General features: G+C 30.2%; 32 protein-coding genes (1 of these 32 running past the window's edge). 25 read left to right on the forward strand and 7 right to left on the reverse strand.

From position 1 onward, the window contains the following. Positions 1-1664: cohesin domain-containing protein (locus JHL18_RS25075; protein WP_243278165.1), on the reverse strand; the 1664-nt coding region annotated here is incomplete at its 3' end. 255 nt (positions 1665-1919) lie between these two features. Between JHL18_RS25075 and JHL18_RS25080 the strand changes: the two genes are divergently transcribed. The 3 genes from JHL18_RS25080 to JHL18_RS25090 all read left to right on the forward strand — a co-directional run bounded on the left by JHL18_RS25080 (position 1920) and on the right by JHL18_RS25090 (position 12204). Continuing rightward, positions 1920-4820, forward strand: a complete 2901-nt coding sequence (locus tag JHL18_RS25080; protein ID WP_200274424.1) for a hypothetical protein — start codon at positions 1920-1922, stop codon at positions 4818-4820. Between the two features lie 178 nt (positions 4821-4998). Further along, positions 4999-8142: a C1 family peptidase gene (locus JHL18_RS25085; protein WP_200274425.1), complete on the forward strand. Its 3144-nt coding sequence runs from the start codon at positions 4999-5001 to the stop codon at positions 8140-8142. Between the two features lie 171 nt (positions 8143-8313). Then, positions 8314-12204: a pre-peptidase C-terminal domain-containing protein gene (locus JHL18_RS25090; RefSeq protein WP_200274427.1), complete on the forward strand. Its 3891-nt coding sequence runs from the start codon at positions 8314-8316 to the stop codon at positions 12202-12204. Positions 12205-12316: 112 nt separating this feature from the next. Here the strand turns inward: JHL18_RS25090 and JHL18_RS25095 are convergent, their stop codons facing one another. After that, on the reverse strand, positions 12317-14851 hold the full coding sequence (locus JHL18_RS25095) for a carbohydrate-binding protein (protein WP_200274429.1): 2535 nt from the start codon (positions 14849-14851) through the stop codon (positions 12317-12319). A gap of 312 nt (positions 14852-15163) precedes the next feature. Here JHL18_RS25095 and JHL18_RS25100 point away from each other — a divergent pair, with 312 nt between their 5' ends. The 7 genes from JHL18_RS25100 to JHL18_RS25130 all read left to right on the forward strand — a co-directional run bounded on the left by JHL18_RS25100 (position 15164) and on the right by JHL18_RS25130 (position 35501). Beyond that, entirely contained in the window at positions 15164-17230 is a 2067-nt protein-coding gene (locus tag JHL18_RS25100; RefSeq protein WP_200274431.1) for an immunoglobulin-like domain-containing protein, read from the forward strand. 134 nt (positions 17231-17364) lie between these two features. After that, positions 17365-22011, forward strand: a complete 4647-nt coding sequence (locus tag JHL18_RS25105; RefSeq protein WP_200274433.1) for a hypothetical protein — start codon at positions 17365-17367, stop codon at positions 22009-22011. A 235-nt stretch (positions 22012-22246) separates the two neighbouring features. Beyond that, positions 22247-30277: a S8 family serine peptidase gene (locus tag JHL18_RS25110; RefSeq protein WP_200274435.1), complete on the forward strand. Its 8031-nt coding sequence runs from the start codon at positions 22247-22249 to the stop codon at positions 30275-30277. A gap of 178 nt (positions 30278-30455) precedes the next feature. After that, a complete protein-coding gene (locus tag JHL18_RS25115; protein WP_200274437.1) occupies positions 30456-31811 on the forward strand; it encodes a VgrG-related protein in 1356 nt (451 codons plus the stop codon). A gap of 27 nt (positions 31812-31838) precedes the next feature. Beyond that, on the forward strand, positions 31839-32330 hold the full coding sequence (locus JHL18_RS25120; protein ID WP_200274439.1) for a TcaA NTF2-like domain-containing protein: 492 nt from the start codon (positions 31839-31841) through the stop codon (positions 32328-32330). A gap of 130 nt (positions 32331-32460) precedes the next feature. Continuing rightward, on the forward strand, positions 32461-34416 hold the full coding sequence (locus JHL18_RS25125; protein ID WP_200274441.1) for an O-antigen ligase family protein: 1956 nt from the start codon (positions 32461-32463) through the stop codon (positions 34414-34416). Between the two features lie 50 nt (positions 34417-34466). Further along, the gene (locus tag JHL18_RS25130; protein WP_200274443.1) at positions 34467-35501 is read left to right on the forward strand and encodes a cohesin domain-containing protein; all 1035 of its coding nucleotides are present in this window, start codon (positions 34467-34469) and stop codon (positions 35499-35501) included. Positions 35502-35687: 186 nt separating this feature from the next. On the opposite strand, the gene JHL18_RS25135 is transcribed toward JHL18_RS25130, so the two are convergent. The 3 genes from JHL18_RS25135 to JHL18_RS25145 form a co-directional block, all read right to left on the reverse strand. Beyond that, positions 35688-36125: a hypothetical protein gene (locus JHL18_RS25135; RefSeq protein WP_200274445.1), complete on the reverse strand. Its 438-nt coding sequence runs from the start codon at positions 36123-36125 to the stop codon at positions 35688-35690. Positions 36126-36246: 121 nt separating this feature from the next. Continuing rightward, positions 36247-37008: a YdcF family protein gene (locus tag JHL18_RS25140; protein ID WP_200274447.1), complete on the reverse strand. Its 762-nt coding sequence runs from the start codon at positions 37006-37008 to the stop codon at positions 36247-36249. Between the two features lie 145 nt (positions 37009-37153). Next, positions 37154-37663, reverse strand: coding sequence for a hypothetical protein (locus tag JHL18_RS25145; protein WP_200274449.1), 510 nt, complete (start codon positions 37661-37663; stop codon positions 37154-37156). 502 nt (positions 37664-38165) lie between these two features. Here JHL18_RS25145 and JHL18_RS25150 point away from each other — a divergent pair. From JHL18_RS25150 to JHL18_RS25170, 5 genes are all read left to right on the forward strand, one after another. Beyond that, positions 38166-39572, forward strand: a complete 1407-nt coding sequence (locus JHL18_RS25150) for an MBOAT family O-acyltransferase (RefSeq protein ID WP_200274450.1) — start codon at positions 38166-38168, stop codon at positions 39570-39572. 11 nt (positions 39573-39583) lie between these two features. Next, positions 39584-40687, forward strand: a complete 1104-nt coding sequence (locus tag JHL18_RS25155; RefSeq protein WP_200274452.1) for an alginate O-acetyltransferase AlgX-related protein — start codon at positions 39584-39586, stop codon at positions 40685-40687. A 436-nt stretch (positions 40688-41123) separates the two neighbouring features. Then, entirely contained in the window at positions 41124-41612 is a 489-nt protein-coding gene (locus JHL18_RS25160) for a hypothetical protein (RefSeq protein ID WP_200274454.1), read from the forward strand. A 13-nt stretch (positions 41613-41625) separates the two neighbouring features. Next, positions 41626-41889, forward strand: a complete 264-nt coding sequence (locus tag JHL18_RS25165; RefSeq protein ID WP_200274456.1) for a hypothetical protein — start codon at positions 41626-41628, stop codon at positions 41887-41889. 174 nt (positions 41890-42063) lie between these two features. After that, positions 42064-43497, forward strand: coding sequence for an oligosaccharide flippase family protein (locus JHL18_RS25170; RefSeq protein ID WP_200274458.1), 1434 nt, complete (start codon positions 42064-42066; stop codon positions 43495-43497). Between the two features lie 336 nt (positions 43498-43833). Here JHL18_RS25170 and JHL18_RS25175 read toward each other — a convergent pair whose 3' ends face one another. After that, positions 43834-44946 (reverse strand): glycosyltransferase, encoded by a 1113-nt coding sequence (locus tag JHL18_RS25175; RefSeq protein WP_200274460.1) that lies wholly within the window; start codon positions 44944-44946, stop codon positions 43834-43836. Positions 44947-45550: 604 nt separating this feature from the next. Between JHL18_RS25175 and JHL18_RS25180 the strand changes: the two genes are divergently transcribed. The 6 genes from JHL18_RS25180 (at position 45551) to JHL18_RS25205 (ending at position 51541) form a co-directional block, all read left to right on the forward strand. Further along, complete coding sequence (locus JHL18_RS25180; protein WP_274601002.1) at positions 45551-46177, forward strand: sugar transferase; 627 nt, start codon at positions 45551-45553, stop codon at positions 46175-46177. Positions 46178-46287: 110 nt separating this feature from the next. Continuing rightward, the gene (locus tag JHL18_RS25185; RefSeq protein WP_200274462.1) at positions 46288-47334 is read left to right on the forward strand and encodes a mannose-1-phosphate guanylyltransferase; all 1047 of its coding nucleotides are present in this window, start codon (positions 46288-46290) and stop codon (positions 47332-47334) included. An 11-nt stretch (positions 47335-47345) separates the two neighbouring features. Continuing rightward, positions 47346-48077, forward strand: coding sequence for a WecB/TagA/CpsF family glycosyltransferase (locus tag JHL18_RS25190; RefSeq protein WP_200274464.1), 732 nt, complete (start codon positions 47346-47348; stop codon positions 48075-48077). Positions 48078-48092: 15 nt separating this feature from the next. After that, the gene (locus tag JHL18_RS25195) at positions 48093-49280 is read left to right on the forward strand and encodes a glycosyltransferase (RefSeq protein WP_200274466.1); all 1188 of its coding nucleotides are present in this window, start codon (positions 48093-48095) and stop codon (positions 49278-49280) included. A 28-nt stretch (positions 49281-49308) separates the two neighbouring features. Then, entirely contained in the window at positions 49309-50628 is a 1320-nt protein-coding gene (locus JHL18_RS25200) for an O-antigen ligase family protein (protein ID WP_200274468.1), read from the forward strand. 1 nt (position 50629) lies between these two features. Beyond that, entirely contained in the window at positions 50630-51541 is a 912-nt protein-coding gene (locus JHL18_RS25205) for a glycosyltransferase family 2 protein (protein ID WP_200274470.1), read from the forward strand. Between the two features lie 195 nt (positions 51542-51736). On the opposite strand, the gene JHL18_RS25210 is transcribed toward JHL18_RS25205, so the two are convergent. Next, the gene (locus JHL18_RS25210) at positions 51737-53509 is read right to left on the reverse strand and encodes a glucosaminidase domain-containing protein (protein ID WP_200274472.1); all 1773 of its coding nucleotides are present in this window, start codon (positions 53507-53509) and stop codon (positions 51737-51739) included. A 692-nt stretch (positions 53510-54201) separates the two neighbouring features. Between JHL18_RS25210 and JHL18_RS25215 the strand changes: the two genes are divergently transcribed. The 4 genes from JHL18_RS25215 to rfbB form a co-directional block, all read left to right on the forward strand. Then, a complete protein-coding gene (locus JHL18_RS25215; RefSeq protein WP_200274474.1) occupies positions 54202-55623 on the forward strand; it encodes a flippase in 1422 nt (473 codons plus the stop codon). A 192-nt stretch (positions 55624-55815) separates the two neighbouring features. Continuing rightward, positions 55816-56700, forward strand: a complete 885-nt coding sequence (gene rfbA, locus JHL18_RS25220) for a glucose-1-phosphate thymidylyltransferase RfbA (RefSeq protein ID WP_200274476.1) — start codon at positions 55816-55818, stop codon at positions 56698-56700. Between the two features lie 27 nt (positions 56701-56727). Further along, positions 56728-57300: a dTDP-4-dehydrorhamnose 3,5-epimerase gene (gene rfbC, locus JHL18_RS25225; protein WP_200274478.1), complete on the forward strand. Its 573-nt coding sequence runs from the start codon at positions 56728-56730 to the stop codon at positions 57298-57300. Positions 57301-57304: 4 nt separating this feature from the next. Then, on the forward strand, positions 57305-57671 hold the 5' end (the start) of the coding sequence (rfbB, locus tag JHL18_RS25230) for a dTDP-glucose 4,6-dehydratase (protein WP_200274480.1). 686 nt of this gene lie beyond the right edge of the window; only the first 367 of its 1053 coding nucleotides appear in the window; it begins with the start codon at positions 57305-57307; its stop codon lies off the right edge, out of view.

The following is a 57671-nucleotide window of genomic DNA, read 5'->3' on the forward strand; positions in this document are numbered from 1 at the left end:
TTAACAGTATGATCACCAGAAGTTAAATCTAACTTTTCGAATACTTTATTTTGGAATACATCAGATGAAGAATAATTATCAGATGTATAAGTTTGACCATCAATAGTTACTTTAGCAATGCCTCTAAAAGCATTAGTATAAGCAAATAATCTTAGTCCAGAACCATTAAACTTAAATTCTAGGTAGTCACCAACTTTAGTAGTAAGCTTAGCAACTCCGCCGCTATTCTTAACATTAGTGTTATCGTACCATGAGCCAGTATATTTTATGTTAGTATTATTCTCTTCATATTTACCTACTTGTAGAGTAGCAGCAGTAGGTGTAGCATTTGTAACTTCAATTGCATCTAAACAAATAGCATAATTTTGTGAACTAGCATTTTTAGAATTAGTAACTTCGATTTTAACAGTATGATCACCAGAAGTTAAATCTAATTTTTCAAATACTTTGTTTTGGAATACATCAGACGAAGAATAATTATCAGATGTATAAGCTTGACCGTCAATAGTTACTTTAGCAATGCCTCTAAAAGCATTAGTATAAGCAAATAATCTTAGTCCAGAACCATTAAACTTAAATTCTAGGTAGTCACCAACTTTAGTAGTAAGCTTAGCAACTCCGCCACTATTCTTAACATTAGTGTTATCGTACCATGAGCCAGTATATTTTATGTTAGTATTATTTTCTTCATATTTACCTACTTGTAGAGTAGCAGCAGTAGGTGTAGCATTTGTAACTTCAATTGCATCTAAACAAATAGCATAATTTTGTGAACTAGCATTTTTAGAATTAGTAACTTCGATTTTAACAGTATGATCACCAGAAGTTAAATCTAACTTTTCGAATACTTTGTTTTGGAATACATCAGACGAAGAATAATTATCAGATGTATAAGCTTGGCCGTCAATAGTTACTTTAGCAATGCCTCTAAAAGCATTAGTATAAGCAAATAATCTTAGTCCAGAACCATTAAACTTAAATTCTAGGTAGTCACCAACTTTAGTAGTAAGCTTAGCAACTCCGCCACTATTCTTAACATTAGTATTATCGTACCATGAGCCAGTATATTTTATGTTAGCGTTATTTTCTTCATACTTACCAACAGTAAGTGGTTGCACAGGTGGTTGAGTTAACAGATTAACCTGACTATCAACCCCTGTATAAGGAATACTAGCAGGTCCAGAGTTAGAAACTTTAACCAAAACATTATTGCCAGTTTTACTAAATGTACTTTTATCAGAAGTTGTTTTTAAGTTTATTGTTCCAGCTTTTAGAACCTTAGCTTTTATTGTTATTATTGTTCCTGATGCCTTGGTAATTCCATCGGCATTACCAGTTAGTGTTACACCTAGACTAGCTACATTACTTGTATTTTCCAAAGGAATTATAATAGCATTAGTGTTTGTCCAAAAATCCCCCTTATCTACACTTATTATTTGAATTAGTGTAGGATCGTAAGCAAAATCCACAGATGCACCATATACATCAGTAGCATTTGCTAGATTTACATTTATGTTAAAAGTACTCCCAACTGTTGTATCCCCAGTGGTAGTATAGCTTATTTGAGGTCCAGTAGCAGCTTGTACTTTTATTGCGGGTATGTATGCAAGCTGTAATGCGACAAATAAGCAGAGTAAAATAGAAAAAAGTCTTTTCTTAAACAAAGTTGTCCCCCCTTGAAATTATGATAACACATAGTGTTTTTTACAGGATTTATTAATTAATACAGAAATTTTACACTTATTTCAATTATACAATATTTATTGAACCTGTGTAAACAGGATTTATTTATCCTCAGCTTGTTATTGTTGGCAAAAATATAATTTAATTTAATATGTTGCTCAAATTCAATAATTATAATAATATTTAATTACAGGAATTTTACACAATATTATCACAAATAGGGGGAATCTAGGAATATGTATAAAAAGATGAAAAGTACTGCTTTAAACTTTTTAAGTATATTGTTTTTAGTAGTTGCTTTTTTAAGTAATACAAACTTGCAGGTAAAAGCTAGTGAAACTAACGGGGAATTAAAGAATGCTAGTCAGGTAAGCTCAGCAGAGGGCTTTATAAATATGAGTGTACCTGAAGTTTGGAGTAATTCGCAGGGAGACATTAATATAAAACTTTCAATAATAAATTTAAAAGATTTCTCTAAAGCGGATATATTTATAAATGATAATGAGAAGCCATTTAAAACAGTATCAGAGATAACAACTGAAACTACAAGTATTAAGTTGCCTTTAAATGTTCTTAATAGAGCAAAGAATAAGGTGGTTCTTAAGGCATATAGTAAGACTGCTTCTTCAAAAATATATATGCAGACAAAATACATAAATATAGTTAAAAGCGATGATATATCTAATACATCTAAATTAAGTACAAATTCAAAGGCTTCAGTTAAGGTTAATAGTACTATTACTGAGGCGGAAAGTGATAGTTACAGCATAAAAGTTTGGTCACCTACTAATACTTTGCCTTATGAACTACAGATTGAAGTTAATGCTGACGAGTATACAAATAGTTACTATATGGACTTGGATGGATATGTAAGAATACCTAAAGCAGATATTGATGGGAAAAGTAATGTAAGGCTTAGAGTAGTCGGAGATTCTTCAGATGGGGTGTTTGTTTATTCTAACAGACAGTGGACTAGCAACTTATCAGAAATAAGAGCACTAACCACTACAAAAAAGCTTCCAATTAAAGATACTAATCCTATAACTGATAGCAAGCTAGTTAGTGGAATGTTAAGAATATATGGAAATATCAATAACTATAGCTATTTACAAAATATATATTCTGTATACATAAATGATGATATTAGAGCAAAAATATCAAATAATAGCTATTCATTTTGGTGTGATGAGGATAGCACTGTTCAACTAAATATGGATATGAAATTTAGTGATAATAAACAATACTCTCTATGGACTGACATTATAGATACTAAAATAAGTACTAACATTGCTTTTGATGAGAAAAAGATTTCGAAAATTGTATTAGTGCCGCAAGTGGCAGGTAAATATGACGGAGCAACAGTATCCCTAAGTAAGAATGTAGATGATTCCTATGACAGTGATAAAGCTTATGAATATTATGTATCTAAGGGAAGCTATAAAAATGCAATTGTACAATTAGAAACTAAAGATGATATTAATACTTATTACTCATATTTTACAAAAGACAATTATACTATAAGTGATGATATAACCTACATAGGTTTTGGAGGGAATATAACTTTTAAGGCAGTAGGTGGTTATAACGATGGTTCTAAAGAAGTGTACCTAGGTATGATAAATATAATGGATGAATATGGCAATAAATTTGACAGTTATGGAAATGTTACAGCGGAAAATATGACAGCTTATTTATATGATAAGTCTGGAAAGGTAGTCTTCAAAGGAAAGCCTAATGACGATCTCTACCTTAATATATCGTCAGTTCCAGAAGGTATATATGATGTAGTAGTTGAACTTAATAACAAAGAATTAGGAGTTATAAAATCACAACCATCTAAGCTTGTCACAGAAGGAATATACGAGATAAATTTATTTGATTCGAAAGAGATCGATGCAGGTTATGATGGATACAGATATTCTTTATATGATGAAAACAACAAAGAAATTTATAACGGACAGTTGAACACATTAGATATACCTAGAAGTTTAGTAGATACTTCAAAGAAGTACAAGTTATACGTTCTTGCAACCTATACAAATTTTTCAACCAATGATGCATATCAGGATGGTTTCGTTCTAAATGATATATCTTTTGGGGCGGAGGGACAAATGCAGAGCTTGTATATTGATTCTTCAACCTTTAAGTGCTTAACTTTAAAGGATGATTTTTATAAAAACACAATAATGCAAATGCCAGGCAACCTTTCACAGAGTCTAGAAGAAGTAAAGGAATACTATAGCAATTCATCATATAACCTTAAAGGAATAAGACTACAAAAAGGTTTAAATTATAACTTCTATACTAACAGAGTAGAACAAGGTAGCCAGTATTTCCTATACAAGAAATATACACCTAATGATACTGATACAACTATCTCGTTTGATAAAAATAATATTTCTAAGTTAAATGTTTCAAATGGTATTAACTCAACAGTCAACAATGTATCACTTAATTTAAAAGGAAGTAATGGACAACTATTCAATGTTAATTTAGCAGAAGGAAATAACGTCTACTTGACTAAGGATACATATGCTTCAGAGGTAGCTTTTAACCTTACCAACTCTCCGTATAGAGTAAGGGCAACTTATAATATAAATGCTACAAGTGATATAACTGACTTTAAAATAGGCGCATCAATAAAACTGCCTAGTGTAAAGTTATCTGATACAACTATAGCACCAGGAGGTTTATTAAGTTCATCCGTTGGTGATATATACGATGGTACAATATTATTAAAAGATCTTAATAAGGCTATAGCAAGTAGTGGGCTAGCACCATCACTTGAACTTATGCATGGAAATAAGGTTATTAAAAGCTATAAGGATGGTAAAATTCCTGCAACAGTAGGTGGAGAAACAAACTTTAGGCTTAACTTTAATGATATACTACCAGGCCTTATAACAAACGTAGCAACAGTAAGTGTTACCAATGCTACTCTTGATAATAAGATAAAATGTGATATAAACCTAGACGGCACTATTGATATATTTGATATTGTTTATGTCGCAAAGGATATTGATAAAACAAAAGCTTTATCAAGTGATTGGGATCCAAGATGCAATCTAAACAATTTAGATGGACAAAATAAGATTGATATGCTTGATGTTGCAGAATTAGCTAAAAATTATAGATAAGAAAAAACACTGATACAGATATATAATTAATGTATCAGTGTTTTATTATTATGAAAAAGTTATTCATTAAAAAAGTATTTATGAAAATATGGAAAAATAGCAAAGAAATTGTTGTATTAGCCGATAAAATAGATAGAAGAAAGAGAACAGTTTAAAATACCAGGGGGATAATAGATAAATGAAAAAAAGAGGTTTATCACTGATTTTAGCCACTATTTTCACTTTTACTTTAGTATCAAATAATTCTTTTCAGGAAAACAAAGAAGTTAAGGCTGTTGAAGGTAAAGAAATATATTCTAATGGGTATAAGGCCCCGAAAATAAAAGTAAATAGATCATCTGAAAAACCTATTGTAAAGAGTAGCATATTACCTTCAAAGTATGATTCAAGAGATTTTGGGTATGTTACAGCTGTAAAGAATCAGGGGCAAATAGGGGATTGTTGGGCGTTTACTACTTATGGAGCGTTAGATTCGGTTCAAAAAAAGAACACAAATAAAGACTATGATTTTTCAGAAATACACTTAGCTACAAATAATGGGATAGGTGGTGCTGATGACGGAGGAAATATGTATTACTCTATTTCATATTTTATGAAAGGGAAGGGGCCAGTGCTTGAGAAGGATGATCCATATCCTAATCCAGCAGAAGTGAACAACATTAATTCTAACTCCAATGCTCCGGTAAACTATACTGTTGATGATGTATCTTTATTACCTGATAGGACAAGCGCCTATGATAATAATTATATTAAAGAAAATGTGATGAAATATGGGGGAGTATACACTTCTATACATTTAGAAGGATATAATTATGATATTATTAAGGATAATAAATACTTATATGTTCCAGAAGGAACATATAGTTATGCAAATCATGCGGTAGTTATAGTAGGCTGGGATGACAACTTTCCTAAGGAAAACTTTCCAACTCTCCCTTCTGGAAATGGTGCTTTTATATGTAAAAACAGTTGGGGAGAAGGCTTTGGTGACAATGGATATATTTATGTTTCTTATTATGATACCATTGTTGGAACTGATAGTGCTGTAATACCGACTTTAACTAAGAAGTCACAATATGATAAACGTAATTCTTACGGAGATAATTTTCCAATGTATGCAATTGGGACAAGTTATGAAAGTAGTTATGCTGCAAGTACCTATACTGCTAGTGAGAATCAATATGTTAATTCTATTGGAGTATTTTCTAATGAGCAGGACATAACTTATGATTTGTATATTGAAGAAGATTATGGAACCAATAAATTTACTAATATACTTAATAAAAAGGTTAAAACAATAAAGATTCATGATGCTGGTTTTCATACCATAAAGCTTGATACTCCTGTTAAGATTTCTGCAGGTAAGACTTATGCTGTTGCTTTTAGAAATAATGCTAAAGGTTTATTTGTAGAGCCTGATACGGTTACGTATCCATACGAAAATAACAATTTTATAAGCTTTGGTGGACAAAGCTGGATGAGCGGATATGATGGAGTATTTATAGTTGCCAATACAACAAAGGTTCCTCAATATCCTATTACAGGTATAAGCTTAGATAAGTCAAATTTGAGTCTAGGTTATAATGGGAAGTATAAGCTTAGTGCCACTATAATGCCACAAAATGCTGATAATAAAACTATTTATTGGACAAGCAACAATCCTTCTGTAGCTACAGTAGATGAAGACGGCAATGTTACTGGTATGAGAAATGGTAGTGCAGTAATAACAGCAGCTACTATTGATGGAAAAGTAAAGGCTAGCACTAATGTTACTGTTTCAAATGCACTTACTATATTGAACTTTTCTGGTCAAGATGAGTACACTGTACTTACAGCAAATCCGGTATGGACTCTAAGGTTTAATGATTTAGTTGTAGCAGGACCAAGTTATAATAACATATATGTAATTGACTCAAGCGGAAGAAAATCCTTAGCTTCTGTAGCTATAAATTATAATCAAGTCAATATATCAGTTAATACTAGTGATTTTAATGGAGGTGCTGTTAGGTTGGTAGTTCCTAAAGATGCTTTTGTGGATTCTACTAATAGTGGTATGAGTTCTCAACTAGAAAGAAACTACTGTATAAATTATAAAGCAGGAATAAAGGTTGATTTCAAAGATGGTGTTTTAGAAAAAGCGGTTAGAGATAGTTTAGGTAAAACTACTGGTGATATATACTCTGAAGATATGGCTAAGCTTACATCTCTTAGAATAGAAAATGAATCTCTATGGAGCTTAAGTGGTATTGAGTATGCTGTTAATCTAAATGATCTTAGTATATATAACACTGAAATAATAGATATAACTCCAGTAAGTAATTTATTTTCATTGGAACATTTATATTTAAGCAGAAATAATGTGAATAGCCTTAAATCCATAAGTAACCTACATAAACTTCAAAGGTTGTATATAGAAGATGAAAATATAAAAGATTTTAGTGTTATATCGACAATTGGCAAGCTTTATCAATTAACACTTAACGATTGTAATCTAAGTAATATAAACTTTTTAAGTAATCTAACTAATTTGGAGTATTTAGAATTAAATAATAATTATATATCTGATATTTCACAAATTGGAGCATTAAAGAAGCTTAGTATTATGGATTTGGAAGGAAACCAAATTAAGGATATTAGTCCACTATTACAGCTACCAACAGAACAACAATATTATGATTTATATGGAACAAACTCAATAAGACGTATTCTTGTAGATAAGAATTTGGTGTTTAATTCTAGTGATTCTACTAGCTCTGACATAAAAACTAAACTTGAGGACAATGGATGGAATTTTTATGCTGTTAGTGAACCAAAGGGTAATTTAAATATTGCAAAGGTAGATGAACGCTATTACTCAGAATATAGCACATATAAGGTAGATTCTTTAGTTGGATTTTCTATATCATTTAATTCTAATATACAAAGTTCGCTTTCTTTTAGTGATATAAAACTAAGACGTTATTATAGTGATCAATATATATCTATAGACAAAACTATATCTGGGGATAAAATCACTATAAAAGTTTTAGAACCTTTAGATTCACAAAGTGAATATGTTCTTGAAGTTCCAGATGCTGCAGTTATAGACAGTAATCAGAATGGTATAAAACAAACCTCAATAAAGATTGCCCCACTAGATTACTTAAAAGGAGATAGCAATGAAGATGGTAAGGTAGATGCTTTGGATTTAGCCATAGTAGCTTCACACTATAATGAGATGTCTAGCAGTTCTGCAGTGAAATGGGATCTTAAGAAAGATTGGAATAAAGACGGAATAATCGATATATTTGATATCACAACAGTAGCAAGACATATACAATAAAATAATATCAATTCACTTAGAAACTATTTATTTTTATGCTGAAATCCATAAATTTAAGTAGTTTCTTTTAATTTATATTTTAAATAAACTTTAGAAATATTAAAAAAAGTTTGCATTTGACTATAGTTACCACTTAAAATAAATAATGTAAATGGTTATAGGTGGTGAAAAATGTTGAAAAGAAAAATTTCATATGTATTAATTGTTTTATTTGTATTTAATTTATTTGCAGGAATCAATATAAAAAGTGTTGAGGCCGCTACTATAGTTGAGGGAGAAGTACTTACTTTAAACAATACCTTGACTTATGATAGGAAAACTAGTGATAATAAGTATTTTGAGATAAGTCTTAAACAAGGAGAATATGTAAGTATTGCAAGTAAGTGTTCTCTAAGCTCAGGAAGCGTTGCAATATCAGTGGTAAGTTCTGCGGATAGTAATGCTATAAGTTTTAAAACTTCTGGTGATAGCACTTCTTTAACAGATGGAAAGTTTGGAGCAGTTAATTTTGTGGCTCCTAAAGATGGGACTTATTTCATTAAGGTTTCAGGAACTGGGTATGGAAGGATTGCACTGACTCCTTATAGAGGATGGCAAAATCCAGAAGAAAAAGATGAAAAAAGGACTTTTAGTTCTACCTTCAATACTGCAAAGTATATAGTAGATGGTACATATAACTTGGAGACAGCTACAGGAGATTATGTAAATTACTATAGGTTTAATGGACAAGCAGGTTCACAAATAAGTATAAATATAGCAGCAAATATTAACTCTGGAACCTTATACGCAAGATTATATGATTTGGATGGAAATATAATAGATAATCAGTATATAGGTTTATCTAACGGTGCTAATAAGACAATGAAGTATACTATACCGGTATCAAGTGTGTATTATTTGAAGGTTTATGGTGCAGTGGGCTCTTTTGCCCTAACTACTACAGGAATAGCTCAAGATAAAGATAGTGATGGGGATAAACTTTTAGATTCAATAGAATATTGCAGAAAAACAAATCCTGCTGTACCTGATACTGATGGTGATGGAACAGATGATTATAACGAAGTGGTAAATGGTAAAAAGCCACTATTAAAAAATGAATATACGGAAACGGAACTTATTAACGCATCGACAACAAGTACTGCAATTCCAATAAAATTTAATGAGTTTATGGGAGGCCCATTAACTTCTCAGCATTTTTATAAGCTTAATTTATTAGAAGATGAGGTTGCAACAATAGTTCTAAGGAGTAACAATTTTCCATCTGTAAGTACGGATTTTAATATCTATGACCAAGATGGTAAGAATTACCAAACATACTCATCGACAAATTCAAGTTATTCTAATTATACTGTTAAGGATATAAGAGCAAACAGAACTTCAACCTTCTATATAGGAATACCAAGCAAAAAGAGCACATACGGTAACTATGAAATAGGAGTATTCAAAGGCTGGAAAAATGTAGATCAGAAAGATGATGAAAGAAATTATTTTGGAAGTTATAGTACTGCAAGATATTTAAAAAGTGGTACTTACAATATAGAGAATAGATTTGAAGATCCAAAAAGATACTTTAGATTCATGGCAAAAGAAGGAGATAAAATTGCTATTAATTTAAAAAATAACGGTACTAACGATCCACTTGATGGATGGATAACAGATGAAACTCTTAATGAAATAAAGCATACTAAACAAAGTAATGGTTATACATACATTAATAACGGGGAAACAGGTTCTTTAGAATACACCATACCAGCTGATGGGATGTACTATTTTGTTACTGATTGCTATTATTCTTCATATGATGGAGTTGGGACAATGGAGATAAGTTTTGAGGGCATAAGGCAAGAAGAAGATACTGATAAGGACGGGGTATTTGATTCAACTGAAAAGTGGAGAGGCACTGATCCTAATAAAGTTGACAGTGATGGAGATGGAATAAGCGATTATGATGAGCTGAAAAATGGCTCTAGCCCTATTATAGATAATAATTTAGTAACGTCTGATAGTGCTGGAGATACCAAAAGTAACGCTATTGAGGTAAAAAACTTTGATAAGCTTGTTAGCACGAAGATAAGCTCAGAAACAGATACTTGGTTTAAGTTTAATTTATTGCAAGGTCAGCAGGTTAACATTGATGCATTACTTAGAGTATCTTATACAACATATTTTCATTGTTACTTAAGAGATAAAAATGGTAACTTAATACAAGAGATTGACAGTCAATCTAGAAATTCTACCGGTGCAGATAAAGGTTATTTATATTCCTTTACTGCTAGTAAAACTGATACTTATTATTTAGATTTCAACGGAAGTAGCTTTGGTAGGATTGATTTAACTTTAAGAAACAGCTGGAGAAACCCATCTGTAAAGGATTCTGAGAGAGATTATGACTACACTTTTGCAACTTCTAAGTATATAACAGATGGAAGAAAAGTACTTCCAAACAATGGTCTTGGTAATAAATATTTTAGATTTACTGCGAATGTAAATAATCTCATTTCAATAAAGCTGAAAGATATAATATCAAGTGGAGATCTTAAAGGCTATGTGGTAGATAAGACAGGAAATACTGTATTTACTTTGGCTAATGTCAATGATAAAAATGATACAGGAATCAGTAGCAATGAAACTGCCTCCGCTCAATACAAGGTTCCGAGTACAGGAGTATATTATCTGGTTGTTTCAGGGACTTATGGAGTGTTTGATCTAACAACTTCTGGAATAAACGGAGATATAGATAGCGATGTAGATGGAGTTTCTGATATCATAGAACTTGATAGAGGCACAGATTTAAAAAATAAGGACACTGACTTAGATGGAACCACTGATTATGATGAATATAAAAATGGTACGAACCCACGTATTCGTACTGAATTTACAGATGAAGCTATCTCAAATGCAAATACTTTAGTTAATGCTAATGAATTAAATTATATCAACAGTGGATATTCAGGTAGCACTTCTACTAATACAGAAGCCTGGTACAAGATAAACTTAAAAGCTAATCAAACAATAGAACTGGTTGCTAAAGGTCAACTTACTAAAGGTTATATCATAGCATCGATTTGTGATAGCGAAGGCTATGAAGAGTATAATATGAAAACCAATATAGAAAATACTCATTACTCAAATTTAACCTTTAAGGCAGATAAAGATGACTATTATTATATAAAGATCTTGAATAATAAGGCTATAGGTAGTTATTGGTTTAATATATATAATGGATGGGAAAATACAGATGAAAAAGATGACAATAGAAACTATTATTCCTCTTTCTCTACTGCCAAACAGTTTAGTCCTGGAAGATATACTACAAATTCTTATGGGGCAAGCTATTTTAGACTAAATGGGAAAAAAGATGATACACTCAAGTTAGGAATTTCAGCATATCTTAGTAGTGGAAGTTTAACCGGTAAGGTATATGATCAAAATTATAATTTAGTTACTAACTTTGTTACTAATGTACAAGGTAATGCAATTACAAATGGAATGACAAGTACCTTAGAATATAAATATCCTGCAGATGGGATATATTATGTAGAGATATCAGGTAATACTGGTGACTTTGAGTTAACCACATCAGCTAGTTATCTAAAACTGGTTAATTCAAGTATAAAGGATGGACAAAGATATGATTATACTTCAAATCAAGTTAAGTTAGACTTTGATCAAAAAATAATAGCTTCTAATACTTCAAATATTACATTTACAACTGGAACTAATGAGATTATAAAGGCTTCTGTAGAACTAAGCGGAAGTTCAGTGACAATAAAGCCTACAGTAGCTTTAAAGAAGAATACACAATATACTTTGAATGTTCCGAAGGATGCATTTACAAACATATGTGGTGCAACCAGTGAAAAAGACTATATAGTTAAGTTCTCTACTATATGCACTGACGTAAATCAAGATGGTGCTGTTGATATTAAAGATTTAGCAGCTGTGGCATCGGATTATGAAAAAACAGCATCAGACAGTAGTTTTGATACCAATAAAGATATTAATGGAGATAAGATGATAGATATCTTTGACTTGGTTTTTGTAGCTAAAGATTTTAATTGATTTACTAAAAAAGATTTAATTTTATAAATAATTAATAAGAAGATCTTTATTCTTTAGATTATGTTCTATAATATTTTAACCGCATACCAAACTAATGGTATGCGGTTATTTTTTATTGTATTGATCTAGCTACAATTATTAAATCAAATATATCAATAATTTTATCATTATTAAAATCATACTCTGAGATAAAATCTGAAGCTGAGGATGTCCTTTCATATAGGCTGGCAACTGAGGCTAAATCCATGATATCTACAGTACCGTCATTATTTACGTCTGCAGCATCATGTGTAGATATAAAATTCAGCCAGTTAAAATTAAAGTCACCACCTTTAGCATAAACTCTTAAGGTTTGTTTTCCAGCAGTGAGCTTTACATCTGCAGTGATAGTCTGCCAGTTCTGCCATCCACCTGTGTTTGGCACATTTGTAGTTGCAAGTACGTCAGTTCCTTTCATAAGTTGAATAATTCCATTTGTATTAGGGCTTGATATTCTATATTCAACCTTATATGTACCTGATTTAGATACATTCACGTTGTAATCCATCCAATCGTCATTATTTACCCATCCAATATTAAGGGTGCCTTCTGAACAGCCTTGTGTCTGTATTCCATTCATTGTGTTATAATCTTCAGCTTCAATTTTTCCTGGTATCGGACTTACTAATGGTGTAATTGTATATGTTGCACTTGCCACCGTTGAATCTTTCATCCCTTGCATAATTGCATAAGCTTTTATAGTAGTTGTATCTGAAACATTAATTGAAGCAGTGTAGGTTGGGGATGAACTATTTGGTGTGCTTCCATCTAGTGTATATTTAATAGTTGCTCCTGGTGTAGAGCAAGATATTGTTACGCTCTTAGCTGATGCATAATTTCCTCCAGCAGGGTTGAAGGTTGGTGCCGCTACTTGTGATACATTGCTTCCTCCTATATCTACAAGCTCTATGCCATGTCCAGTGCCTAAGTTTGTGGAATATTTCTTTTCAGTTGAATTATTCCAATGCTCATGAACACCAAGACTGTTTAATCTGACTCCATCTGGTGCATAAACAGTTCCTGAAGGAGGATTGTTTGCTAAAGCTTCTTCATGAAGGTAACTATCGGAATTTGCCATCATATTTTGGCCCATTTCAGAATTTATGAAGTCAAATCCAACTGAATCAAGTGCCACTTGATCTTGTGACATGAATATACTTGCAGGCCAAGTTCCGTTAAAAGGTGCAGATTTCCACTTTTCAGGTATAACATCTGAATGTTTTGCACCATATAAGCCATCTAATATATTAATTAAGGTTTTTCCTCCCAAGTCCTTATCTCCCATAAAATCAACAAAAGGGGTATAGGTATCATATGGTCTAGCAAGATCGTGATCTATACCATTTAGAGTTCCGTAATGATTTTTAGCACTTAAGGTCATTCCAGCTAAAGGGTGTGCCTTTAAAATTGGCATATCAATTAAATACTCTGACTCCGCTACTACAGTAGGGATTTTATCACCAGTGTAAGTTTTAGCGGAGTAATGAATTACAGGGGCGGACCAAACTACTTTACTTCTTCCATCTCCACCATTTTGATCAACAAAAACTACATTAGGAAACTCTTTTTTGCAGTAATTAAAGATATTATCAGCTATATATCTTGAAGCATCATATATAATAATGTCTTCTTGTGCTACACCAGCTTTATTAACTAATTGACGTAATACCGAAAGGATAAGCTGAGGAGAAGGATTAATGTTATTAACCTGTTGAGTATGACTATCTCTAGTATTATTACAATTTATTTTTATAGCTATTTTTTCTCCACTTTTATATCCGATGATTCCTTTTTCATGATTCTGATTGAAATATTTAAAAATTGCATCCCAAGAGTCAGTATCATTATTTGTTTTTGTTAATGCTTGAATAGAAGTTGATACCATGCTATCAACTAATGTTTGATTTGTATTATTGTCTTGCCACCAATAGCCTGTAGAACCATCCCAGGTTGTTGCATTCAAATTACGAGCCCAAGTAACTCTTCCAGGGAATATTCCTTTTCCAACTCCCATCGGAGAATTAGGACCATCAGGTACAGTTGATGCTTTTGCTGAGCTCAAAGAACTGCTTGCTGTAAAGATAGTAGAAACTAGTAATCCAATTATAATTACAATGGACGCTTGTACATATTTTGCGTTTTTTATCAGCTTTTTAGATTTCATAAAAGAAGCAACTAATCCGAAGACCCCAACGGCCCAAGTAACAAAGCTTGCAGCTACCGGAGCTACTACACGCATACAAGGATATTGAGCTCTGCTAGGTTTAGGAATAACACGTATTAAAAACCATATCAAAGAGCCCAAGCCTATAATAGGAAAGAACCATTTTTTTAGACCTTTAAGGTCCTTTCTTTTTGAAGGTTCACTTATAATCTTTCCTGTTTTGGGACATCGCTTTACTTCTTGTGAAGCATCTTCTGATGAGTTTATGATCCTTCCAGTCTTAGGGCACCTTTTTATTTCTTGTGAAGTATCTTGTGATGAGTTTATAATCCGTCCGGTCTTAGGGCATCGTTTTACCCCTTCTAAAGTATCTTCTGAGGAATTTATGATTTTTCCTGTTTTAGGACATCTTTTTTCCTCTACTGAATTATCATTTGACACCATTTAATCAACTCCATTTTTGCAATATTGTAATAAACAGAATGAAGATTTTTTCATCATAAAGAAATAATCTGTTATTTTTGAATTTAATAATTAAATTCTACATAAAAACATAAAAACTTGCAAATTTTTCTAAAAAAACTTTGAATTATTTTATTTTTATTAATAATATTATTAATGTCGATTTTAAACTTTAGGTTTAAATATGTATCTTTTATTAAAAAAGATTATTTAATTTATTAATAATCTTTTGACACTTATTGTTAATGTTTATATATGGTATAATTTCAATTAAGTTCAATGAGGAGGGGTTTTATGGGGAAAAGATTTTTTAGTACGCTTTTAGTATTAATATTTTTTATTTCAGCTGTTAATTTTAAAGTTGTATTTGCAGCTTCTGATGTTACACCACCGACTATAAATGGTATGACTTGGACGGGAACAGATTTACATGTTGGAGATAAATTAGAGGTAGAAATTGATGCAAGTGATTTAGAATCGGGAATAGCTACTGGAGACTATCAAACAAGTATATATATAGAACATAGCAAGACATATATAAGCAAAGGCGAGATGCTGCAATACGATGAAGCTAATAAAATGTTAAAAGCTACGTTCACTATAACATCAGATATGCAATCAGGAGAGTGGCAATTAAGCTTTGTGTGTCTAAAAGATAAGGCAAATAATATAAAATACTTTCATAGAAGTGATTTTAATAAACAATATAAAATTAATGTAATAGGAGCAACATCAGATATAACTCCACCAACAATAAAAGATATGAGTTGGACAGGTACAGATTTAAAAGTAGGCGATAAATTAGAAGTGGAGATAGATGCAAGTGATGAAGAATCAGGAATAGCTACTGGAGACTATCAAACAAGTATATATATAGAACATAGTAAGACATATATAAGCAAAGGAGAAATGTTAGAATATGATGAGGTTAGTAAAACATTAAAGGCAACGTTTACTATAACTTCGGACATGCAATCAGGAGAATGGCAATTAAGCTTTGTGTGTCTAAAAGATAAGGCAAATAATATAAAATACTTCCATAGAAGTGATTTTAATAAAGAATATAAAATTAATATAATAGGAGAAACATCAGATATAACTCCACCGACAATAAAAGATATGAGTTGGACAGGAACTGATTTAAAAGTTGGCGATAAACTGGAAGTTACAATAGATGCAAGTGATTTAGAATCAGGAATAGCTACTGGAGATTATCAAACAGGTATATATATAGAACATAGTAAGACATATATAAGCAAAGGCGAGATTTTGCAATATGATGAAGCTAATAAAATGTTAAAAGCTACGTTCACTATAACATCAAATATGCAATCAGGAGAGTGGATATTAAGCTTTGTCTGTTTAAAAGACAATGCAAACAACATAAGGTATTTCCATAGAAGTGATTTTAATCAGCAATATAAAATTAATGTATTATCAGTATTTTCTGGTACTGATAACAGTTCAATTGTAAAAGGGACTACATTCAATCCATTGGATGGAGTTAAAGCAGAAAGCACTTACGAAGGAGATTTTACTGATAAAATAACTTATTCAGGAAGTGTTGATACAAGCTCTGAGGGAATATATCTAATAAAGTACGAAGCAAATGGAAAAAATGGAGATGTATATCGTGATTATAGATGGATAACTGTAGTAAATGATGTTCATTATGATGAAAATGGACAATTGGATGGTAGTTATTTCAATGGTGATGTACCGATAAATATTTCTAATGTAGCAAATTCAAGTTCCATAGATATAACAAAGGATGGAAGTCAGTATTCACTAGGAACTAGTAATGTTATTAGTGAAGAAGGGGTTTATAACCTATCTTTTGATGGAAATTCAAGCAATAATATAGTGAATAGTGCATTAAGTTATAAAGCAATCAATTCTACTACATTGACTAGCACTCAATCAGGCGACTCATCAGGAAAAAAAGGCATTAAAATAATTGTAGATAAAACTAAGCCTACTATTTTAAATACTATGCCTAAGGCAATAAACGAAGGCGTTAAACTTCAAGCAAAAGACTTTTTAACAGCACAAGATAATAGTGGGAAGCTTGAATATAGTTTTGTGTCTGAGCCTAAGTGGACAAATTTAGGAGATCAGATAGTTAATGTTAAGGCAAAAGATTTTGCTGGAAACTATGTTACGAGTGGTGTGAAGTTAAAGATTGTTGATAGGTGTGACATGGACAAGAGCGGTACTGTTGATATGGTAGATATGGCGACAGTTGCACAAAACTATGAGCACAATACTAAAGATTATAAAGATAAATATATTGGAGATTTCAACAATGATGGAGTAGTGGATATATTTGATATAGTAACTTTGTCAAAAAGATTAAAATAATATAACTACTAGATATAGTGCTATAGCGGAAATTACTGCTATAGCACTATTTTATTGGTACAAATTACAACTATATACATTTACAAAATATGATTTATAATAAAAAGTGTAACATGATTTCTAGGGGGACGATTATGAAAAAGAAGAGAAGGTTAGTGTCAATGGTTTTACTTAACATATTTACTTTTGTAAATGTGTTAAATGGTCTAGGTGTTTCAGTTTTTGCATCACAGAATGCTGAAATAGTAGCACAAAAGCAAGTAGAGGGTGCCAATATAAAAGACGATTCAAGTACTAAAGCTAAGGCTGAAGTAAAGCCGGCTTTAAATGAGACAAAAAGGGTAATAACTCAAACAATTTTAAATAGTGAAGCTGATAGCGTGACAGTAAGGATTATGAATCCTTTTGATACTTCAAAGCCACTGGCAAATGGCAATATAGTATTAAAAGGGGATGATCAAAAGAGCTATACTACCAATCAGGATGGATATGCTAATTTGCCGAAGAGTAAGCTTCAAGCTGATAATACTATCATTATAAAAGTTGATAACGGTTCAGCTGCAACTGTTTTTTCAACTTCAGTTGATTTAAATAGTAGTAGTCCAAATGTAAGCATTTCAAATACATCCTTATCAAAGATAAATATAAAACCTTATATTCCGAATCAATATGCCGTTGATATATCTAACATGAATATTCAGATCTTTAACATGGAGCAGTATAGTAATATAGTATTCAAGCTGGATTCAAGTGGTCAAAAAACTTTATATACTAATCTGGATATAAGCGGTGCTACTGTAAGTGGAAATAATATCTTTTTAACCAATGCTTATTCTGGAAAAGGTGATTTTGAGATAAATAATTTTAATGTTTTTAATATTAAGGTTAATATGTTAGCTGAGAATAGTGATGATTTAAGATTTCTTAATTTAGTTGGAACACGCTTGTTAATTGGAGACTACCATATAAAAACTTCTGGGAACTATACTTTAAGTCGAGGAAGTTATATGTATGAGTATACAGGTCAAAAATATCTTTACACTGGAAAGTTTGATACTTTAAATGGTACGAAATCAGAGTTGAAGTTTGGAAGTATATTTAATACTGCTATACAATATGAAGATAAAGAAAATCAAGATGAAGTTAATGTAGATGATACTATTACAACAAAGTTGATGATAAAGGACGAATATGATAATGAAGTTGATCCATTGCTTACCACAAGTGTTAGCTATGCAGCTATAATTAATGGCGTTGAAGAAAGTATGGCTTCAGTAACAGTTGCTGGGGATAACATATATAAGGTGAAAGTAGGAAGAAGAGACGATACAAAAGACTTTATTGTGGGGCTTAAGATTACGATGGATAATAAACAATATACCACCAATACATTGACCTACAAATATAATACAAATGTAAATCGTAAGAAGATTATGGTTAAAGATCCTGAAGGCAATCTTATGAAGAATGGAAAGATAGAAAGTAGTAGTGTAAATAGTATTAATGGTACAGTAATAGATAATGGTGAGATGTACATAGATCAGGAGATACTTAAGTCTGGAGTAAAGGATGTTTCTATTCATGGAACTAATACAAAAGGTGAAGAGGTAATATACACATCTTTATCGTTAGACTCTAATACTATTGAGATATATTCAAATAGTGAAAAGAAGATTTATATAAAGAATACTCTTCGAGAAGATATAGGAAGTATAAGTTTTAGCATATATTCTAAATCTAGTGATAAGAGTAATCCCCCTATTTATAGCGAGGGGTTTAATTTAAAACAAGATTATACAGATAAATTTAATGATAAGTATGTTTGGGTACCCAATAATGCAAACTATATAACCTTAGACTATTATGATGGCACTAATGACACTCAGCAAAACTATTTTCTCATTGATAGGATAAGTACTTCTGATACGGTTAATTTAGATTATACTAAAACAACTAAACTTAATATAAATGGTAATAATCAAATGCCTGTCTCTTTAAATTATAAAATAGATGGTTTTTATATCGCTAGTAGAATTTATGACCCAAGTACATTTACAAGAAATGTAACCTCTGACATGTGTGAAGGTTATAAGGTAAATGCAGGAGATATAATGCAAGGGGTAACCTACAATAAGGAGTTAGATAACAAGATAAGTGGAAGTGAGTATACTATAAATCTAGGTAATGCTTTCAATGTAAAAGCAGACTATTTGGCTTCGAAATTTATATCAGCAGATAAAGTTGGAAAGGCTTCAATTGATATAACAGATGAGTTTAATAACAAAGTTTATTTGAATAGATTTGATGATCAATATAGAAATGATATAGATTTAGTGGAGATAACACAAAATGGCCAAGTTGTAGAAAGTCTACCATGCAATCTTAAGAGAGATAAACTTCCTTATGAGTTCGATTTTACTACAAAGGTTCAAGGTGGATATTTAGATGTTGTGTTTAAGGTGAATATATTTTATAAAATGTATTCTTCAAATGTTTTAACTTATGATAATACAGGCTGCAAAGAGTATACAATAAAAGACCCAACAGGAGCTTTACTGGAAAGTGGAGAAATAGCTGCAGAGGACGGTAGTAAATATAAGATAGAAAAGGGAAAAGCACTTGTTCCGATTGACAAATCTTTGGGAAAAACTGCATCAATATATGGTAAAACAAAAGATGGAGAATATGTGCTTAACCCAAGGCTTTCAATAAATGGAGAACAATTAAGTTTATCTTTATTAGGTACTAAGAAAGCTATAGTAACTAACGCTAAAGACATAGCCAATGTAAGTAATGGTGAATTCAAATTGTATTGTGCTGATCAATATAGCGATTATTATATTGATGAAATGTGGGATAATAATAGCTTAAATTCAATCTCTAATTTGAAGGTATGGTTACAACCTGGAGTACAGTACCGTGTGAGTAATTTTATAAATACAAATGGAGATTCACAGTATCTTTTAACTAAATCTTTTGGTGATGATGTTTCAAACATAACACTTGGAACAGATAAGCTGGTGGAGTTAAAGGTGAGTAGTGCTTATGAAAATGCCAATCTAAATGTCAATGTACAGCAAGATAATGTACAAACTAATACGAAACCTATAAATATGGCAAAGAAAACTTTTATTACGGAAAACCAATTGAAATGTTTAGAGGCATCTTATGTGGATCAAAATGATTCAACTAAAAATGTGAATTATAAATTGGCAGATAATGAGATTATGAAAGGAAAACAACATACTATATTGTTAGGAAACAAATTTAAACCGTATTGCACTTATACTAACAATAAGGTTCTCTTTTATGGAGATATTATAGTGGCTGCAGATAAAGGATTAAAAGATGAATACAATAACTATAAATCAGATGCTAAAGGTAGTAGTCTTATAGAACTTGAATTTATAGATGATACAGGAAAAGTCATTAAAACCACCAGTAGATTTAGCCTTATAGGTAGAGTGCCAACGACCATTCCTACAGGAAAATATTCTGTAAGAACAAATGTATATGTAAATGATGAAAAGGTATTTTCTAACACGATAAATGATGTATACGTTGCTGGGGCCAGTGCAATCAAAATAAAGCTTTCTCAATATAGCTATAATATAAAGTTCTATGACGAGTCTAATTTAATATATTCAAATAGTTATAATAAGGGTGGGAATATTTACATTCCAAATTATTTATTAGAAAGTGGAAAACATTATAACTATAGTCTTTTAGATAGTGATAATGGAGTAATTGAACATATTAAGAGTGATTTCTTACTCGATGGTACTAGCCAAACAAATGTTACTACTAAAGCTTCAGTAAATTTGAAGGTTAGTAATAATGTTAAAAGGCTTATATTAACTACCTCAGATGGTCAAAGTATTGATTATGATACTGCTGATCATTCAACCAAATCAACAACTTTAAGCTTAGTAGAAGGCGAACAATATAATATATCAGCATATTGTGAGGATAGTAATGGTAGCTACTGGTCAAAAAAGGTTATTAAAGTTGATAAAAATATGTCAGAGGTTAATTTTAATAAGGATTCTTTGAAAAAAGTAAGCTTAGTTAACAAATTTAACAACTCAGTTGAAATCATTGGGTGTACAGCTAAAGATACTACAACTGGGCAAAGCTACAACTTAGGAAGAGATTTGGATGAAGTAAGGTCATTATATCTACCTGTAGGTAAATATGAGCTTAATTTTAAAGTGAGACTTAATGATTCTAATATCTTAAATGATTATAATACAAATATAGATTTATCTCAAAATGATAACTCTATAAATATAGGAAGTAATCTCAGCTATGATATTGTACTAGATAAGAGCATTTATAGTAGTGGAGAGAAGATAAGTGCAAAACTTGTAAATGTTAAAGATGGTGACAACAAATTAAGTGGTTATGAGAATTTAAGTTTAGATAGCTCAAGTTTAGTAATAAATCTAATGCATGGAATGAAGATAATAAAAAGCTTCAATGGAACTATTCCAACACAATTAAAAGGTGATTGTAGCATAAAGGTAAAAGCTAGCTTAGAGGGGCTAGGTGTTGTTGAAGCAAAACCAATAAATATTGTGGTAAACAACTCTGGAAGTATAAAAGAAGGAGATATAAATCTAGATGGAGTTGTGGATATCTTCGATATTATATATGTAGCTAGGGACTTTGGAAAAATAAAAGGACAAAATGATTATGATCCTAGAGTGAATTTAGATTCTTCAGATACTGTTATAGATGTAAAAGATTTAGCAAGAGCAGCTGTAAACTATGGAAACTAATATTTAATTCTTAAATAAATGTATATAAAGAACTGTTGCAGGCATAAGTGTAATGTATACCTGTGGCAGTTCTTTATCTATTTGATCAATATTACATTATTATGTACATTTTTACAAAAAGATTTATAATAGTAAATGTAACAAAATATTGCTCTAGTCAAACGTATTGATTCATAAGCTTGATTAGAGCAATGTTCATGTAATTTAACAAAGGAAGTTATAAAGGAGGGGGATCATGAAGAACTTTAAAAGGCATATGTCTACAGTGATATTATACTTTTTTTGCATGGTAACAGTTTTAGGAAACATTAATGTTTCTGTATCTGCAGCAGAAAAAAGTACAAGAGTTCCCTTAGAGACGGTTAATGGTCAATTAGTTATAAAACTAAGGGATACAAAGAACAAAGATTATGAAAATATAATTAAAAAGTATAATGGAAAAGTAATAAAATACTTTAGTAATTATATTTTGACATCCTTTGAAAAAGAGGATGTAACTAATGTTAAAACGGAGCTTGCTACAGATAAAAATGTAGAATACTCTGAAGAAAACGCATTAGGAAAAAAAAGTACAACAACTACTGATCCATTAGCGAAAACTCAGGATTACTTGTTCTATTCAAGAGCGATGGATGCTTGGGATTTAGTCACAGATCAGATGAAGCAAACTACTGTAAAAATAGCAGTAGTAGATAGCGGTGTAAAAAGCGATCATCCGGACTTAAAGGGTAGCGTAGATCCTGGAATGAATTATGTAGGGGGAAGTACTGATACTACTGATGATAATGGCCATGGTACACAAGTTGCTGGAGTAATAGCAGCAAAACATAATAACCTTGGAATTAATGGTATTGCAGGACTTATGGATACTAGAATAATTCCTGTAAAGGTACTTGATGCAAATGGCGTTGGTACTACTGCAAACATTGCTCAAGGAATAATGTATGCAGCAAACTCGGGAGCACAGATAATAAATGTTAGTATAAATGGAAAAGGTTATAGCAAGCTTATTGACGATGCAGTACAATATGCAATTGGAAAAGGAGCTATAGTAGTAGCATCTTCAGGAGATGACGGAAGCTATTCAGAGAACTACTGGCCTTGCAATGCAAATGGAACTATTGTAGCTGCTAGCTCAAACAGGTCGAATACAGGCAAAAATATTGATGTATTTGCTTTAGGTGAAGGAAATACTACTGACATTGGAAGTACAGGATATAAGACTGTATACGGATCTTCTATATCAGCAGCTATTACTACTGGTGCAGTTGCTCTTATCAAAGCTAAAAATCCTACATATACTTTAGATCAAGTTAGGAATTTATTAAGAAAAAGTAATGTTAGCATTGGAGATAATGCTAACTTAAGTTTAAAGAGTGCTTTAGAAAGTCAAAGTGATTTTATTACAATAACAAATCCTGTTATAAGTCAAAATACCACAGGAGATGTTGCTGGAAAGATAACTGCTTTAAATCCTTCTCAACTTAAGCAGTTAAGTTTATTTATAAACGATAATGCAACTGCTTATAAAGTTATTCAAGGTAATGGAAGTAAAACCTATGACACTAGTATACCTTTTACAGAACTTGTTGACGGGGTAAATAAGCTCAAGGCAGTTGCTACAGATAGTACTGGTAAAACTTATGTTGATGAAAGATATTTTAAATCCTTTGGAGATGACAGCACTATTAATATAACTGTTAAAGATTTAAACGGTAATTTGGCAAAAAATATGCTTGTGCTTTTATATGAAGGCAATGGTGCAAACAATCCAAAGGAAGTAAGTACAAATTCTAATGGACAAGCAATTTTCTATAATGCTAATAAATATAGCCAATACACTGCTGTTGTAAGAAATGGCGATGCGGACTCCTCAAGTAAGTTGATTTTTGTAAAACAAGGTGTAACTATAGGAAAATCAATTATAGATTTGGCTAAAGAAAGTAAAGAAATTACTATTAATGCTTATAAGGCAGACAACACAACTATGCTATCGGCTGCAAATTTGAGTCTTGATGATTTAGGAGACATAGATATTGCATTAAACAAAGGGGCTTCAACTAAAATTATAGTGAATAAAAGTGTTGGTCTAAATATGAAGGTTTTAAGTGAAGAAGAAGGATATTACTATAAAAAGGCAGTTGGTAGTTTTGAAAGCTTAAGTACTGTGAATTTCTTAAAGGATAGTAATACTGCAAAGCTGGAAGTAAATAATATTTATGATCAGCAGATTACAGATGAGAGCATAATAATAAGTAGCAAAGATGGAGTTTATAATGGATATCCATTAGCAACTTTTAATATTAAGGGTAAGGCGTTGTATTTGCCTAAAGGTAGCTACTCATATACTTATTCTTTTAGTAGTAACACTTCAGGGAGTACATCTGATTATCAACCAGAAGATATAAATCTATCTGGCGATTCAACTATTACCTATGGAGAACCAAAAGTTAATGTGGAACAGGGTATAGGTAATTTTAACCTATGTATGAATCTAACAGATGTAAATCATTCTTTTGTATTACAGGATGTAGATAATTCAAAGATTATAATTAATTTAAAGGATCCTAATGGTAAAAGTTTGGTAAATGGTGTTGACTTTACCTATACTAATGCACCTTATTATAAAGGAGAGGGTTTTTCGATTAAGTTGAATAGCCCTATTAGTGGCAATTATCAAGCTAGTATTACTGTAAATTACATGGGAAAGACTTTTACTTCAAACGTCATTTCTTTATCATTTACAGGTGTTCAGCAGTCAACAAATACTACTATTAAGTATACATTGCCTACAGAACTTCAAAGTCTTGTAGCAAGTCAAGGGTATTACACTTTAGATGTTCGTTATTATGTTTATAATGCTAGCACTGGTGCAATGGTTTATAATCAAGGTGAATTAGAGGATACTAGCAGTATTAATTATGGAGAGATTAGTATTCCTACTACTTACTGCAATAATTCTTATAGAATAATTATAAGTGCGTCTGCAGAATATGATAAAGGTGTAATATATGACAGAAGTCTTGGAACTGCTTTAAATGGTGTTATAAAAATTGACCCTGCAACGTATACAAAGAAGATAAGCTTTAATGGTAATAGCATAGATCAATATATAAAGAATTCAAATGTTAGAATAACAAAAATAATGTCTAACAATAAAAACATTAATATTCAGATGAAAGTATCAAATTCATCTAATCTTGGTGTATGGGTGGATGATGGAAAGTATTCTTCAATATTTAGTACTAGTAAGAGTTTAATAAGAAGTGAATTCAATGTTTCAGAATCGAATAGCATAGCTAATATCGATACTACTAATTTGAGTAATATTAAATTTACAGTTCCTCAAAATAGTTATGCAAAAGGTATATATATATATCCTAAAATAGTAAATGGTGAATTAACAGAAAGATTTGAGGTTGATTATAGCGGTAATTACCAGATTACTGCAGGAACGATAATAAATAGTTTTGAATTAAGTATTGCTGATATAACAAGCTTAAGGAATAAGTCATATTATTTCAGTGGACAGCTACAATGTAATGCTTTAGCACAAAACAATATAGATATCTCAAAATGTAATGTACAATATGCAAATACACCACTATCCGTAAATAAAAACGATAGTCTAAACTTTAATTCTAAGGTAACTGCAGGAGCATTTACTTTATCAAGTTTCTATAGTTCACATAGTTGGAAGGGTATGAACGACAGCTTTAATTATTATACTGATGATGGTATTGGACTAAATATATATAATTCCGAAAATAAATTTCTAATGTGGAATTCATTTTATATGAGTGGGTATGATGTTAGTAATGGATTTAATGCTAATGCATATTTATCTAATTTATATGGAGGGGATTTCAAGATTAAATTAGATTTAGAAGGCTTGAATTTAATTGATAATGGTTTTTCAATTAAGGTAGTCGGAGATGATATAAAAATAAAGGTTATGGATCCATTTGACATAACTAAACCGTTATCAAATGGAACTGTTTCTTTAGATGGATATGGAAATGGAAATGACTACAAGACTTCAAAGGATGGTTATGTTTATATTCCTAAAAGCAATTTACAGAACAATAGTAATGTAATTGTGAAAGCTGAAGGTGATAAAGGAATAGCGGTGTTTAGAAGTTCAGTGAATATATCAGGTTCAGAGGCAACTATATCAACACCAACAACGCTACTAAAGAATATTATTGTGAAGCCTTTGGATAGTGATAATGGAATAAATTTAGCTAGCGCTGAACTAAGAGTTAATACAAAGGGATATAACAATTACAAGCTTGGTTTATTAAACGCTTTTGGACAAGCTAATTTGTACACTAATTTTGATATTTCTAAAGTATTTGTACAAAATGGCACATCATTTTTAAATACCACTTATTCTGGACAAGGTGATGTAGTTATAGATAATAAAAATATTGGGAAGTTAAATGTTTCGCTTCTATCTAATAAGTATTTGAATATAACTGTTGATAATTCAAGTAATTTTTCAATCCAAGCATCAGGTAGTTATAACCTGAGCGCTGGTAGCTATGGCTATAACTATAACAATTCAAATATTAATTATTCAGGAAGTCTTAATATAAGCGCTGGAGAAACAAAGGAGCTTAAGTTTGGAAGTACATTAAGTCTTTCTGCTGATTATTATAGCAATGATGGAACTACGTCAAGCAATGTAATTAAGCCAGGACAAAATATTGGGATAAATGTAAGATTTAAAGATGAATTTGGAAACTTTGTGTATCCAAGCCAACAGACTAGTTTTACTTACGTGGTAGCAATAAATGGTATTGAAGCAAGAAGAGGTTCGGTAACTGGTTCCGGATATGTTTTAATTAATCCAAATATCATAGCAGATAGTTTTGATGTTAGTTTTGAAACTACTTACAATAACCAAAGGTATGCATCAAATACATTAAACTATAAGATAAACCTTGATAACTATCAAAAGATAGCTGTTAGAGATCCAGAAGGAAATCCTATAAATGAAGGTAAATTTGGCAATAGTAATTATCAGTTAAATGGCACAATAATAAATAATGGTAATGCATATATAGATAAGAATTTACTGCAATCTGGAGCTTACAATGTATCTCTTTCAGGAATAAGTTCAAGCGGACATTCTGTAATTTATAGAGATTTGACACTTAATTCTAATACTGTTGAAATAAAAGATAGTTCAGCCAATAAGGTGCCAGTTACAGCAAATGTTCCACTGAATTCTGGTAATATAACCTTGAATTTATTGACTCAAACAGGGGCGAATACTTACAGTGAATATTATAGTGTGGAGCAGTTTAATAAGCTATATAAAAACAATTATTTATGGATAACAAGTGCTGATTATGTAATAAATGTAAATGCAAGTGTGTACAATAATTCAATCAATGAAAACTATAGTCTGGCAGATACAATCAGTGGCACCAAAGCTGTGAACTTAGATTATACAAAAACTACTAAGATAAACCTATCTAACCCTAATAATTATAGTGGAAGCTACAATTTTAAGGTTGGTAATATATACATGAATTCTCAGTTAAGTAGTAACAATTCTGTAAATAAAATATCTTCTAATATTTTTGATGGATATACCGTTAGTTTATATAATGGAAGTTCTTCATCAATGGCATATAGGAAGGAGTTAAGTACTCCAATAAGCGGAGATAGCTACACGATTTATGTAGGTGGTGACTATTTAGTTAAAGCAGACAATACAGACTTCAGTACAATAACTCCAAGTAAAAGTCCTAAAGCAAAAGTATATTTGCTCGACCAATATGATAATTATGTATTAATTAATAATACCAACAACTTAAGTGTAGGGATAGAAATAAGTAATAATGGTCAGGTAATTGAAAATATAAATCAGAATATATATGTATATAATCAGCCTTACGAAATTACTTTTACTCCAAGTGTAAGTACAAGTTTTAACGCAGTGTTCAAGCTGAATATTTTAGGTAAGACTTACTCGTCAAATGCTATAGCATACACAATTGATGCAAGTAATTATAAAACTATAAATGTCAATGACCCAAATGGAAAGCCTTTAAAAACAGGTGAGGCTAAACAGTATGGTAATACCTATAATATCAGTCAAGGTATAATGTATGTACCAAAAGATACTATTCTAAATGGTACGATTTCTATATCTGGAACTACTGATAATGGAGATTATGTTGTATGTCCTCAAGTAACTGTAAGTGGCACAGTTACAAATATAGATTTACAAGGTAAAAAGGTAAATGTAATTACTACCTTTGATAATATTAGTGATATAGTCAATGGACGACTAAATATTACCTGGAACAATTCTTATTTTGGAGGAGCCATAAATATTAATTACAATACAGATAAGGGTTTAGTTTCTAACCTTAATGTATGGCTTCAAGATAATGTAGAGTGTTATTTTGATAATTATTTCTATGATAAATCAAATAACCAGTATGCGTTAGGAGGAAGATTTAAAAATATTTCTTCATCTATTCAGTTATCTACTAATAACATGACTGAGATTAAATTAGGTGGAATAGATAATAAGAATGCTAATATAATGATATCCCAAATTAATAATGGAGGAGGAACTGGTTTTTCAGTAAAGTACAGTAAAATTTTTGTCTCTTCTAATACTTATTATGTAAATGGGGTAAGTTTATATGACAACACAAGTACAACTAATTATAATTTAAAGAATACGGATTGTGTTAATGGAACTAGCTACACAATATTCATAGGAAAGAACTATACTGGTAATTTTTCTACTGATAAACTTCTGAAGACTGGTGAAAATATGATCATTAATGGTGGAATAGTAGATGAATATGGAAACAATGTATCCTCTTATTCTGGTGGGAATAAGGAAGTTCAATTCGTAAATGTAGCTGGTACTGTTGTAAAAACCATAAAGTCACAGAATGGCTCAGTTTTAACTGTACCTACAGATATTATAGAAGGAAAATATTCATTAGTAATAAGTAATTACATTGGCGATAAAAAAATAGCATCAGGTACTGTTGATAATGTTTATATTACTAATAAGTCTGTTTTGGCTTTGGGTTACTATGGTAATAAACCGTTGTATAAACTATATGACGGGACAACACTTATATATTCTGGTGGAAGTCAAGTAAACTCAGTAAAAATACCTAGTAGTGTTCTTACAGATGGAAAATACTATGATTTAGATATCCTAACACAAAACTATGATGGAATAGGTCATTATAAAAGAAGGTATTTATTTAGTAATGGCCAGATGCAAAATGATTCAGTAGTTAATTCTGTTAGTATTCCATTGGATAGCAGTGTGAAGAAGGTTTCATTAACTACATCTAAAGGTGATACCATAGATTATAATACTCAAGATAACTACTACAACAATACTAGTGCAATTAATCTGTCTCTAGCAGATGGAGAAACTTATAATATTAGTGCATATTGTGAAGATTCTAATGGTGGGTATTGGGCTAGTAAGACAGTAAAGGTAGACACTACATTAAAGGAAATTAAGTTTGATAGATTAGCAGCTAAAAAACTTAGCCTTGCAAGCAAGTTCGTTAGTAATGTAGAGGTAGTTGGTTTAAAAGCTAAGGATCTTTTTTCAGGAAAAGTATATGATATAAATAGAGGCCTAAACACTAAGAGCAGTATTTACTTACCGGTAGGAAAGTATGAGGTTAATTTCAAACTTAATCTTAATGGAACTACAACCTTAAATGATTATAAAAAGACTGTGGATTTAACTTCAACCGACTATACACTTAATATAGGAGATAAGGTAACTTACGATGTGGTACTAGATAAAAATGTTTATAGTCCATATGATAAAGTTACAGCTAGATTATCTAATGTTAATGATGGAGAAATAGCACTTACTGGTATAGAAAATGCGGTTATAGATAGTTCTTCAATAACAATGAACTTAGTTCATGGAACTAAAGTATTAAAGAGCTTTAACAGCACAATTCCTAGTAGTTTAAAAGGTGATTGCAACTTTGTAGTAAAAGGAAGTACTGTTGGATTAGGTGATATAACCTCTAAAGCTCTTAGTATCAATGTAAATAATCCGAGCGCAATTAAAGAAGGAGATATAAACTTAGATGGAATTGTTGATATCTTCGATATAGTTTATGTTGCAAGGGATTTTGGAAAGATGCAAGGACAAGGCGATTACGACCCAAGAGTAAATTTAGATGCATCTGATACTACGATTGATGTAAAAGATTTAGCAAGGGCAGCTGTAAATTACGAAAAATAACTTAAAAAAGCAATACACATTGAAAGTCATGGATGACCATGGCTTTCTTTTTTTGTAAAAAGGTGCAATAAAATTTTAATTTTATTAACTTTATATATATTAATTTAATGCTATAATATTTTAAGAGCATAAATTTAATAATATATTATTTAAGATAAATGAGAGGGTGAAAGCCTATATGAAATTGATAAAGTTAGCAAAAAAATCTCTGATTTTAGCAGCAATTATATTGGTTATTAAAGCAAATAATGCTTATGCATTAAGTATTGTAGGTGATTTTAATAAGGATAACTCTGTAGATATGAAAGATATAGCTGAGATTGGCTCTTACTATGACAGTAATAATACTACATATGACTTAAATAAAGATGGTATAGTAGATATATTTGATATAGTTAAGACGTCAAAAAATATGAGTGATGCAAACTATATTGTATATAATGGTGAGGGTATAGTTTCTGCTGAATATAACTCAGGTGAATTATTATCTGCCTGCAAAATGGCTGCTAATAACAATGGGATACTTGTAAAAAATGGACAAGTTATTTGGACAAATACAACATACTCTGCTTTTGATGGTGAGAACTATATATTAAAGTCAGATAAGTATTTTAATGCTGGAATTGCTGCAGCTTCACTAAACAGTGGTATTGTTATTGCAAAGGACGGCAACACAGTGTTAAATAAAGAAAATAATTATAAGATTAAGTTAGCTTATGCTCAAGACGATTTGAATCTTAGAAATTCTGCGAGTGAAACCGCACCTTGGAGTTCTGAGATACCGAAGGGATCACTTGTAGAATTAATTAAAAGAACTAATGGTGTATACCAAGTAAACTATAACGATGGAAAGCTAATAAAGAGAGGTTATGTTACAAGGTATGTTGACATTTTTACAGATGACTTTAACGATGATTTGTTAGGGTATGTTTCTGAAAAGTATGAATCTAATGGTAAGCCTGGAACCTACAATACTACTCCAGGAGATCCTGGCGGAACTTCTTATGGTCCTTGGCAGCTTGCGGTAAAGGTGGGATCTGTAGATAGTTTTCTAATGTGGCTTAAAGGTGAAAAGGTTGATTTTTATAATACTCTAATTTCAGCAAAGCAAGCAGATAATGGTACTTATGGTACTAATTTTAATAATGCCTGGTCAAAGTTAGGAACTGATCACTATGATGAGTTCTTTGATGTTCAAAAGAAATACATAAAAATTACTTATTTTGATCAGTTAGTGAAGGCACTAAAAAATAGTGGTACAGACTATTCTAGCAGACTAAATGATTACAGTGTAAGAAATATGTTGTGGTCAACAGCTGTACAGCATGGAGTGGGCGGTGCTAAAAATATAATCCAGATCTATAAAGATGTGACTAATGACGTAGATTTTATCAACGCCATATATGATGAAAGATCTAAAGTTGATATATACTTTAAGAGTTCATCAGATGCTGTTAAGCAGGGAGTAAAAAACAGGTTTGTATCAGAAAAGCAATTTATACAAAGAATATTAAGTGCTGAGAAGAATTACTAGTGTTGCTTTAACAAAGGAAGTGTAAAATTGAAAAAGATTATTATTGGTGTTATAGCAGTGATTATTGTTTTGGCTTCAATATTAGGTATTAAACAGATGAAGGCTTCAAAAGTAAGAGAAGCGGAAGTTAAAATAGAGCAGAGTAATAAAGAAGCTGGGGTAAGACCTAAACAGGCAGAGCTTGATGACTTGATAAGAAATTATAGAAACATTTATGTGAATCTTGTAAATGATAAGGAATTAGACTTTTCGTTTTTAGATAATGTCATGGATAAAAACTCTGCTTATTATAAATCTGTTATAGAAGATATTACAAACAAACGCAAGGCTAATATAAAACTTCAAATTAATAATATTGATGTTGGACCTTTGATTGAAGATAGTAGTATTTATAAGATACAGGTAAATGAAAGTATATTGATTTCAAATGGTAAGGATGAAGATTATAAGAGTTCAGGGTTTTATATTGTAAAAATAAATGATAGTAACATTAAAATATCGGATTATGCTGAAAAATAGATATCAAGAAGTACTTATATTTGCATCCTTGTAAATATATGTACTTTTTTGTTTTTTTAATTTCTTGTTGATGTTATAATTGGTAGTGGTTTGAAAATATAATTTATGAGTTTTAGGAGACTAACTAGGAATGAAAAGCAAAAATCAACTAGAGAAGAAAAACAGCTTTAAAGATTATTATTTGTGTTTAATGTTTTCTATAGTAGCTATTATGCCATATTCGGTTTTGACAAATGAAGTGATTTTAAGTTTGTCATTTGTTATATTAGGTGGAACCTGCATTTATTATATTATAAGAAATCAGTCAAGCTTCAAAATAAGTAATTTGGAGTTTTTTATTGTATCCATAATTGCTATATCTGTATTTTGTAGTATATTAAAATCTTCAGATAAAGTGCTATCTTCAATAAATTCGATTTATGTTTTTATCTGTATAATTACTTATTTTTACATAAGTCGCAATGTAAGCATAGAAAAATATATAATAAAAGCTATGATTATAACAGGTGGTATATACTCAGCTCTATCAATAATCGTAAATTTAACAAACCCTTATAATAGATTAGAGGGACTATTTAATTATGCTAATAGCAGCGCGGTTTTCCTTGCAGTATGCTCTATATTGTACTTTTACAACTGTAACTGGCTTTTACAAGAAAACTATGGAAAGTTATTTAAAGTGGTTAATCTGATAATAATAAGTGCATTATTTGCTACTGAATCAAGAGGTGGTATATTAGTTTACCTATTAGCACTATTTATAGGGAAAAAGAGAGAGGTTAATCATAAATTAAATCTAAATATACTAGGGTTACTATTAGCGTTACTTATAGTAAAAAAACTTATGTTGGTTTATTTTTTGCTTTTGCCAATAATTGTATATTTAATGGGATTTATTGATTTTAGTAATATAAAGCTGATAAAAAACAAAGTTAAAAATCTTCAAGTGATAAAAAATATTTTAGTCCTACTTGGTTTCGTTTATATAGTTTATTATTTCTTTAGAAGAATTTTGGAGATAAGTATTACAAACTCACAATTACAGGAAAGAATGGTTTTTATTTTTGATGGGCTAGAAATACTTAAAAAAAATATTTTTGGTATAGGAGCAGGCCAGTACAATAAGCTTCAGTTTATATATCAAAGTGCAAATTACGATACTAAATATGTACATAATGGTTTTATACAAATTGGGTTAGATTACGGAATTCTAGCGTTATCAGTTTTTGTTATTACTTTGTTATATACAATTTATATACAAATAAAGAAAAGGAAGTCTAATCAATGGTTGATAATCATGACGATGATAGTAATACATTCAATGTTTGATTTTAGCTTAAGTTTTATGCTTATTGGAATAATACTTATTATGTCAATAGCCTTTTTGCAAGATAAAAAGGGTATTGAGTTAAGAGATAATAGGTTTAATAACAAGATGCTTAAAAGTTCATATATTGCAGTGTTCTTAATAGCAAGTATCTTCATAATAATTTCGTTACCATATGAAATGGTATATAATTATGCTAATTATAAAGAGATGCATGGTACGAGAAGTTCATATAATTCTTTAAGATTTATGGACAAGTACCCGATAAAGGATAATAGATATTATATTAAGCTAGGAAATATAGAATCTGATAGATATAATGAAATAGGACAGAAAGAGCTTCTTACAGATAGTATTGAAAGTTTAAATAAATACATATCCTTGGAAAAGGAAGATGCGAGGGCATTGGAAGTATTATCAGCGGCATATTTTAAATCAGGAGATATAGACAAAGGTGAAGAAACTCTAAAAAAGTTAATTGATTTGAGACCGTTCTATCCTGATTCATATTCAAAATTAGCAGATTTATATTATTACAATATTAAAGAGGCTGTTAATAAAAGAGATGTAGGTTCTATTGAGAAAAGTTTAGCTAAATTTGATTACATAAAAAACAAATTAATTAGTGTATTAAAAGTCAAAAGTTATGGGTCAAAGTACATGAATAATCAGCTGAATGACACTATAGATAGCAATCATGAACAGGTTTTTAAAGATATTGAAGATATAAGAAAATATTATACAAATATAAATAAATAGATAAAGCAGCTTATTGTGAAGCTGCACATCTATATAACTGAGGTGTTAAAATGAAAACTAAAGTTGTTTTATTAGCAGTAATACTAATGATGATGTTAAAGACTACAGTATATGCAGCAACTACTCAAGTTGATGTAAAGATAAATGGAAAAGTTAATAATGGAGGTAGTGTAGACATAATATTTAATGTCAAAGATGTTTCTAAGTTATACGCGGGGTCTTTAGAATTTACCTATGATCCTTCGGTTATGAAAGTGGAAAGTATAAACGGTGGAGAACTTATAAAGACTAATAATCCTAAAATAATGGAGTTTGGTGGAGATACAGCTAAGAATGGAAATATTGCTGATTATTACTTTACCTGTGTTGGAAAGGTTGATGGCTTTACTGGCAGTGGAAACTTCGTAGTGATAAAAGCGAGTGTGTTAAATCAAGATAAGTTTAATATATATAAGAAAAGCCTTAAGATTCAATTAGTTGAACGAAATGTTAATAATGAAATGAAGGATATTAACTTTACAATTAGTGGTGATATAAAAGATGAAACACCACCAAATAATAGTGGATCAACAGAACCGTCTAATTCTTCTGGTAAGGATCCAAACAATGGAAGCGGAACTGGAACTGATAAATCAGGTGAAGTTGGTAAAGGACAAAATAATAGCAGTAGCGCAGGTAATACCTCGAACAGTAATGGAAACAATAATGCAAATAGTACTGGCGAAAATTCAGGATCTAAGGCTAGTACATCTACTGAATCGAAAGAAAATAAAGGTTTTATATCCACTGTAATTGATAATATAAAAAGTATATTTTCTGGTTCAAGTGATAAAGCTGATGATAAGAAACAAATAGATAATTCTAGTGCAGATAATAATAAGCCAAATAACTCTAGTACAAATAGCTCAAATGATAAGAGTTCTGTAGAAAATAAAGTAAGTACCTCTGGGGATGCTACAAAACCTGTAGATCATGACAGTAAGAAGGTTAATAACAATGGAATGATTGCTGGTGTAGTTATAGTAATTGTTTTACTAGTGGCATCTGGTGTATTTGTTATCAAAAAGAAAAATAATAAAAAATAAAGTATTAAGCTGGTAAATCAATAAACCACACCTGCATCAAGTTAATTTGTGTGGTTCGTTTAGAAATACTAGCTTTTACTTTTTTATCATGAAATATTTAATATCAGATGAGTACGTAAATAGTAATATAGCTTTAAGAACAATGCTATTCATAATATTAATAAAAATATAAAGCAAAAATGTAAGTTAATTTACTTGGTAATTCAGATGTATTTTGTTTTGAAAGTCTTTTCCTTGCAATATCACAAAGGTCTTAGGTACATATATGAAAACTAACTTATCATCTCCATTAGTTTCTTTGGTTTCAACAACGGACCATTTTTCTACACTCCCATGTTCTGATACATCTGTTTTTACTCCCTTATCAGCATAAGGGATGTATCTTTTGGCATCTTTATGAACCCAAAAGAAAACACGAAAATGAGGAAGGTAATCTCCTCCTATTATATAATCATAAGAAGGTTCACCTCTTTTGGCTGAAGTGGAATCATTGATTGTTTCTTTATTTACTGAAATATAGCTTGTGGCTTTGGATGTCTTTGATGAGATAGCAGTTATTAGGTATAAGCAAGTAATTAGTGTTAGAGCAATTACTGAGATTTTTATGCATCTATTAGGCCTCATTTATCCAGAACCTCCAATTTTAATACTTTATACAAAGTATTAACTTAAGGGGCTCTTTGTATACGAAGCTTTGTATGGTTTAGAATATCAAGGATTGATATAAGAGATAATAAATAAGTTTTTAAATTATCGATTTAATCCAAAGTTGTAACATGCCCAGATATTCATGTAAAGCTATCACAGTAGTATCAAAACTACTAGAGTTAGGAACAAAGGATTCAAAACCTATAGTTAATTTAGCATTAGTAAAATAGTCAGCAGGATAAGGTATAGCATTTTTAATATTAGCATTAGTGAAGTTAATAATCGAACGTTCCATATGGAAAGCTGAAGTTACTAATATAGGTTTAGAAAAATGATGCTCTTCCATAAGCTTTGATGTATATAGTGCATTTTCAGTAGTAGTACGGCTTTTATCTTCTTGTATTATATCTTTTTCATCTAGTCCTAAGTCTATAAGTTGCCTTTTAGCAATTTCAGCTTCTGTGCCACTTTCGCCATAAACAGAACCTCCAGATATGATTATCGGCAGCTTAGTCTTGTTGTGTAAACGTGCAGTAGTTAATAATCGGTTAGCTGAACTTCCTGAAAGGCTTCCGATTCCACTAATGTCTGGAGAACTAAGTGAAGCACCTCCTCCAAGCATGACAATTACATCTCCCTCTAGCTTTGAAGGAGGATTAAACTTATATTCTAATGAATGAATTATAAAGTTTGCAGTCAAAGGAATTGAAGTTATATAAATAAGAACTACTACTATCAATGCTAATTTCGGTAGTCGCTTCTCACGTTTATATTGTAGTACTCCTAAAGCTATCAATAAGATAATAAAGCATCCAGGTGGTAATATAAGATTGGTTATGAATTTAAAAACATATATCATTATGGTTCCCCTTTGAAATTTGATAAGATTATTTTATTCTACGTAAAAGCTAAAAATCCCTTTTAATTTTGTATATAGCTTTTTCCTATGTCTCTTAACTTTAGTATAACCATTTCTGTTGGTGGTTTGTTTCTCTAGGAAATAATCAAGCATTGTTTAATTTATTCAGTATATGCTCGTAGTAATGCCTTATAGCCGCATCTACTAAAGTATTCATATATACATTTATATCATCATCTAAAGCTTTTATATGGTTAAGCATCTTTACTGTAGATTTCCTCAAAGTATAGGTTCTTTTAATAGTAAAAAGTTCTCCATCTACAGGAGGGGTTACTCCGTTAGTGAATTGTTTTGTGGTTCTAATATCTGTTAAGCTTTCTTTAAAGTTATTAGTAGAAGCAGTGCTGTCTTTATTCTTGTGAAGCTCATTTATTTGAGGCTTGACAATAGGGTCAGATAGATTATTATCAGTATTAGCGCTATTAGCATTTTCAGAAGTATTATCAAAAAAATTAAAGCTTGATACTAAAACTTCATTAGGTCTTATAGGTTGATTATCATCAAAATCAATAAAGCCATTCTCCTCTATTTCCTCTTCATATCCATGATCATCAGGATCTATAACAAAATCTTTACCTTTTTTTCTTCTCGCCATATTTAAATACCTCCTACAAATATTAATTTTAATAAGGTGCTTTAAAAACGAACCTATAGATGCACTCAAAACATATTCATAAGAGATATATGCATTCGTTATTATGATTACATTCTTAAATTGTAAACTTTTTAAAAACTTAGCTTATTTAATGGAAAAGAAGGAAAAAACATAGCTTTTTAAAAACAAAAGAAGTTAACTTGTAAAATTGATTTAAAGTAAAATTTTAAACTTTTAAACAATCAAACTGGATTAGAAGTAAAAAAGTTAAGAATTTATTGAAAACATGAGGGTTTGAAGGGGGTAGAATGGATACATTGGTGAGAATAATGTTTATTACAGCGCCTATTTGACATATAATAAAGATACAGAGAATTTAAGTGAATAAGTGAAAGAGTTAATAATGCTTTAACTTATAGAAACTGATAAGATTATTTGGGATGCAATAGTTTAAAAGTTTATTAGAAAACTTGACAGTTGAGATTTGAGGAGGAAAAACAGAGTGGAATTTAGTTCATTTATATTTTTATATTGTTTTTTTCCGTTGGTTTTTATTTTATATCGTATAGTAAGTTCAAGATATAGAAACTTAGTGTTATTAGGAGCAAGTGTATTTTTTTATACATGGGGTCAGCCACAATACATCATACTTTTAGTTTTTTCAGTGGGAGTAAACTATAGTTTTGGTTTAATTATAGAAACACAACAAAAAAAAGGGATTCGTAACTTGTTTTTTATAGTAGATATTTGCATAAATCTATTTTTGCTAGGATATTACAAATATTATGGTGATTATTCTGTAAAAATAAATGCTGCAGTGCATCATGAACTTTTACCAATTACGAACGTGGTATTGCCTCTTGGAATTTCATTTTATACATTCCTATCTATATCATACATTGTTGATGTATACAGAATGAAGAGTAAGGCACAAAGAAATATATTAGACTTTGCTCTCTATATTTCATTTTTTCCACAAATAATTTCAGGTCCCATTAATAAGTACAATGAAATTGAAGGGCAAATAACAAACCACCCCATAAATAGTTCAAAAACAGCATACGGGATAAAACGTTTTATATATGGACTAGGAAAAAAAGTGATTTTAGCAAATACTTTTGGCGCTGTTACTGATAGTATATTGAAAAATCCTACATCAGAAATAGGGACAGGCTTAATGTGGATAGCAGCTATTTTATATACACTACAAATATATTATGATTTTTCTGGTTATTCAGATATGGCAATAGGATTAGGAAAAATGTTTGGATTTGATTTTATAGAAAATTTTAATTATCCATATCTAGCAAAATCAGTTCAAGATTTTTGGAGAAGATGGCACATATCACTTTCAACTTGGTTTAAAGAATATCTATATATTCCGCTAGGGGGAAACCGTAAAGGGAACTTAAGGACATATCTAAATCTTTTAATAGTATTCTTCGTTACAGGATTTTGGCATGGTGCAGGTTTCAAATACATAGCATGGGGATTATTTTATGGCGTTTTCTTGGTATTGGAAAGGCTGTTTTTAAATAAATGGCTAAAAGGCAATAAATTAAGTTTTATTAATCATATTTATACGCTCCTCATTATTATAGTTGCATGGGTAATATTTAGGGCAAATAATTTACATACAGCGATGAAATACATTAAAATTATGTTTACACCTAACTCTGGAAGTGAGCAAATATCAAGTTTTATCGATATAAAAATAGTAACATTCGTTATTGTAGGCATTCTGCTATCTGGTGTTCTTCAAAGTTTTATCAAAAAGACAAAGTTGTTAGTCTATGATGAGAAAAAAATCTATATTACAGAAAGCCTAGTTCAGTTTGTGATACTATTTATATCAATTATGATGCTTATTTCAAGTTCAATAAAGTCATTTATTTATTTCCAGTTTTAGGAGGCGACAATATGAAAAAAAAGCAGCAAGTCTTTATTTCGGCTTTTATAATAGCGCTTTTAGCACCCAATATTTTGTTTTTCTTTTTAAAGAATCATGTAGACACAAGAAATTTTCAAAATAAGAAGCTAAGTGAAAAGCCTACATTTTCATTGCAAAACATTAGTAAATATCCAAGACAATATGAAGAGTATTATGACGATCACATAGCCTTTAAAAATCAATTTGTAGAACTAAATGATATTATAAATCTAAAATTTTTTCATATATTAAGCTCTAAGAATGTTTTGTTAGGGAGCAACAATTGGTTGTTTTATGATAATAAAGATGATGGAGATCCTATATCGGATTATGAAGGGAGCAATCTTTATACTGATCACCAATTAGAATTGATAGGGAATAGATTAGAGAAAGCTGAATCGTATTTTAAAGCTAAAAATATAAAACTTGTTCTATTCTTGGCCCCAGATAAGGAAAATGTGTACTCTGAGTATATGCCGAAAAATATAAAAGTTTTAAGTAAAATAACTATAGCAGATCAAACTGCAAAGTATATATCTGAGCATACAGATGTTCCGCTAGTTTACCCAAAATCAGAGTTGTTAGAAACTAAAAAGCAGTATCAGGTATATTACAAGTATGATACTCATTGGAATAAGATTGGTGGATTTATAGGTAGCCAGCAACTTTCTGATAAGTTGACTGGAAATCGGTCATATCTAAATGATGTAAAGATTTCTGATGCGAATAAATGTAGCGGGGATTTAGCCAATATGATAAATCTAAATTCATATTTGAATGATGATAAAATGTATTCCATATCCAAATATCGTGAAGATGTAAAGGTTGATTTAGTAAAGAAAACTGATGATGAGTTCTATATAAAATATGAATCAAATGCATCAGACAAAAGAAAGATTCTTATAATTAGGGATTCCTACTCAGAAGCAATGTTTGACTATATTCCAAAAGACTTTGCATCAACAGTATTTATTCATGCAAAAGCTTTTAAGCCCTCTGATATTGAAAGAGAAAAGCCAGATATTGTAGTTTATGAAAGTGTAGAAAGATACATTGAACATTTGGAAGGGCTTACTTTATATGATGGAATGTAGACCTATCCATTGAAGGATAGTTGAATGTAGAATTATTATGGGCAGTATATGGTTTTTATGAGTCTTTTGAAATTAATTAAATGCTACTGCTAAGGCTTCTTTTGAATTATTTAAATTGAGTATCATATAAGTTAAAAAGATCTTACAAACTCTACTGTATCGTAAGTAGAGTTTTTTTGTTGCATTAAAATAAATTCTTACAAAATTCTTAACAATTAGGTGAATATATTGACGTAGTATGTAAGATAAAATACTATATTTGTATAATGTAAAATATTACATTTAATAAATATATTGGTATATACTAGAAAACCTACTACTTCTGATGAAAAGATTTGAAAGTAATGGAGTTTATACAAGGTGGTACATTCATAAAATTAACAGAGTAAACTAGATAAAATATTTTCTTTAAATAAATTAGTTAAGGGAGGAACTTATGAATTATAAAATAGTTCAGATGGATTTTTGGCAGGATGAAAAGATTAGAAGCATGACTACTGAAGAGAGAGGTTTTTATCTGTATTTATTGACTAATCCATATAGCAGTAATGTTGGTATCTATAAGATAACCAAAGAGGAAATTAAGAGTGATACTGGCTATGAAATAGACCAAATATGTAATATGATAAGTAGTCTTATATCCAAATATAAGGTTATAGCTTACAATGAAAATACTAACGAAATTGCTATTAATAAATGGGGAAAATACAATCTTATAAAAGGCGGGAAAAATGTGGAGGAATCAATTAAGAAGCAACTGAGTGAAGTTGAAGATAAGTCATTAGTAACTTACGTAGCTTTAAATATAAGTAAGAGATGGGCTTTAGAATTATATACTCAATACTGTGATGAAAAGCTAACCTATTATGACATAAAAGAGTTGCAGTTTAAAAAAAGCAATTATTCTAATTCATATAAACATTAAGGAGAGGATCGTTATGACTAATTTTGAATATTATAAGATGGCTCTTTATGAAAGAGAGATTATAAAAAATGGCAAAAAATTAGAGAGTCTGATGAACACTAATGAAATACTTAGCTTAGAGAATGAAAGATTAAATACTGAAAATATAAGAATAAGAGAGCAATTAGAGGTTTTACAAATAAAAAATAATGGTTTTGTAGGCAGAAATAGAAGGATTAAAAACATAGGAATATTATACGGTAATGACTTGTATGAAAATAAGGGTATTTTAAATTGAGTTTTTAGTAAGCTTTGGAGTGTATAACTAATATGAGAGGAAGAACAAAAACAATTGTGAAACATCTACAAAGGAAAAATACAAAATTTAATATAATTATTAATAAATTTATTCTACAAAGCCAATAAAAAGTGATATTATAGATGATGTATAAAAAACTACGGGAGATTTAATATGAGCATAATCAAAAATTACATTTATAATACTCTATATCAGGTTATGATTATGATCATTCCACTGATAACAATACCATATCTAACAAGAATCTTTAGCCCGGGCCAAATGGGGCTAAATGCATATTCGTTATCAATAGTTAATTACTTTATGCTATTTGGTATGCTTGGTATGCAAATGTACGGTAACAGACAAGTTGGATATATAAGGGATGATAAAGAAAAACTTAGAAGATATTTTTGGAGTTTATACTCAACGCAGATTTGTACAAGCTTAATAGCTATGGTTGCATACTATATATTTGTTGGCATCTTTATGAAGGAAAATCAGTTTATATTCCTTATACAAGGGCTTAATATGCTTATGGTAGTTTTCGATATTTCTTGGCTGTTTATGGGCTTAGAAGACTTTAAAAAAGTTGTTATAAGAAACTCAACAGCGAAACTAGTGGGACTGGTTAGTATATTTGTATTTGTAAGAAGTTCAGATGATCTTATAAAATATATACTGTTAACTATATTTATTAATTTAGCAGGGCTTTTAATAATGTGGACTAACATACCTAAGTCTATAAGGAAGATAGAAATCGATATGAAGATTATCAAAGAAACTATTTTTCCTTTAATTAGACTATTTTTGCCTCAAATATCTACACAAGTTTATTTGTTACTATCAAGAACCTTGATTGGAGCACTATCAGATAATGATCAAGTTGCTTATTATGATTATTCTCAGAAAATCATTAATATCATATTATCGCTAGTTGCATCTGTAGGGGTGATATTGCTGCCTAGAATTTCAAATATACTAGGACAGGGTAAAAAGGAAGAGATGAAAAAACTTGTAGAACAAACTTTTTCTTTTGTATCATATGTATCTATTCCGATGGCTTTCGGGTTAATGGGAATATCGAAAATACTAGTATCCTGGTTTTTAGACCCTCAGTATTATGCTGTAGAGAGACTAACGGTAGCAAGTTCTATTATAATAGTTGCTGTTAACTGGGCTAATATTATAGGAATACAATATCTAGTAGGATCAAAGCAAGAAAATAAATATACAATATCTATAGTAATATCAGGCGTAATAAACCTAATAATGAATATCATACTGATACCTAGGTACGGAGCTACAGGTGCAGTAATATCAATAATTGAGGCGGAAGTTTTAGGGATAATACTACAACTTATATTTGTTAGGAAACAGTTACCTGTTGTTAAGATGTTACTAGGTACAGGTAGGTATTGGATAGTTTCTATAATAATGATGTTTTTAGTAAGCTATGTAGGTGGTTTTATAGCTAATCCTGTATTAGCAAATGTGGTACAAGTGGTAACTGGGGGAGTTTTCTATCTTTTAGTCATGTTCATACTAAAAGATAAGACTCAGGAATTGGTTATAAGTAAAGCAAAAGGGATTATAATGAGAAGATAAGTTTTTTTACATATATATAAGTGTAAAAATAAAAATTCTAGTAGAATTTAATTCTACTAGAATTTTTTTGTTCTGCTCTGTGATTAGATAAAATGCGCAGCACAATTTGAACGTAAATTATATTAATATTTAGGTTCATGTCCATTACGGTATCTATCCGAAGTTTAACCTTCAAAGTTTGAACAAGAGCTAAAGAGTTCCTATATCGAAACTTAATTTATACTTGTTCAAAAATCCCGGCTTCTGGGGATTTTCGGGCATGTATAAATTAATAGTTGAGCTAGGAACTCTAAAAAAAATCTAGGGTTAAGTTTAAGTAAGTACATAGGGGATAAATTAAACCTTATTATTTTTTAGTTCTCTATCTATTTTTGCGCAAAGCGTCGGCCAATAAAAGTTATTATAGGCGTAATCTTGTATTTGTACACACTTCTTCTCTAAATTAGCCTCGTTAGTGCAAGCTTTAATTAGCTTTTCAGATAATTGATTTATATCATCTATTGAAAATAAATATCCATAATTCTCATTATTAGTAATATCATATGCAGAATCAAAATTAGTAGATATAATATAACAGCCATTTTTTATTGCTTCTAGAAGCACCAATGGAAAACCTTCATATCTTGAAGTCAAACAAAATACCTTTGCTTTTTTATATTCATTTTCTAGTTTTTCTTTATCATAAATAGCTCCAGTAAAGATTATCTTTTCTCTTAAAGTTGGATTTTCATTTAAAAAGTTATTTATGTAATCATTAAATTTATCCTCTATTGGTCCTACAACTTTTAGTTTCCAATCATTTAATTTATCTGAAGCAAGTTTGAACCCTTGTAATAATATCTCGTTAGCTTTTTCATAAGTTCCTATTCTTCCTACTGTTAAGATTATATTTTCCTTTGAGTCAAAGGAAACTTCTTGTCTTTCTCCATTGGAATATATGCCGTTTGGTATAAATTCAACCTTAGTTGCCCAATTTGAGTTTATGAAATTATAGAAAGATTTTGCTTCAACACTGATTAAATCTGTTTTTCTTAAAATATGTCTTTTTATAATTGACTTTAAGTCATTTTTATTGTAGTCATAATCTCGTATCTTATAATTAGCATCAAGTTTTAAATAAACTTTGCCTTTACTATTTAATAGCTTATAAGCATATATCCAGCATAGACTTCTGGATGATAGATGGAAGGTATGAAGTACATCTATTTTCTTAGCATTTTTAAATAAATATATTAATCCATCCTTGGTTGAATTTCCTGTTACTTTATCTAAATAGTTAAGTTTTAATCCTTTTACTTCAGTATTAAGATAGTTATAGGTTTCTTCGTTTTTGTAACATACTAAAGTTGAGTTGTAGTTATAGTATTTAAATAAAATATAAGGAATCATACCCACATCTTTTGTCAGATGGATATTCTGAGCCTCAGGAAACATAGTGACAAAATTCATTTTGTACCTCCGGTTAAACGTCTACTTATTTGTTTGCTTTTAATGTTTGTAAAAAAAACGATATATCACAATAAATAGTTTACAATCACAGGAACTATTTTAAATTATTCCTACACGGGTGTCTACTACTTTGTAGTAAATATATGTATTGGTTAATAATAACATACAAAGAAACTGATGGTAAATAAGTATTGCTATTAAACACAATTGTTTAAATGGCGGTATTGAAAATTAATTTCATATAAATTACAATCTGAATTAATAAGGAATTATTATGTAATTAGTGGCTTGTAAGATGTTACATTATTTCTAAAATAAATAATGTAAGTTATTATACATGTTTTGAAGTAAAGAGGGAAAAAATGTAATTTAGTGCATAAAATCATATTAGACAATACTCTATGATTATATTATAATAAGCATGGAAGTAAAAATATGTATTAAAAGAACGATAAATGGCGATTGTAACACAAGGCTATTTAGGAATATTGTGATATAAACATCGGTAATTATTTAAAAGGGAGGAAAGGCAATGTCCATTGTAGGGGATAATGGTATGGAGATTCAATCAAGGTTGGATGCGCGTGATGCTACTAAAAGTACTATGGGTATAAATATTAAAAAACGCAGTATATATACTTGCATAAAAAGGATAATAGATATTGTAGGATCTTTTGTAGGATTAATATTGCTTAGTCCGTTAATTCTTGTAGTATCAATTTTAATAAAGATAGATTCGGACGGAGCTGTATTTTTCTCTCAAGAAAGAATCGGACTTCATGGGAAAAGGTTCAAAATGTACAAGTTTAGGTCTATGGTGATAAACGCAGAAGAGCTAAAAGCTAGATTAGAGAAGCTTAATGAGATGAGTGGACCAATGTTTAAAATGAAGGAAGATCCTAGAGTAACTAAAATCGGTAAGTTTATAAGAAGGACAAGCATTGATGAACTTCCACAGTTATTGAACATACTTAAGGGAGATATGAGTCTAGTAGGACCTAGACCAAGTTTACCTCATGAAGTAGAGAAATTTGAAGATTGGATGATGGAAAGACTGGAAGTTAAGCCTGGACTAACCTGTTACTGGCAGGTATCTGGAAGAAACGACATTGATTTTGAAGAATGGATGAAACTTGATGTTAAATATGTTAGAGAAAGAGACCTATGGCTTGATATAAAACTTATATTTAAGACCTTTAAGGTGTTTTTAGGAGATGAACATGCTAGGTAGTGTCTGGATTAAGATTTATAAGTCTTAAGGACATTATTATTAGGTACATATTAGTTAATGTACAAGTTTGTTCTGATACATATACAACATGAATTTAGGGGGATATTATTATGCTATGCGCTTTAATAATGGCTGGAGGAAAAGGAACTAGATTTTGGCCACTTTCAACTGAGGAAAAACCGAAGCAATTTTTAAATCTTTTAGGTGAAGAAACTATGCTTCAGATGACAATAAACAGGATAAAGCCAATTATACCTATAGAAAGAATATTTATTTGCACAGGAGAAAAATATGTTGGTTTGTTAAAAGAACAGCTACCAGAAATTCTAGAAAGCAATATAATAGTTGAACCAGAAGGAAGAAACACGGCTCCATGTATAGCGCTTTCAGCTTTTGTGATAAAGAGATATTATAAAGATGCTACAATGGTTGTGCTACCTTCTGATCATCTTATAAAGGATGAAGAAAGCTTTCTTAAGACAATAGAAGATGCTAATGAATTCATAACTGATTATAAAGGTGCAATAATAACATTAGGAATGAAACCTGATAGAGCAGAAGTAGGGTATGGATACATAAAGAAAACAAATGAGCATGTAAAAATAAATGGCAATGATATAGTAAAGGTTGATAAATTTGTTGAGAAGCCAGATAAAGATACTGCACAGAAATACCTAGAAAGTGGAGAGTATTTATGGAATGGTGGTATGTTTATATGGAAAGTTGAGAATGTACTTGAACTTATAAAACGATATCAGCATGAAACATATGAAGCTCTAAAAGATATAGAACATATTGACAATGAAGAGTTAAATGATTATATAAAAAATAGATATTCCTTAACTAAAGAAGTTTCTGTAGACTATGGGATTATGGAGCATGCTGCTGATAGTATATATGTTATACCTAGTGATTTTGGTTGGGATGATATAGGAACTTGGGAAGCAATAGAAAGATATAGAAACAAAGATGACCTTGGAAATATACATATTGGAAAAACTAATTGTAGAAAAGGCTCAAACAATCTTATAGTATCAACTAATTCTGAAATTATAGTAGATGGATTAGATGATATATACATAATTGAAAATGACGGCAAGATAATAGTAGGAAGAAAAGATAACGTGAACAACGTAAAGGAATTTATAAAATTTTAGGATGGTAAAAGATGAGAATAAGTTTGCTCAATACTGTTGTTGATAACCTAGATTTAAATGAAGCTTTAGATGAAATAGTTAAGCTTGTAAACAATAAAAGATATAATTATGTTGTTACACCAAATGTTGATCACATAATTCAATTAGAAAGAGATAAAGAATTTAGAGAAGTTTATGATAATGCAGATCTTATTTTAACGGATGGTATGCCATTAATATGGATATCTAAATTAAAAAAGACTCCTATTAAAGAAAAAGTATCGGGATCAGACTTATTTCCAGAAGTCTGTAGCTTATCTGCAAAAAAAGGATATAGCATTTTTCTTCTTGGAGCTGCAGAAGGTGTTGCAGCAAAAGCCGCTTCAAACCTTATGGAAAAATATGAAGGTTTAAATATATGTGGTACATATTCACCTTGTTATGGATTTGAGAAAGACGATGAAGAAATAAAAAAAATTATAGCTATGATAAATGAGAAAAAACCAGATATATTAGCTGTTGGACTTGGAGCACCTAAGCAAGAGAAGTTTATATATAAATATAGAGAACAATTGAAGGTTCCTGTAAGTTTGGCGATAGGAGCATCTATTGATTTTGAAGCAGGTAACATAAAAAGAGCACCGAAATGGATGCAAAAAAGTGGGTTAGAATGGTTTTATAGACTTATGAAAGAACCTAAAAGAATGTTTAAGAGATACATAATAGATGATTTGAAGATATTAGGACTATATTTTAAATATTAGCAGAAGGATGATAGCATGAAAAACATATTGTTTTTGACTACGGAAATCCCATTTCCTTTAGATAATGGAGGTAGGATAAGAACCTATAATCTTTTAAAAGCAATGGAAAATGATTTTAGAGTTGACCTGGTTTGTTTTAGTGAAAAAAAGGATAATGAACTTAGTATAAATGAATTAAAAAAGATATGCTTTGACGTTAAAGTTGTTCATAAAATTTTTACCAACTCATCTAGTAAAATAACTTTGATGAAAAACATGTTAAAGGGCTTATTCAGTGAAAAGCCCTTTATAGTTAGTAAATTTATAGATAATAAATATAGAACAATAGTAAAAGATATGACGGAATCTGTTAAGTATGACTATATAATTGCTGATCACCTTAATATTTGTGGATATTTAGACCAATTGGATTTGAGCAAAGTAATATTAAGTGAGCATAACTGTGAATATCTAATTTTGGAGAGAAGGTATCTTGAAGAAAAAAACTTCTTGAAAAAATTATATATTAAAAATGAGTATATTAAGACAGAAAAATATGAAAAGAATATATGCAAAAAAGTAGCTAAAACTATAATGCTTACTGAAGAGGATAAAAGTAAACTTATTGATGAAAGCTATAAGGGAGAAAATGTAGAGATTATTCCTATATGTATAGAGGATCTTTATGTGAAAAAGCAATATTCTAAAGAAATAAAGAATATTTTGTTTTTGGGAACTATGTCGTGGTATCCAAATGAGCAGGGGATTAGATGGTTCCTTGACAATGTTTGGACTGACATGAAGAAAACATATGAAGATTTAAATTTATATATAGTAGGAAAGAATCCAAGTGAAAGTATTTTAAAACAGAGTAGCGATAGCGTAATAGTTACTGGATATGTTGATGATGTTAATGAATATATAGAAAAATGTGATTTATGCGTTGTTCCTCTTTTTATCGGTGGAGGAATGAGAGTTAAGATTCTTGAATGCATGAGTAAAGGAATTCCAGTGATATCAACGTCAATAGGCGCAGAAGGAATAAAGTATACTGATAATAATGAAATAGTAATTGCTAATACTTGTGATGAGTTCATAGAATCAGTTGGCAAGTTGAAGGATTATGAGTTTTATGAGAAAATAAAGGATAATGCATTTAAACTTATAAATGATGAATACTCATTAAGTTCTTTAAGATATAAATTGAAAAATGTTATGAAGTAATAAAAATTTACGAATTAAAGGTGATTGAATGATAAAACTACGAGGTGAAGAAACACTGGCAAAAATTAATAAGTTACAAAATATATTATTCATTTTAACAGGTGTTTTCTGTACATTAGGAGCTCTAATGTTTAAAGTTGGTGGAACTCAGCTTGCTATAGTTAATCTATTTATATTTGCTGCGATAGCACTGCAACTTGTTACTCCTAAGATTCATTTTCAGAAATATAAAATTCCATTTATAGTTCTTATAATAAGTTTTAGTATATCTACAGTAGTTAGCAATTTAACTTTAGGTGGAAGCTGGGCTCCAGAAAGTTTGAGATTTACCTTGAAAATTGCATTATTTCTGTTACCGTTAGTTCTATTGTTTAGTGACGAAGAATTAAAAGAAAAAAGCAAATGCTTTTTTTATGGTTTAAAGATATCTTGTTACATACAATTGTTTTGGGAACTTGCTCAAATACTTTTATGGAATGTTTTTAGCATATCATTAAATCAAGTTGTATTTGGGGATCTACTAAAAATTACTGTAACACATCAATGGACTTTTATTTCGGATGGATATTTTAGACCTACTGGAGTTTCTTGGGAACCTGCTAATTTATCCCTAGCACTTGTAGTAGGATTCATATTAACTAAAAATAAAATATTAAAAGTATTATTTTCTTTAGGTGTAATATTATCGACTTCAAGGACTGGTATAATAATATATTTATTAGCAGTAGGTATATATTCAGTTAGATATTTATATAATTTCAAGAAGGAAAATAGAAAAATAGAAATTAAGTTTAGAAAAAAAGAAATTATTATTTCTGCAGTTGCTTTTATAGCGCTGGTAGCTGCGATAGTTATATTTAGAGACAGCATAGTGAATAAGTTTGATATGATGCTTAATTCTGTAGCTAGAACTTTTCAAAAGCTTAATGTAGTGAATTCTGATGATTCTAGTGCTAATATGCATATGAGATATTACTTAGAAATACCTGCTTTGATTTCAAAATCAACTGTAGTAAATTTCTTGTTTGGGTATGGCACAAGTTGCGCAGGATATCCATATACTCATTTCTTTGGAATATATGATTATATACCTAATTGGAATCCAGAATCAGATTTTATAACTACATTATTTGGAAATGGTATTTTAGGATTTGGAGCTTATTATTATTTTATGGGTATGAATTTAAAATTAAATAAAGATAATTTTAAGGGAATACTATTGATTATTGTTCTTTTATTTGCTGGGATATTTTATCTTTATATAAGAAGTACATGGCCGCTTATTATTTTAATAATGCTTTATATAAATAAGGATAGTAAAGATAGTAAATTTGAATTAGGGGATTAATATGGATAGTGAGAAAGGTTTTGTCAGTATTATACTGGTGAATTATAACGGAGAAAAGGATACAGTTGAATGTATTAAAAGCATTGAAAACTGTGTTAATCAAGATAACTATAATATAATAATAGTTGATAATAAGTCGAAAGAAGATTCTGTGAAATACATTGAACAGAATATTACTGATAAATGTATATTGATAAAAAGTGATAAAAATCTTGGGTTTGCTGGTGGTAATAATATTGGAATTAAGTATGCACTTGATCATGGTGCAGATTATATAGCTCTTCTAAACAACGATACAATAGTGGAAACAGATTTCATAGCTGAAAACATTCAAGTGTTTAATAAATATGAAGATGCTGGTATAGTTGGCTGTAGAATTAACTATTTTAGTGACAAAGATATAAGTTGGTATGAAGGTGGATACTTAGATTGGGATAGATATCTAGGAGTTCATTATGGATGCAATGGAATTGAATCTATGAATTTTAAAGCTGACAGTGAAATTACATTTGTAACAGGTTGCTTTATGTTAATAAAAAGACAGGTTTTTGCAAAAACAGGCTTGCTTCCAGAAGAATACTTTATGTATATGGAAGATGTAGACTTTTGTGCAAAGGTTCTAGATTGTAAATTCAAAATAATATATAATCCAAACTGTATCATATATCATAAAGTAAGTATGTCCTCTGGAGGACAAGGTAGCGCTTTTGAACTAAGATATATTAATAGAAATAGAATTATATTTTCTAAAAAGTATAGAAATAGATATTCAACGAAGAAGAAAATTAAAAATGATATCAAATTCTATCTTGCTAAGATATTTAGAACAGCTGAGTATTTTATAAAGGCGGACAATGAGAAAGCTAGAGCTATAATATCTGGAGTAATTGAAGGTATTAAATTCAAAAGCTAGGATGTACACCTCATATTGAAAAATATTATTTTTAAATTCTCTCACCAGAAGCTATGAGAGTTTTAAAAATAGATTTAGGATTGAAGTGGTACATCTATAGAAATATTTATATTTAGGTTTTAAATTTGTATAGAAAATAGGGTGTCCAAAATGTTTATAAAAACATCTTGAACACCCTATTTTTTACTTTATAAGTTATTGATATACTGGTACATCGAATACTATTGGAGCATCTTGTATCATATCAAAACATTTCTTAATATAAGTTGTTTGCTTGCGTGCCCATTCAGCATCAGTAGCATATTGATGTGATCCTGGTCTTTGAGGATTCCATCTCATTTTGTAAATAGTATCTTGTTTGTAAGTTGAGTTGTTTATATAACCACTTGCGATCCATGAAGCACCGCCATAAATAGCTTTGTCTACGCTTGTCCAACCTTTATCGTAAGCATAGTTAGCACCATTCATTGGGTTACTATCAACTGCTTGAATACCAAACAAATTATATGCTTTAGTACCGTTTATATATACACCTTGAGCAAGGGTAGAAGTACCATTTCCTGATTCTAGTATTGCGTGAGCTGCTAGATAAATAGGATTGACATTATTAGCTTTTGCAGCATCAATAAATACTTGTCCCTTATTGGCTAAAACTCCATTGCTACTAAAAAGTTGATTTAATTGACTAGCAGTAACGCCGTCAACGTAGCTTAATCTAACAAATTGATAAATACTTACTGGATCGTTAAGTATTTTTGCAGGATCAAGATTTGTAGTAACCACGTTAGTTATATTTTGATAGTCCCATGGAGAGTTTGTCCAATTTTTAACGCTTGATGTACTACCATCGGAGTTTGTTTGAGGTTGCCAAACGTAATATCCAGGAGTGTTATTTTGAATTTGAGCATATCTCCATTCCCATTGTTTTGTAGAATAATTTTGTATATTAATAGCTGGCTCTGTTGCCATTTGTTTGTTAATAAAACTTGATAGAGATATATTATAGCTTGAATATACGATTTGGTCCTTGTCGACTATTACTATTCTTATTCCTTCAAGTCTAAGCCCTTTTCCTACTGTACCTGCGGATTGTCCATCTTGTTTCCAATCTTGCCAACCCTCATTTTGTACGTGAACTTGATACTTTACATGATACCAAGCAGGTGCGCCTTCTAATGCGATTTGAATACCTTCTAGTCGTAAACCTTGTCCTTGAGTTCCAGCCATGTCACCATCGTATTTCCAACCTTGCCAACCTATGTTTTGGACATGAGTTTGATATTTTATTCTCATACCAGGTACAGGGTTTTTTAATGCGATATTTATACCTTCAAGTCTATAAGCTAATCCTTGAGTTCCACTAAACTGCCCATCATAAACGTAGTCTTGCCAACCTACATTTTGTACGTGAGTCTTGTAAGTAACTCCAAGTTTACCATAAAGAGAAGTTCCTTCTTTTACTATACGAATTTTTATACCTTCAAGTCTAAGACCTTTACCTTCTGTACCTGAAAGTTCTCCATCTTGTACCCAGTCTTGCCATCCAATATTTTGGACATGAACTTGATACTGAATATGATAACCAACAGGTTGACCTTCTAAAGCAATTCTTATAGCTTCAAGTCTTTCTCCTTTGCCTACTGAACCAGCTTGAGTTCCGTTATATTTCCAATCTTGCCAACCTTCGTTTTGAACATGTGTCTGATATCGTATCTTCATGCCAGGTATCGGATTTTCTAATGAAATATGTATACCTTCAAGTCGTAATGACTGTCCAGAAGTACCAGCAAACTGGCCATCATAAACGTAGTCCTGCCAACCTACATTTTGAACATGTGTGTTGTATTTAACACCTAAGGTTAGTCCAGTATTATCAGCAGCAAATGCTTTAACTGATGGTAACTGAAAAAGAAATAATAATAGAACAACTGGAGATAGAGCTAATAAACGTTTGATAAACTTTAACATATCTACCTTCCTCCCATTTTAATTTATATCAAATATAATTAAATATATTGATAGCACTTATCTCTCAATGTTTATAACTAATTAATTAATAAATAAAAAGATTATATTTAACGAGTTATTATAACAAAAATCACTAATAGCTTAGATAAAATAACCTTTTATAAATAACTTCTTTACGGAAGGTAACAAATTAATACAAAAAAATTATAACTTTTATGTAAGCGTTTGTCAAATAATGGGGGTATTATATAATCTTGTATCTTGTAAAAAACACTATTCTAAGAATATAAAATAAAGTAAATTATTTACTTATAAAAGGTAGTAAAATGTTTAGATATTTAAAAGATATTATATTATTTTAAAAATCATACGAAGAAAATAAAAGTTTAGTTTGTTTTAAATATTTAGTAATTTAAACATACGATATATGTAATCATAAAATCCTATTAGACAATATATACACATTATATTATAATTATGTGGTGAAAAAAATCGAAGTAAATGTCGATTCTATTAAAATGAAATGATTTTATTTAATGAATTTGTCAATTATATGTTTTTTATAGATGATAAAATGGTTTTTATAAATATACACTTAAAATACTCTTGCATTAAGATATATCCCTTTAAGTGTTACATTCATAGAAACCGATTTAAATTTGTAAATATCATAATACTTAGAGGAGAACTATATGAATAAAATAGCTAAAAATTTTATAGCAGTTTTTGTAGGGACTATGTCCAGTAAAGTTTTAAGTTTGTTAATGGTTGTTTATCTCGCAAGAGTTTTGGGACCAAATGATTTTGGAATAATAAACTTTTCTTCCGCTTTTATAATTTATTTTAGTATGCTTGGTAGTCTTGGATTACAAAGTTTGGGAATTGTAGAAGTAGCTAAGAATAAAAAAGAACTACGAAGATATGTAAATGAAATTACAAGTTTAAAGATTGTACTTTCATTGATATCCTTTGCACTTCTGATTGTTACAATTTTATTTATAGATAAGGACTTAGCAACTAAAATAACAATAATTATAACAGGTGTTTCGGTGATACTAAACTCATTTTTGTTAGATTGGGTTTTTAATGCGCTTCAAGAAATGAAGTATAGTTCTCAATCTCAAATAATAAGTTCATCAATAGCTCTTGTAATAGTAGTAATTTGTATAAGTACGGGTATCTTTACTAAGGTATATCTTGCTCCTGTAGCAACAAATATAGCTATGCTTTGTGCAAATATATATTTATTTCGTATCTACAGAAAAAAGACTAATAATAAATTCTCATTTGTATTTAGTATAGATAGATATAAAGATTTATTAACTAGGTCATGGCCGTTTTTCTTTTCAGGTGTGTTTGCAACTATTAATGGAAATATAGATACTATTATCTTAGGGTTTATGAAAGGTAACTATGAAGTAGGTCTATATAATGCAGCCTATAAGATAGTTTTAATTTTGATACAAATTGTTACGTTTATATTTACACCAATCTTCCCTGTTTTGATTGAATATTACAAAGAACGTAAACTAGACAAGTTATCTGTAATAATAAATAAAACAAGAAAAATAATATTAATGTTGGTTATGCCTCTTACTGTTGCAGCAATATTGCTATCTGAGATTATAATTAATACTTTATATGGTTCAAAATACGAAGGTGTAGGTTTTGCATTTACTATCTTACTTTTATATGTATGTTTACTATTTATAAGAGAACTTTATGGATATCAGCTTACAGCATTTGGATATCAAAAAAAGTATATGAATATAGTACTTATATCTTCTTCATTTAATATCGTTTTAAATATTATATTAATACCTAAATTTGGAATAGTAGGTTCTGCATTTACCACATTGGTAAGTGAGATAATTAATATATTTTTCATGGTTAATTCCGCAAGGAAGATAGTTGTTTTTAAATATGATAATAGTTATATTATAAAAATGATATTCGCAAGTATGTTAATGGCAGTTAGTATTATAGTTTTTAGAAATTTTACTTTGAACGCGTACATATTGTCAGGTATAGCAGCAGTAGTGTACTTTGCAGCTATATTTATTCTTAAAGTGATTACGCTAGAGGAAATTAAAAGTTTGAAAAAGGCTGAATAAAAAGTAAAGTAATGAAATTGATTTGATTAATCTGGGGAGTTAATTTGAGATTAGCTTGGACAATAGTTTAGGGATTTAATATAATATATTATAAGAGTTCGTTTCTTTATATAGGAATCTATAATAATTTAATATGTTTAAAATAAAAGACTATATAGAATAATATAAACTTACAATTGGAGGTTGTTAATTATGAAGGGAATAATTTTAGCTGGAGGATCAGGAACAAGATTATATCCAGTAACAAAGGCAATGTCAAAGCAGATGGTTCCAATATATGATAAGCCTATGATATATTATCCAATGTCAGTTCTAATGCTGGCAGGTATAAGAGAAATATTAATAATATCTACACCAAGAGATATTATTAACTTTGAAGAATTATTTAAAGATGGTTCTGAATTAGGTCTTAAAATTGAATATGCTATTCAGGAGGCACCAAACGGACTTGCTGAAGCTTTTATAATTGGTGAAGAATTTATCGGAGACGATAATGTAGCTATGATTTTAGGGGATAATATCTTCTATGGTCAAAGATTTAGTGATAACCTAAAGAAAGCAGCTGCTTTAGAAAAAGGTGCAATGGTGTTTGGGTATTACGTACAAAATCCAAAGGCCTTTGGTGTAGTTGAATTTGATGATAAGGGTAATGTTGTTTCTTTAGAAGAAAAGCCAGAAAATCCTAAGTCAAAGTACGCTGTTCCAGGTCTTTATTTCTACGACAATTCTGTAGTGGCAAAGGCTAAAGCATTAAGTCCGTCGGCAAGAGGAGAACTAGAAATAACTGATTTAAATAAGGTGTATATGGAAGAAGGATCTTTAAAGGTTGAACTTTTAGGTAGAGGTCTTGCGTGGTTAGATACAGGAACTCATGGCTCAATGCTTCAAGCTTCTAACTTTGTAGAAGCAGTTCAAAATACTCAAGGAACTTATATCGCTTGTCTAGAAGAAATTTCTTTTAGAAAGGGTTGGATTAGCTCAGAGGAAGTAAGAGAACTTGCAAAGCCTCTTATGAAAACTGGTTATGGTAAGTATTTAATAGATATCGTTGAGGAAGTAGAAAATAACAAAAGGTAATATTCTTATATATGAAGGTGAGTTACGATGGGAAAATTTAATTTTATAAAAACCAAGATAAAAGATTTGTATATAATTGAACCTACTGTATTTGGTGACAATAGAGGTTATTTCATGGAAACGTACAGTAAAAAGGACTTCTTTGAAGCTGGTTTAAAGATGGAATTTGTTCAAGATAATGAATCAAAATCTAAAAAAGGTGTATTAAGAGGGTTACATTTTCAAACAAAGCACACTCAAGGGAAGCTTGTAAGGGCTACCCAAGGTGCTGTTTATGATGTAGCCGTAGATCTTAGAAAAGGATCTCCTACTTTTGGTATGTGGGAAGGTGTTCTTCTTACAGCTGAAAACAAAAGACAGTTCTATGTACCAGAAGGTTTTGCACATGGATTCTTAGTAGTATCAGATGAGGCTGTATTTAATTATAAGTGTACTGATTATTATGCACCAGAATACGATAGCGGACTTTTATGGAATGATCCAGAAGTTGGAGTACAGTGGCCACTTGATGGAATAGAAGAACTTCTTTTATCAGATAAAGATAAAAAGCAAAAGACTTTAAAAGAATTAGATGTACCATTTGAATATAAAGGAGAATAATCTTATGAAAACATACTTAGTAACTGGTGGAGCTGGGTTTATAGGTTCAAATTTTGTACTTTACATGCTAAAAAAATACAATGATGTTAAAATAGTTAACTTAGATAAGCTTACATATGCAGGAAATCTTGAAAATCTAAAGGACGTACAGGAAAATCCTAAGCATATTTTTGTTCAAGGTGATATATGTGATAAGGAGTTAGTTACAGAACTTTTTGATAAATATGATATAGATTATGTTGTTAACTTTGCAGCTGAATCACATGTTGATAGAAGTATAAAGGAACCAGAAATATTTGCAAGCACAAATGTTTTAGGAACTGTTAACCTATTAAACTGTGCTAAAAATGCATGGGAAAGAGAAAATGGCT

The sequence above is a fragment of the Clostridium yunnanense genome, assembly GCF_016595795.1.
Taxonomy (GTDB): Bacteria; Bacillota; Clostridia; order Clostridiales; family Clostridiaceae; genus Clostridium_AR; species Clostridium_AR yunnanense.

Bases quoted from the DNA above. Each gene is read 5' to 3' on its own strand.
- JHL18_RS25080 (WP_200274424.1), top strand. From the start codon at position 1,920: ATGTATAAAAAGATGAAAAGTACTGCTTTAAACTTTTTAAGTATATTG.
- JHL18_RS25085 (WP_200274425.1), top strand. From the start codon at position 4,999: ATGAAAAAAAGAGGTTTATCACTGATTTTAGCCACTATTTTCACTTTT.
- JHL18_RS25090 (WP_200274427.1), top strand. From the start codon at position 8,314: ATGTTGAAAAGAAAAATTTCATATGTATTAATTGTTTTATTTGTATTT.
- JHL18_RS25095 (WP_200274429.1), bottom strand. From the start codon at position 14,851: ATGGTGTCAAATGATAATTCAGTAGAGGAAAAAAGATGTCCTAAAACA.
- JHL18_RS25100 (WP_200274431.1), top strand. From the start codon at position 15,164: ATGGGGAAAAGATTTTTTAGTACGCTTTTAGTATTAATATTTTTTATT.
- JHL18_RS25105 (WP_200274433.1), top strand. From the start codon at position 17,365: ATGAAAAAGAAGAGAAGGTTAGTGTCAATGGTTTTACTTAACATATTT.
- JHL18_RS25110 (WP_200274435.1), top strand. From the start codon at position 22,247: ATGAAGAACTTTAAAAGGCATATGTCTACAGTGATATTATACTTTTTT.
- JHL18_RS25115 (WP_200274437.1), top strand. From the start codon at position 30,456: ATGAAATTGATAAAGTTAGCAAAAAAATCTCTGATTTTAGCAGCAATT.
- JHL18_RS25125 (WP_200274441.1), top strand. From the start codon at position 32,461: ATGAAAAGCAAAAATCAACTAGAGAAGAAAAACAGCTTTAAAGATTAT.
- JHL18_RS25130 (WP_200274443.1), top strand. From the start codon at position 34,467: ATGAAAACTAAAGTTGTTTTATTAGCAGTAATACTAATGATGATGTTA.
- JHL18_RS25135 (WP_200274445.1), bottom strand. From the start codon at position 36,125: ATGAGGCCTAATAGATGCATAAAAATCTCAGTAATTGCTCTAACACTA.
- JHL18_RS25140 (WP_200274447.1), bottom strand. From the start codon at position 37,008: ATGATATATGTTTTTAAATTCATAACCAATCTTATATTACCACCTGGA.
- JHL18_RS25145 (WP_200274449.1), bottom strand. From the start codon at position 37,663: ATGGCGAGAAGAAAAAAAGGTAAAGATTTTGTTATAGATCCTGATGAT.
- JHL18_RS25155 (WP_200274452.1), top strand. From the start codon at position 39,584: ATGAAAAAAAAGCAGCAAGTCTTTATTTCGGCTTTTATAATAGCGCTT.
- JHL18_RS25160 (WP_200274454.1), top strand. From the start codon at position 41,124: ATGAATTATAAAATAGTTCAGATGGATTTTTGGCAGGATGAAAAGATT.
- JHL18_RS25165 (WP_200274456.1), top strand. From the start codon at position 41,626: ATGACTAATTTTGAATATTATAAGATGGCTCTTTATGAAAGAGAGATT.
- JHL18_RS25170 (WP_200274458.1), top strand. From the start codon at position 42,064: ATGAGCATAATCAAAAATTACATTTATAATACTCTATATCAGGTTATG.
- JHL18_RS25175 (WP_200274460.1), bottom strand. From the start codon at position 44,946: ATGAATTTTGTCACTATGTTTCCTGAGGCTCAGAATATCCATCTGACA.
- JHL18_RS25180 (WP_274601002.1), top strand. From the start codon at position 45,551: ATGGGTATAAATATTAAAAAACGCAGTATATATACTTGCATAAAAAGG.
- JHL18_RS25185 (WP_200274462.1), top strand. From the start codon at position 46,288: ATGCTATGCGCTTTAATAATGGCTGGAGGAAAAGGAACTAGATTTTGG.
- JHL18_RS25190 (WP_200274464.1), top strand. From the start codon at position 47,346: ATGAGAATAAGTTTGCTCAATACTGTTGTTGATAACCTAGATTTAAAT.
- JHL18_RS25195 (WP_200274466.1), top strand. From the start codon at position 48,093: ATGAAAAACATATTGTTTTTGACTACGGAAATCCCATTTCCTTTAGAT.
- JHL18_RS25200 (WP_200274468.1), top strand. From the start codon at position 49,309: ATGATAAAACTACGAGGTGAAGAAACACTGGCAAAAATTAATAAGTTA.
- JHL18_RS25205 (WP_200274470.1), top strand. From the start codon at position 50,630: ATGGATAGTGAGAAAGGTTTTGTCAGTATTATACTGGTGAATTATAAC.
- JHL18_RS25210 (WP_200274472.1), bottom strand. From the start codon at position 53,509: ATGTTAAAGTTTATCAAACGTTTATTAGCTCTATCTCCAGTTGTTCTA.
- JHL18_RS25215 (WP_200274474.1), top strand. From the start codon at position 54,202: ATGAATAAAATAGCTAAAAATTTTATAGCAGTTTTTGTAGGGACTATG.
- rfbA (WP_200274476.1), top strand. From the start codon at position 55,816: ATGAAGGGAATAATTTTAGCTGGAGGATCAGGAACAAGATTATATCCA.
- rfbC (WP_200274478.1), top strand. From the start codon at position 56,728: ATGGGAAAATTTAATTTTATAAAAACCAAGATAAAAGATTTGTATATA.